At 60.0% G+C, this 57,671-nt stretch carries 50 protein-coding genes and 3 pseudogenes (1 of these 53 running past the window's edge); 34 read left to right on the top strand and 19 right to left on the bottom strand.

The window, feature by feature from the left end; genetic code table 11:
• Together FQ182_RS11010 and purT are read left to right on the top strand one after the other, a co-directional pair.
• Positions 1-59 carry the final stretch of a VUT family protein gene (locus FQ182_RS11010; protein WP_149411604.1) on the top strand. Its footprint begins 409 nt before the window's first position, so the window shows 59 of its 468 coding nt (coding positions 410-468); its start codon lies beyond the left edge, outside the window; it ends in the stop codon at positions 57-59.
• A gap of 68 nt (positions 60-127) precedes the next feature.
• Positions 128-1,309, top strand: coding sequence for a formate-dependent phosphoribosylglycinamide formyltransferase (purT, locus tag FQ182_RS11005; RefSeq protein WP_149411603.1), 1,182 nt, complete (start codon positions 128-130; stop codon positions 1,307-1,309).
• Positions 1,310-1,415: 106 nt separating this feature from the next.
• Here the strand turns inward: purT and FQ182_RS11000 are convergent, their stop codons facing one another.
• Entirely contained in the window at positions 1,416-2,726 is a 1,311-nt protein-coding gene (locus FQ182_RS11000) for an MFS transporter (RefSeq protein WP_149411602.1), read from the bottom strand.
• A gap of 702 nt (positions 2,727-3,428) precedes the next feature.
• Between FQ182_RS11000 and FQ182_RS30665 the strand changes: the two are divergent.
• Positions 3,429-3,536, top strand: a pseudogene (locus FQ182_RS30665) (outer membrane lipoprotein carrier protein LolA); the annotation flags it as partial.
• A 453-nt stretch (positions 3,537-3,989) separates the two neighbouring features.
• On the opposite strand, the gene FQ182_RS10990 reads toward FQ182_RS30665, so the two are convergent.
• Both FQ182_RS10990 and FQ182_RS10985 read right to left on the bottom strand, forming a co-directional pair.
• Positions 3,990-5,237, bottom strand: coding sequence for a transporter associated domain-containing protein (locus tag FQ182_RS10990; RefSeq protein WP_149412447.1), 1,248 nt, complete (start codon positions 5,235-5,237; stop codon positions 3,990-3,992).
• Between the two features lie 12 nt (positions 5,238-5,249).
• Positions 5,250-6,062, bottom strand: a complete 813-nt coding sequence (locus FQ182_RS10985) for an inner membrane protein YpjD (protein ID WP_149412448.1) — start codon at positions 6,060-6,062, stop codon at positions 5,250-5,252.
• A gap of 219 nt (positions 6,063-6,281) precedes the next feature.
• On the opposite strand from FQ182_RS10985, the gene ffh reads away from it, so the two are divergent.
• The 11 genes from ffh (at position 6,282) to FQ182_RS10930 (ending at position 19,686) form a co-directional block, all read left to right on the top strand.
• A complete protein-coding gene (gene ffh, locus FQ182_RS10980) occupies positions 6,282-7,658 on the top strand; it encodes a signal recognition particle protein (protein WP_149412449.1) in 1,377 nt (458 codons plus the stop codon).
• A 250-nt stretch (positions 7,659-7,908) separates the two neighbouring features.
• Positions 7,909-8,160, top strand: a complete 252-nt coding sequence (gene rpsP, locus FQ182_RS10975) for a 30S ribosomal protein S16 (protein ID WP_025854836.1) — start codon at positions 7,909-7,911, stop codon at positions 8,158-8,160.
• 5 nt (positions 8,161-8,165) lie between these two features.
• Positions 8,166-8,702 carry a ribosome maturation factor RimM gene (gene rimM, locus FQ182_RS10970; protein ID WP_133102130.1) on the top strand — a complete coding sequence of 179 codons (537 nt, stop codon included), beginning with the start codon at positions 8,166-8,168 and terminating at the stop codon, positions 8,700-8,702.
• The gene (gene trmD / locus FQ182_RS10965; protein ID WP_178114431.1) at positions 8,684-9,457 is read left to right on the top strand and encodes a tRNA (guanosine(37)-N1)-methyltransferase TrmD; all 774 of its coding nucleotides are present in this window, start codon (positions 8,684-8,686) and stop codon (positions 9,455-9,457) included. Before rimM ends, trmD begins: the two co-directional genes overlap by 19 nt.
• A gap of 45 nt (positions 9,458-9,502) precedes the next feature.
• Positions 9,503-9,853 (top strand): 50S ribosomal protein L19, encoded by a 351-nt coding sequence (gene rplS / locus FQ182_RS10960; protein ID WP_063322826.1) that lies wholly within the window; start codon positions 9,503-9,505, stop codon positions 9,851-9,853.
• Between the two features lie 147 nt (positions 9,854-10,000).
• Positions 10,001-10,897: a site-specific tyrosine recombinase XerD gene (gene xerD / locus FQ182_RS10955; protein WP_149412451.1), complete on the top strand. Its 897-nt coding sequence runs from the start codon at positions 10,001-10,003 to the stop codon at positions 10,895-10,897.
• A 153-nt stretch (positions 10,898-11,050) separates the two neighbouring features.
• Positions 11,051-11,782, top strand: a complete 732-nt coding sequence (gene dsbC / locus FQ182_RS10950; protein ID WP_149412452.1) for a bifunctional protein-disulfide isomerase/oxidoreductase DsbC — start codon at positions 11,051-11,053, stop codon at positions 11,780-11,782.
• A gap of 128 nt (positions 11,783-11,910) precedes the next feature.
• Positions 11,911-13,215 carry a homoserine dehydrogenase gene (locus FQ182_RS10945; protein WP_149412453.1) on the top strand — a complete coding sequence of 435 codons (1,305 nt, stop codon included), beginning with the start codon at positions 11,911-11,913 and terminating at the stop codon, positions 13,213-13,215.
• A gap of 67 nt (positions 13,216-13,282) precedes the next feature.
• Positions 13,283-14,692, top strand: coding sequence for a threonine synthase (gene thrC, locus FQ182_RS10940; protein WP_149412454.1), 1,410 nt, complete (start codon positions 13,283-13,285; stop codon positions 14,690-14,692).
• Positions 14,693-14,801: 109 nt separating this feature from the next.
• Positions 14,802-18,383 (top strand): transporter substrate-binding domain-containing protein, encoded by a 3,582-nt coding sequence (locus tag FQ182_RS10935; RefSeq protein ID WP_149412455.1) that lies wholly within the window; start codon positions 14,802-14,804, stop codon positions 18,381-18,383.
• A 73-nt stretch (positions 18,384-18,456) separates the two neighbouring features.
• On the top strand, positions 18,457-19,686 hold the full coding sequence (locus tag FQ182_RS10930; protein ID WP_149412456.1) for an EAL domain-containing protein: 1,230 nt from the start codon (positions 18,457-18,459) through the stop codon (positions 19,684-19,686).
• Here the strand turns inward: FQ182_RS10930 and FQ182_RS10925 are convergent.
• A complete protein-coding gene (locus FQ182_RS10925) occupies positions 19,683-20,312 on the bottom strand; it encodes a response regulator transcription factor (RefSeq protein WP_178114437.1) in 630 nt (209 codons plus the stop codon). The two genes, FQ182_RS10930 and FQ182_RS10925, sit on opposite strands and share 4 nt — an antisense overlap.
• A 358-nt stretch (positions 20,313-20,670) precedes the next feature.
• Between FQ182_RS10925 and FQ182_RS10920 the strand changes: the two genes are divergently transcribed.
• Positions 20,671-20,955 carry a DUF3509 domain-containing protein gene (locus FQ182_RS10920; protein WP_149412458.1) on the top strand — a complete coding sequence of 95 codons (285 nt, stop codon included), beginning with the start codon at positions 20,671-20,673 and terminating at the stop codon, positions 20,953-20,955.
• A 170-nt stretch (positions 20,956-21,125) separates the two neighbouring features.
• Here the strand turns inward: FQ182_RS10920 and FQ182_RS10915 are convergent, their stop codons facing one another.
• Both FQ182_RS10915 and FQ182_RS10910 read right to left on the bottom strand, forming a co-directional pair.
• Positions 21,126-22,010 carry a TIGR02285 family protein gene (locus tag FQ182_RS10915; protein WP_149412459.1) on the bottom strand — a complete coding sequence of 295 codons (885 nt, stop codon included), beginning with the start codon at positions 22,008-22,010 and terminating at the stop codon, positions 21,126-21,128.
• A 28-nt stretch (positions 22,011-22,038) separates the two neighbouring features.
• Entirely contained in the window at positions 22,039-23,238 is a 1,200-nt protein-coding gene (locus tag FQ182_RS10910) for a CaiB/BaiF CoA-transferase family protein (protein WP_149412460.1), read from the bottom strand.
• Between the two features lie 148 nt (positions 23,239-23,386).
• Here FQ182_RS10910 and FQ182_RS10905 point away from each other — a divergent pair, with 148 nt between their 5' ends.
• The 3 genes from FQ182_RS10905 (at position 23,387) to FQ182_RS10890 (ending at position 27,044) form a co-directional block, all read left to right on the top strand.
• Positions 23,387-23,929 carry a YaeQ family protein gene (locus FQ182_RS10905; RefSeq protein ID WP_149412461.1) on the top strand — a complete coding sequence of 181 codons (543 nt, stop codon included), beginning with the start codon at positions 23,387-23,389 and terminating at the stop codon, positions 23,927-23,929.
• Between the two features lie 147 nt (positions 23,930-24,076).
• Positions 24,077-25,786: a single-stranded-DNA-specific exonuclease RecJ gene (gene recJ / locus FQ182_RS10895; RefSeq protein ID WP_149412463.1), complete on the top strand. Its 1,710-nt coding sequence runs from the start codon at positions 24,077-24,079 to the stop codon at positions 25,784-25,786.
• Positions 25,787-25,937: 151 nt separating this feature from the next.
• Positions 25,938-27,044, top strand: coding sequence for an NADH:flavin oxidoreductase/NADH oxidase (locus FQ182_RS10890; protein ID WP_149412464.1), 1,107 nt, complete (start codon positions 25,938-25,940; stop codon positions 27,042-27,044).
• A gap of 7 nt (positions 27,045-27,051) precedes the next feature.
• Here the strand turns inward: FQ182_RS10890 and FQ182_RS10885 are convergent, their stop codons facing one another.
• The 9 genes and pseudogenes from FQ182_RS10885 to FQ182_RS10845 all read right to left on the bottom strand — a co-directional run bounded on the left by FQ182_RS10885 (position 27,052) and on the right by FQ182_RS10845 (position 39,002).
• Positions 27,052-28,677 (bottom strand): glucan biosynthesis protein D, encoded by a 1,626-nt coding sequence (locus tag FQ182_RS10885; protein WP_149412465.1) that lies wholly within the window; start codon positions 28,675-28,677, stop codon positions 27,052-27,054.
• A gap of 219 nt (positions 28,678-28,896) precedes the next feature.
• Positions 28,897-30,758, bottom strand: a pseudogene (locus tag FQ182_RS10880) (NAD(P)-binding protein).
• 54 nt (positions 30,759-30,812) lie between these two features.
• Positions 30,813-32,237: a gamma-aminobutyraldehyde dehydrogenase gene (locus FQ182_RS10875; RefSeq protein ID WP_149412466.1), complete on the bottom strand. Its 1,425-nt coding sequence runs from the start codon at positions 32,235-32,237 to the stop codon at positions 30,813-30,815.
• A gap of 21 nt (positions 32,238-32,258) precedes the next feature.
• Complete coding sequence (locus FQ182_RS10870) at positions 32,259-33,068, bottom strand: ABC transporter permease (protein WP_149412467.1); 810 nt, start codon at positions 33,066-33,068, stop codon at positions 32,259-32,261.
• Complete coding sequence (locus tag FQ182_RS10865) at positions 33,058-33,987, bottom strand: ABC transporter permease (RefSeq protein WP_149412468.1); 930 nt, start codon at positions 33,985-33,987, stop codon at positions 33,058-33,060. The genes FQ182_RS10870 and FQ182_RS10865 overlap by 11 nt, the downstream gene beginning before the upstream one ends.
• Position 33,988: 1 nt before the next feature.
• Positions 33,989-35,023 carry an ABC transporter ATP-binding protein gene (locus FQ182_RS10860; protein ID WP_149412469.1) on the bottom strand — a complete coding sequence of 345 codons (1,035 nt, stop codon included), beginning with the start codon at positions 35,021-35,023 and terminating at the stop codon, positions 33,989-33,991.
• Positions 35,024-35,275: 252 nt separating this feature from the next.
• On the bottom strand, positions 35,276-36,427 hold the full coding sequence (ydcS, locus tag FQ182_RS10855) for a putative ABC transporter substrate-binding protein YdcS (RefSeq protein ID WP_149412470.1): 1,152 nt from the start codon (positions 36,425-36,427) through the stop codon (positions 35,276-35,278).
• A gap of 73 nt (positions 36,428-36,500) precedes the next feature.
• Positions 36,501-37,958 carry a gamma-aminobutyraldehyde dehydrogenase gene (locus FQ182_RS10850; RefSeq protein WP_178114436.1) on the bottom strand — a complete coding sequence of 486 codons (1,458 nt, stop codon included), beginning with the start codon at positions 37,956-37,958 and terminating at the stop codon, positions 36,501-36,503.
• A 132-nt stretch (positions 37,959-38,090) separates the two neighbouring features.
• A complete protein-coding gene (locus FQ182_RS10845; RefSeq protein ID WP_149412472.1) occupies positions 38,091-39,002 on the bottom strand; it encodes a LysR family transcriptional regulator in 912 nt (303 codons plus the stop codon).
• A gap of 190 nt (positions 39,003-39,192) precedes the next feature.
• Between FQ182_RS10845 and FQ182_RS10840 the strand changes: the two genes are divergently transcribed.
• The 15 genes from FQ182_RS10840 (at position 39,193) to FQ182_RS10770 (ending at position 55,233) form a co-directional block, all read left to right on the top strand.
• Complete coding sequence (locus FQ182_RS10840) at positions 39,193-39,903, top strand: tellurite resistance TerB family protein (RefSeq protein ID WP_149412473.1); 711 nt, start codon at positions 39,193-39,195, stop codon at positions 39,901-39,903.
• A 148-nt stretch (positions 39,904-40,051) separates the two neighbouring features.
• Positions 40,052-41,674: a methyl-accepting chemotaxis protein gene (locus tag FQ182_RS10835; protein WP_149412474.1), complete on the top strand. Its 1,623-nt coding sequence runs from the start codon at positions 40,052-40,054 to the stop codon at positions 41,672-41,674.
• Positions 41,674-42,204 (top strand): chemotaxis protein CheW, encoded by a 531-nt coding sequence (locus FQ182_RS10830; protein WP_149412475.1) that lies wholly within the window; start codon positions 41,674-41,676, stop codon positions 42,202-42,204. Before FQ182_RS10835 ends, FQ182_RS10830 begins: the two co-directional genes overlap by 1 nt.
• On the top strand, positions 42,194-43,459 hold the full coding sequence (locus FQ182_RS10825; RefSeq protein ID WP_149412476.1) for a protein-glutamate O-methyltransferase CheR: 1,266 nt from the start codon (positions 42,194-42,196) through the stop codon (positions 43,457-43,459). The genes FQ182_RS10830 and FQ182_RS10825 overlap by 11 nt, the downstream gene beginning before the upstream one ends.
• Positions 43,456-44,154: a chemotaxis protein CheW gene (locus FQ182_RS10820; protein WP_149412477.1), complete on the top strand. Its 699-nt coding sequence runs from the start codon at positions 43,456-43,458 to the stop codon at positions 44,152-44,154. Before FQ182_RS10825 ends, FQ182_RS10820 begins: the two co-directional genes overlap by 4 nt.
• A complete protein-coding gene (locus FQ182_RS10815; protein WP_149412478.1) occupies positions 44,151-46,418 on the top strand; it encodes a hybrid sensor histidine kinase/response regulator in 2,268 nt (755 codons plus the stop codon). Before FQ182_RS10820 ends, FQ182_RS10815 begins: the two co-directional genes overlap by 4 nt.
• Complete coding sequence (locus tag FQ182_RS10810; protein WP_149412479.1) at positions 46,415-47,425, top strand: chemotaxis response regulator protein-glutamate methylesterase; 1,011 nt, start codon at positions 46,415-46,417, stop codon at positions 47,423-47,425. The genes FQ182_RS10815 and FQ182_RS10810 overlap by 4 nt, the downstream gene beginning before the upstream one ends.
• Before the next feature lie 51 nt (positions 47,426-47,476).
• Positions 47,477-48,478, top strand: coding sequence for a PleD family two-component system response regulator (locus FQ182_RS10805; RefSeq protein WP_149412480.1), 1,002 nt, complete (start codon positions 47,477-47,479; stop codon positions 48,476-48,478).
• 114 nt (positions 48,479-48,592) lie between these two features.
• Positions 48,593-49,688, top strand: a protein-coding gene (gene prfB, locus FQ182_RS10800) for a peptide chain release factor 2 (RefSeq protein ID WP_133102163.1) whose coding sequence is annotated in 2 segments (ribosomal slippage) — positions 48,593-48,664 and positions 48,666-49,688 — 1,095 coding nt in all. Because the reading frame shifts where the segments join, the coding sequence is not laid out codon by codon here.
• Positions 49,689-49,767: 79 nt separating this feature from the next.
• A complete protein-coding gene (gene lysS, locus FQ182_RS10795) occupies positions 49,768-51,270 on the top strand; it encodes a lysine--tRNA ligase (RefSeq protein ID WP_133102164.1) in 1,503 nt (500 codons plus the stop codon).
• 94 nt (positions 51,271-51,364) lie between these two features.
• Complete coding sequence (locus FQ182_RS10790) at positions 51,365-52,081, top strand: TetR/AcrR family transcriptional regulator (protein ID WP_133102165.1); 717 nt, start codon at positions 51,365-51,367, stop codon at positions 52,079-52,081.
• Positions 52,082-52,099: 18 nt separating this feature from the next.
• Complete coding sequence (locus tag FQ182_RS10785) at positions 52,100-52,648, top strand: hypothetical protein (protein ID WP_149412481.1); 549 nt, start codon at positions 52,100-52,102, stop codon at positions 52,646-52,648.
• Positions 52,649-52,669: 21 nt separating this feature from the next.
• On the top strand, positions 52,670-53,947 hold the full coding sequence (locus FQ182_RS10780; protein WP_149412482.1) for a flavohemoglobin expression-modulating QEGLA motif protein: 1,278 nt from the start codon (positions 52,670-52,672) through the stop codon (positions 53,945-53,947).
• Between the two features lie 48 nt (positions 53,948-53,995).
• Entirely contained in the window at positions 53,996-54,910 is a 915-nt protein-coding gene (locus FQ182_RS10775; protein ID WP_149412483.1) for an alpha/beta hydrolase, read from the top strand.
• Positions 54,907-55,233 carry a hypothetical protein gene (locus FQ182_RS10770; RefSeq protein WP_149412484.1) on the top strand — a complete coding sequence of 109 codons (327 nt, stop codon included), beginning with the start codon at positions 54,907-54,909 and terminating at the stop codon, positions 55,231-55,233. The genes FQ182_RS10775 and FQ182_RS10770 overlap by 4 nt, the downstream gene beginning before the upstream one ends.
• A 167-nt stretch (positions 55,234-55,400) precedes the next feature.
• Here FQ182_RS10770 and FQ182_RS10765 read toward each other — a convergent pair whose 3' ends face one another.
• The 3 genes from FQ182_RS10765 to FQ182_RS10755 form a co-directional block, all read right to left on the bottom strand.
• Positions 55,401-55,703, bottom strand: a complete 303-nt coding sequence (locus tag FQ182_RS10765) for a hypothetical protein (protein ID WP_149412485.1) — start codon at positions 55,701-55,703, stop codon at positions 55,401-55,403.
• Positions 55,704-55,863: 160 nt separating this feature from the next.
• Positions 55,864-56,646 carry an OmpA family protein gene (locus tag FQ182_RS10760; protein ID WP_133102171.1) on the bottom strand — a complete coding sequence of 261 codons (783 nt, stop codon included), beginning with the start codon at positions 56,644-56,646 and terminating at the stop codon, positions 55,864-55,866.
• Between the two features lie 55 nt (positions 56,647-56,701).
• A complete protein-coding gene (locus tag FQ182_RS10755; RefSeq protein ID WP_149412486.1) occupies positions 56,702-57,127 on the bottom strand; it encodes a DUF4398 domain-containing protein in 426 nt (141 codons plus the stop codon).
• Between FQ182_RS10755 and FQ182_RS29725 the strand changes: the two genes are divergently transcribed.
• A complete protein-coding gene (locus tag FQ182_RS29725; RefSeq protein WP_178114430.1) occupies positions 57,099-57,248 on the top strand; it encodes a hypothetical protein in 150 nt (49 codons plus the stop codon). The two genes, FQ182_RS10755 and FQ182_RS29725, sit on opposite strands and share 29 nt — an antisense overlap.
• Before the next feature lie 161 nt (positions 57,249-57,409).
• Here the strand turns inward: FQ182_RS29725 and FQ182_RS10750 are convergent.
• Positions 57,410-57,508: pseudogene (locus tag FQ182_RS10750) on the bottom strand (pilin assembly protein); the annotation flags it as partial.
• Positions 57,509-57,671: the final 163 nt, after the last annotated feature.

The following is a 57,671-nucleotide window of genomic DNA, read 5'->3' as shown; positions in this document are numbered from 1 at the left end:
TGACCGTAGTCTGGCTGGCCATGGCCTGGCGCTTGCGCCGCCAGCGCATCGCCAACTGAGGCCAATCTTTACAGTTCATGTAAAATGCCGGCCTTTCCCCCATGATCCGCTCCCCTGAGGACCTGAGATGACCCGAATCGGAACTCCATTGTCGCCAACCGCGACCCGCGTTTTGCTGTGTGGCTGCGGTGAGCTGGGCAAGGAAGTGGTAATCGAACTGCAACGCCTGGGCGTTGAAGTGATTGCCGTGGATCGCTACGCCAATGCGCCGGCGATGCAGGTTGCCCATCGCAGCCACGTCATCAATATGCTCGACGGCGCGGCCCTGCGCGCAGTGATCGAAGCGGAAAAGCCGCATTTCATCGTGCCGGAAATCGAGGCCATCGCCACCGCCACCCTGGTGGAACTGGAAGCTGAAGGCTTCACCGTGATCCCCACCGCACGTGCGGCGCTGCTGACCATGAACCGTGAAGGTATCCGTCGCCTGGCCGCTGAAGAACTGGACCTGCCGACTTCGCCTTACCACTTTGCTGACACTGTAGAAGACTACCGCAAGGCCGTCGAAGACCTCGGCTTCCCATGCGTGGTGAAGCCGGTGATGAGTTCGTCGGGTAAAGGCCAGAGCCTGCTGCGCAGTGCCGATGACGTGCACAAAGCCTGGGACTACGCCCAGGAAGGTGGCCGTGCCGGCAAAGGTCGGGTGATCATCGAAGGCTTTATCGACTTCGACTACGAAATTACCCTGCTGACCGTGCGTCACGTCGGCGGCACCACCTTCTGTGCGCCAGTTGGTCACCGCCAGGAGAAGGGCGATTACCAGGAATCCTGGCAGCCCCAGGCCATGAGCCCGATTGCCCTGGCCGAATCCGAGCGTGTCGCTAAAGCCGTCACTGACGCCTTGGGTGGACGTGGTTTGTTTGGTGTTGAGTTGTTCATCAAGGGTGATCAGGTGTGGTTCAGCGAAGTGTCACCGCGCCCGCACGACACCGGCTTGGTGACGTTGATTTCCCAGGACTTGTCGCAGTTTGCCCTGCATGCGCGGGCAATCCTCGGCTTGCCGATCCCGTTGATTCGTCAGTTTGGGCCTTCGGCTTCGGCGGTGATTCTGGTGGAAGGGCAGTCGACCCAGACGGCATTCTCCAACCTGGGTGCTGCGCTGAGTGAGCCGGATACCGCGCTGCGTCTGTTCGGCAAACCAGAGGTTAATGGTCAGCGTCGCATGGGTGTGGCGTTGGCGCGGGATGAGTCGATCGAGGCTGCTCGGGCCAAGGCGACCCGAGCGTCACAGGCTGTTGTTGTAGAGCTGTAACTGCGGCGCACCCATCGCGGGCAAGCCCGGCTCCCACATTTGACCGCATTGCCATGTAGGGCAGCGATCAAAGTGTGGGAGCGGGCTTGCCCGCGATAACGATCTATTAGCCGACCCGATTTAAATCGTTATTGCGCGTCTCCTTCAGGCACAGCACAGCAATCAAGCTGATCACCGCCGCTGCCGACACATACCCGCCGACATAGCTCAAGCCACCCATTGCTACCAGCTTCTGGGCGAAGAACGGTGCCGCCGAAGCACCGACAATCCCTCCCAGGTTATATGCCGCCGAAGCACCGGTATAACGCACTCGGGTCGGAAACAGTTCCGGCAACATTGCCCCCATCGGTGCGAAAGTCACACCCATCAGAAACAGCTCCAGGCACAGAAACAGCGCCACGGCCCAGGTTGAGCCGTGAGTCAGCAGGGGTTCCATGGTGAAGCCCGACAGGATGGTCAGCACTGCGCCGACGATCAGTACCGGCTTGCGCCCATAACGGTCACTGGCCCAGGCGGCCAGTGGGGTCGCCGCGCCCATGAACAGCACGGCAAAGCACAGCAGGCCGAGGAAGGTTTCGCGGCTGTAACCCAGCGTGGTTACACCGTAACTCAGGGAAAACGCCGTAGTGATGTAGAACAGCGCATAACACACCACCATCGACGCAGCGCCCAGAAATACCGGCATCCCGTGTTGGCTGAACAGTTCCACCAGCGGCATTTTTACCGGCGCCTCTTTGGCCACGGCGTTGGCGAAGACCGGCGTTTCATGCAGTTTCAGGCGCGCATACAGGCCAACCATGACCAGCGCCGCGCTGAGCAGGAACGGAATACGCCAGCCCCAGCTGCGGAACTGCTCGTCGTTCAGGTTCATGGCCAGGATCAGGAACAAGCCGTTGGCCGCCAGGAAACCAATGGAGGGCCCCAGTTGCGGGAACATGCCGAACCAGGCGCGTTTGCCCTTCGGTGCATTCTCGGTGGCCAGCAGTGCCGCCCCACCCCATTCCCCGCCAAGCCCCAGGCCCTGACCGAAACGCAGCACGCAGAGCAGTATCGGTGCCCAGGCGCCGATGGAGTCGTAGCCGGGCAACAAGCCGATCAGCGTGGTGCAAACCCCCATCAACAGCAAGGAAGCGACCAGCGTCGACTTGCGGCCAATGCGATCACCAAAGTGGCCGAACAGCGCCGAACCCAATGGCCGGGCGATAAAGGCAATGCCGAAGGTCAGAAATGACGCAAGCATCTGCGCCGTGCCGGACGTCTGCGGGAAGAATACCGGGCCGATCACCAGCGCAGCGGCGGTGGCATAGATATAGAAGTCGTAGAACTCGATGGCAGTGCCGACGATACTCGCGGTAGCGACTCGGGCGGTCGAGTTGGTCGGGGCGGCGGTCGCCGCCTCGTTATAGGTGGTGCTCATTGAGGTATCCCTGACGGTCATTGCGCGTTTTGACGCGGATTATTATTGGTATTGCACCCATGGATCAGGGCAGTGCGCGGCCGCGGCTCGGGATGGGAGCAAGCATCGGTCAGACACGATAATGCAGTGCTCGGACGCGTTGAGTGCGGGTAGCACGCGGTCGGGCTGGGGCTTGGGTAAGCCGGTTCGATTATAGGAAGGGGGGTGCGGCGTAAACAAGCGCTGAAGTGCGGTCTGGAAGGTTAAGCAGATCTAATGTGGGGGCTGGCTTGCCTGCGATGGTGGTCTGTCAGCTCACATCTTTGGGACTGGCACTCCGCTATTGCCGTGTGGGTATCTACACATTGTTGTGGACAGAGGATGGGGTGCAGATCCGTTATTTTGGTCAGGGCGGATTAGGGTTACGCCCTTACGGCGTGTCACTTTCGAAAAGCCGGAATGCCGGCCCAGACGAAAGTAACCAAAGCGCTCTTGCCCCACCACTTGGTGCCTCGCTTAGGCTCGGCATGCCTTCACTCCGGCATTGCTCCGTGGGCCGCCGCGATGGGCCATCCTTGGCCCAGCGCGGCTAAACCGGCGTCCTGCCGGTTTACCCACGTATCAATACCTGCGTTCAGCCATCGTGGTTAATGGGGCGCCTTAGATCAAAAGCAAAAGCACGGCGGCCTGGTAGCCGACCTGAGTGGTGAAAAGCAAAAGCGGATTTACTGCCCACTGCCCACTGTAGGAGCGAGCTTGCTCGCGATGGTCGTTAACGATGACGCTGGCATCCTGAATCACCGCGGTGCCCTCAGGTTCTTCGCGAGCAAGAACTAGGCGTCCCCCTCGCTCCTACAGAAAAGCGGATTGGTACTGGCGTTGCTCTGTTTTTGATCTGGCTCTTGATCTGCCTGCCCATAAAACTAGAGGCCGAACGTAGGTATTGCGCAGTGGCTAAAGCGGCAAGGATGCCGGTTTAGCCGCGCTGGGCCAGGGATGGCCCATCGCGGCGACCCACGGAGCAATGCCGGAGTTGAGGGCACCCTGAGCCCCAGCGAGGCGCCGATAGGTCGGGCAGGAGCGCTTTGCTTACTTTCGTCTGGGCCGGCATTCCGGCTTTTCGAAAGTGAGTCGCTGTAAGAGCGAAACCGCCAGCAGCCGTTACCGCAACAACGGATATGTACTCAATAGCCCCCCTAGAACCCAGCCATCAGCAACCTCAACAGATGTGTCGATACCTATGGCTATCGCAGGCAAGCCAACTCCCACATCGACCGCGTTTCTTCAGGGAAGTGAAGCCGCCATCGGCACCAAGCCGGTATGCCAGATCAGTACCTTGCTCACCCGGTTGTCCTCGGTCTCCAGGGTTTCCAGGCGATAGCGGCCAATTTTCAGGCATACCGAGCAATCAGGAATGGTCTCCAGCGCTTCAGTCACCAGCCCACTGAGGGTCTTCGGCCCGTCGCTGGGCAGGTGCCAGCCCAGGCTTTTGTTCAATTCGCGGATCGAGGCGGCGCCGTCGATCACGTAGCGGCCGTCCAGCTGTGGCTGGATGTGCGGGTTATCCACACTGTGCTCGCTTTCGAATTCGCCGACGATTTCTTCAAGAATATCTTCCAGGGTGACAATCCCCAGCACTTCGCCGTATTCGTCCACCACCATGCCCAGGCGGCGCTGCTGTTTGTGGAAATTCAGCAGTTGCAGTTGCAGGGGCGTGCTTTCCGGGACGAAGTAGGGCTCATGACAAGCGGCCAGCAACGCCTCCTTGGTCAGGCTGGCGTCCGGCAGCAGGTGCTGGATCTGGCGGGTGTTGAGCACCGCCTCGACCTGATTGATGTCGCTGTGGAATATCGGCAGCCGGGTGCGCTGGGAGCTGCGCAGCTGTTCGATGATGTCTTCGATGGGGTCATCCAGGTTGATGCCGTCCACTTCACTGCGGGGCACAAGGATGTCATTGACTGTGATGCTGTCCAGCGCGTGGATGCCCGAAAGGCCCGGCGTACGGCCATTGGGTACTTGCGGTTCCTGCTCGTCATCGTTATCTGGTTGTGGCTCGTCGCTTTTCTTGACTACGCCAGACTTGCGAGCGAAGGGCTTGAGCAGCAACAGGCTGACGCCGTTGAGCAGCCAGGCCAGTGGATAGAGGATTTTCAGCGGCACGCCCAACAGCGTATTGCCAAAACCCAGCACCGCTTGCGGATAACGGGTGGCCAGGGCGCGAGGCAAGTAGTCGGCCAGCACCAGCAACGCGGCGCTGGAGATCAGCCAGCCGAGCCAGGGGCCGTTATCGGCCCAGGCATAGATCGCCAACAGGGTACAGAGGATCACCATCACGGTGCGGCACAGGGTATTGCAGAGAATCAGGCTGTTGCGCGGGAAGTTCAGCCGGGCTGCGGCCTTGTCACCCTGGCGAGTGCCGGGGCGCTGGGCCAGCAAGTGGTGTTGCGCGGCCTCGATGGCGGTAAACAGCGCCGACCATAAAATCAGCAGGGTCACTACCGCGAGCATCGGCCCTAGGGGCAAGTTGTCCATGTTGGCTGCCCGTCAGATATGCAGGATGAATTCGCGGACCAGCTTGCTGCCGAAATACGCCAGCATCAGCAGGCAGAAACCGGCCAGGGTCCAGCGGATCGCCTTGTGCCCGCGCCAGCCGAGGCGGTTGCGGCCCCACAGCAGCACGCTGAACACCACCCAGGCCAGGCACGCCAGTAGGGTTTTGTGCACCAGATGCTGGGCAAACAGGTTTTCGACGAACAGCCAGCCGGAGATCAGTGACAGTGACAGCAAGGTCCAGCCGGCCCAAAGGAAGCCGAACAGCAGGCTTTCCATGGTTTGCAGCGGCGGGAAGTTCTTGATCAGCCCGGAAGGGTTCTTGTGCTTGAGTTGGTGATCCTGCAACAGCAGCAACAAGGCCTGGAACACTGCAATGGTGAACATGCCGTAGGCGAGGATCGACAGCAGGATATGCGCGAGGATACCCGGCTCCTCGTCGATCACCTGCACCGTGCCGGTGGGGGCGAACTGAGCCAGCAGCACCGTCAACATCCCCAGGGGAAAGAGCAGCAACAGCAGGTTTTCCACCGGTATCCGCGCGCAGGCCAACAGGGTCAGGCCGATCACTGCGGCGCCGATCAGACTGGCGGCACTGAAAAAATCCAGGCCCAGGCCAACCGGCGTCAGCAGGTGGGTGAACAGGCTGGCAGCGTGGGCCAGCAGGGCGAGGACGCCAAGGCCTACGAGCAGGCGTTTGTCTGCCTTGGAGCCTTGGGCCAGACGAGTGCCCTGATAGATGGTCGCAGCGGCATACAAGATAGCGGCGGCGAGACTGGGTAGTAAACTGGGTGACAAGGGGAGCATAAATCCTGTTAGGCAAGCCCGAAAGACGCCGAGTTTGGCATACACCTGCGTTCCACGAAAGGCTCCTGGGCCAGACAGCGGGTGTGCATGACGACAGTCTTCGCTATAATCCGCGACCTGCCCACGCCGCAGGCTCGCCTAGCGCTGTTTTTAATAGCGATTTATCACAGCCTGGGCCGCCATTACCTCGGTCTACCATAGGGCCTGAAAGGATCGCGCATGTTTGAAAACTTGACTGACCGTCTCTCGCAGACGCTGCGCCATGTCACCGGCAAGGCCAAGCTGACCGAAGACAATATTAAAGACACCCTGCGTGAAGTACGCATGGCGTTGCTGGAAGCCGACGTCGCCTTGCCTGTGGTCAAGGACTTCGTCAACGCAGTCAAGGAACGTGCGGTCGGCACTGAAGTGTCCCGCAGCCTGACGCCGGGCCAGGCCTTTGTGAAGGTCGTCCAGGCCGAGCTCGAAAGCTTGATGGGCGTGGCCAACGAAGATTTGAACCTCAGTGCCGTGCCACCGGCCGTTGTGCTGATGGCCGGTTTGCAAGGTGCGGGTAAAACCACCACCGCCGCTAAACTCGCGCGCTTCCTTAAAGAACGCAAGAAAAAGACGGTGATGCTGGTGTCGGCCGACGTTTACCGTCCGGCAGCCATCAAGCAACTGGAAATGCTCGCCGGCGAAGTAGGCGTGACCTTCTTCCCGTCCGACCTAAGCCAGAAGCCGGTTGATATCGCCCAGGCGGCTATTAACGAAGCCAGGCTGAAATTCATCGACGTGGTTATCGTCGATACCGCCGGTCGCCTGCACATTGATGAAGAGATGATGGGCGAGATCAAGGCGCTGCATGCCGCGATCAACCCGGTGGAAACCCTGTTCGTGGTCGACGCCATGACCGGCCAGGACGCGGCCAACACCGCCAAGGCCTTCGGTGATGCACTGCCGCTGACCGGCGTGATCCTGACCAAGGTCGACGGCGATGCCCGTGGCGGTGCCGCGCTGTCGGTGCGTGCCATCACCGGCAAACCGATCAAGTTCATCGGTATGGGCGAGAAGAGCGAAGCGCTCGAACCATTTCACCCTGAGCGGATTGCCTCACGTATCCTCGGCATGGGCGACGTGCTCAGCCTGATCGAGCAGGCCGAACAGACCCTCGACAAGGACAAGGCCGACAAACTGGCCAAGAAACTGAAGAAGGGTAAGGGCTTCGACCTCGAAGACTTCCGCGATCAGTTGCAACAGATGAAGAACATGGGTGGCCTCGGCGGCCTCATGGACAAGCTGCCGAATATCGGTGGAGTCAATCTGGCGCAAATGGGCAACGCCCAGGGCGCGGCAGAGAAGCAATTTAAACAGATGGAAGCCATCATCAATTCCATGACCCCGGCCGAGCGCCGCGACCCTGAGCTGATCAGCGGTTCGCGCAAGCGTCGGATCTCCATGGGTTCCGGCACCCAGGTGCAGGACATCGGTCGCTTGATCAAGCAGCACAAGCAGATGCAGAAGATGATGAAGAAATTCTCCGCCAAGGGCGGAATGGCCAAAATGATGCGCGGCATGGGCGGAATGATGCCTGGTCGCGGCATGCCAAAAATGTAAAGAATTCGCGCAAGAGCTTGCTCTTGCTCCGACCCACAGGGATGTGGGATCTCCAGCAAACCCGCACGTGCGGGAGCTGACTGGCCGTTTTTAACGACGGCTCCATTGCAGATCTGAATGGCACGCCGACTAGGCGCCAGAAAAAGACATTTGCAAAAGTCCGGATATTCCTTAGAATATGCGGCCTTTCGGGCACCTATGCCCGCTGTGCATTTAGTTTTGCAGCACCGACTACAGGAACGATCTTCACATGCTAACAATCCGTCTTGCCCTCGGCGGCTCTAAAAAGCGCCCGTTTTACCACTTGACCGTAACCGACAGCCGCAACCCGCGCGACGGTTCGCACAAGGAACAGGTTGGTTTCTTCAACCCGATCGCTCGTGGTCAAGAAGTCCGTCTGTCCGTGAACCAAGAGCGCGTAGCCTACTGGCTGAGCGTTGGTGCACAGCCTTCTGAGCGTGTTGCTCAGTTGCTGAAGGATTCGGCTAAGGCTGCGGCCTGAGCAATATGAACGCGACGCCTGTTGTTGCTGATGATTTGATCGTTATCGGCAAGATTTACTCTGTTCACGGCGTTCGCGGCGAAGTAAAGGTGTACTCCTTTACTGATCCGACTGAAAACCTGTTGCAATACAAAACCTGGACGCTCAAGCGCGAAGGTAGCGTTAAGCAGGTTGAGCTGGTCAGCGGACGTGGGAACGACAAGTTCCTGGTCGCAAAGCTCAAGGATCTTGATGATCGTGAAGAAGCTCGTCTTCTGGCCGGTTACGAGATCTGTGTGCCGCGCAACCTGTTCCCTGAATTGACCGACGGCGAGTACTACTGGTACCAGCTGGAAGGTCTGAAGGTCATCGACCAACTCGGGCAATTGCTCGGGAAGATTGATCATCTTCTGGAAACCGGCGCCAATGATGTAGTGGTGGTCAAGCCTTGCGCTGGCAGCCTGGATGATCGCGAACGCCTGTTGCCCTATACCGAGCAATGCGTGTTGAGCGTCGACCTAGCAGCGGGCGAGATGAAGGTGGAATGGGACGCGGACTTCTAAGCGTGGCTAATTTGCGCGTAGAAGTGATCAGTTTGTTTCCCGAGATGTTTTCCGCCATCAGCGAGTACGGCATCACCAGTCGGGCGGTGAAACAGGGGCTCTTGCAGCTCACCTGTTGGAACCCGCGAGACTACACGACGGATCGACATCACACTGTGGACGATCGCCCATTTGGCGGTGGTCCGGGCATGGTGATGAAGATCAAGCCCCTGGAAGATGCTCTGGTTCAGGCCAAGGCAGCAGCCGGGGAGAAGGCGAAGGTAATTTACCTGTCCCCTCAAGGCCGTCAGCTGAATCAGTCGGCGGTACGCGAGTTGGCGAATCAGGCAAGCTTAATCCTGATTGCCGGTCGCTATGAAGGCATTGACGAGCGTTTTATTGAAGCTCATGTCGATGAAGAGTGGTCGATTGGGGACTATGTCCTGTCTGGTGGCGAGCTGCCGGCGATGGTCCTGATAGATGCGGTTACACGACTGCTGCCTGGAGCTTTAGGGCATGCGGACTCCGCGGAGGAAGATTCCTTCACGGATGGTTTGCTGGATTGCCCGCACTACACCCGACCGGAGGTGTATGCGGATCAGCGTGTTCCCGACGTATTGCTAAGTGGCAATCACGCACACATCCGGCGTTGGCGTTTACAGCAGTCCCTCGGGCGGACCTATGAACGACGCGCCGATCTTCTGGAAAGCCGCTCGCTTTCTGGAGAAGAGAAGAAGCTGCTCGAGGAATACATCCTCGGGCGGGACGATAGTTAACAACGTATCGATGGTAGATCCGACGATCTACCTTAGGAGCACAGCATGACTAACAAAATCATCCTTGCACTCGAAGCAGAGCAGATGACCAAAGAGATCCCTACCTTTGCCCCGGGCGACACTGTTGTCGTTCAGGTGAAAGTGAAGGAAGGCGACCGTTCGCGTCTGCAAGCGTTCGAAGGCGTGGTAATTGCCAAGCGTAACCGTGGTGTGAACAGTGCTTTCACTGTTCGTAAAATCTCCAACGGTGTTGGCGTAGAGCGTACTTTCCAGACCTACAGCCCGCAAATCGACAGCATGGCCGTTAAACGTCGCGGTGACGTACGTAAAGCCAAGCTGTACTACCTGCGTGACCTGTCCGGTAAAGCAGCTCGCATCAAGGAAAAACTGGCTTAAGTCCAGCTTCCCGATGCAGAAAAAAGCAGCCTTCGGGCTGCTTTTTTGTGCCCGCGATTTGAGCCCAACCTTGGGGAAAAATCCGGGCAACTGCTACGCTGGGCGCGATAGGATCTACCACATCACATGAATCCCCATCGAGCCCTCATGCCCGCCATCGATCATCCCCTGATAGACCGTTTCCTCGATGCCCTCTGGCTGGAAAAAGGCCTGTCGGACAACACTCGTCAGGCCTACCGCAGCGATCTGGCCTTGTTCAACGGCTGGCTGCAGGAGAAAAACCTGGAGTTGATCAATGCCGGTCGCGAGCTGATTCTCGACCATCTGTCCTGGCGCTTGGAACAGAACTACAAGCCGCGTTCCACCGCGCGATTCCTCTCCGGTGTGCGTGGCTTTTATCGTTATTTGTTGCGGGAAAAACTGATTGCCGTCGACCCAACCCTGCAAGTTGATATGCCGCAACTGGGTAGGCCTTTGCCCAAGTCCCTATCAGAAGCTGACGTCGAAGCCCTGCTGGCGGCCCCCGACCTGAGCGAAACCATCGGCCAGCGTGATCGAGCCATGCTGGAGGTGCTGTATGCCTGCGGTCTGCGAGTTACCGAATTGATCAGCCTGACCCTAGAGCAGGTTAATTTGCGCCAGGGCGTACTGCGGGTGATGGGTAAGGGTAGCAAGGAGCGGTTGGTGCCCATGGGCGAAGAAGCCATCGTGTGGATCGAGCGCTACATGCGCGATGCTCGCAGCGAACTGCTCGGTGGGCGTCCCAGTGATGTGCTGTTCCCAAGCCAGCGTGGCGAGCAGATGACCCGCCAGACTTTCTGGTATCGCATCAAGCATCAGGCCAAGGTCGCGGGCATCAGTAAGTCGTTGTCGCCCCACACCTTGCGCCATGCTTTCGCTACCCATTTGCTCAACCACGGCGCGGATTTGCGGGTGGTACAGATGCTGCTGGGGCATAGCGATTTATCCACAACCCAGATCTACACCCATGTGGCCCGGGCGCGCTTGCAGGATATGCACGCCAAGCACCATCCTCGCGGGTGAAATAGCTTGCGAAAAAGACCAATTTACCTGCGACAGTCTGCCCCCCGGCCCAACTGTGGTAGGCTTTGCCGGTTCGCAAAGGGGACGGCCCAAACCCGTGTTTCCAGATCGGTATTCTTGCTCCCGTCCCTGCATCTGCCTTCAGGAGTTCCCATGCGTTTGACCCAGATTTTTGCCGCCGCAGCCATTGCGTTGGTATCAACCTTTGCCGTCGCCGATGACGCCGCCGAGAAGGCGATCCGTAAGAGTCTGGAAAGCCTCCAGCTCGAAACCCCGGTGGAAAGCATTAGCGACAGCCCCATGGCTGGCCTGTATGAAGTCAAGCTCAAGGGCAGCCGCGTGCTGTACGCCAGTGGCGACGGCCAATACATCGTCCAGGGTTACCTGTTCCAGTTGAAAGACGGCAAGCCGGTCAACCTGACCGAGAAAGCCGAGCGCCTGGGTGTGTCCAAGTTGATCAACGCCATCCCGGTAGCGGAAACCGTGGTCTACCCGGCCATCGGCGAGACCAAGACTCACATCACCGTCTTTACCGACACCACCTGCCCGTACTGCCACAAGCTGCACGCCGAAGTGTCTGAGCTGAACAAGCTGGGTGTGGAAGTGCGTTACGTAGCGTTCCCGCGCCAGGGCCTAGGCTCGCCAGGCGACGAGCAGTTGCAAGCGGTCTGGTGTGCGGCTGACAAGAAAGCGGCCATGGACAAAATGGTCGACGGCAAGGAAATCAAGTCCGCCAAGTGCGCCAACCCGGTTTCCAAACAGTTTGCCCTGGGCCAGTCCATTGGCGTGAACGGTACGCCGGCCATCGTTTTGGCTGACGGCCAGGTCATTCCGGGCTACCAGCCTGCACCACAAATCGCCAAACTGGCGCTGGGTGCAAAATAAACAGTATCGTCGAGCCTTTGACGATCATGCCCCGCCGACAGATCGACGGGGCATTAATAGAGAGCCGCAGTTGTGCGGCTGTTTTTCACGGCCGACCTTGAGTCGGCCGTTTCATGGGGAGTTCTTCAGTGAAACCGGTCAAAGTAGGCATCTGTGGGTTAGGGACCGTCGGTGGCGGCACCTTGAACGTACTTCAGCGTAACGCCGAGGAAATTTCCCGCCGTGCAGGGCGTGGGATTGAAGTGGCGCAAATTGCCATGCGTACGCCAAAGCCCCAGTTCCAAACGACCGGTATTGCGATTACCAACGATGTCTTTGAAGTCGCCACCAACCCAGAAATCGATATCGTCATCGAGCTGGTGGGCGGTTACACCATTGCCCGTGAACTGGTGCTCAAGGCCATCGAAAACGGTAAGCACGTGGTCACCGCCAACAAGGCGCTGATCGCCGTGCACGGCAACGAGATCTTCGCCAAGGCCCGCGAGAAGGGTGTCATCGTGGCCTTCGAAGCCGCAGTCGCTGGCGGTATCCCGGTGATCAAGGCCATCCGTGAAGGCCTGTCGGCTAACCGCATCAACTGGGTCGCCGGGATCATCAACGGCACCGGTAACTTCATCCTTACCGAAATGCGCGAGAAGGGCCGTACCTTCGAAGACGTGCTGGCCGAAGCCCAGGCACTGGGTTATGCCGAAGCCGATCCGACCTTCGACGTCGAAGGCATCGACGCCGCCCACAAATTGACCATCCTGGCGTCCATCGCCTTTGGTATCCCGCTGCAGTTCGACAAGGCCTACACCGAAGGCATCACCAAGCTGACCACCGCTGACGTGAACTACGCCGAAGCCCTGGGCTACCGCATCAAGCACCTGGGGGTAGCGCGCAGCACTGCGGCCGGTATCGAGTTGCGTGTACACCCGACGCTGATTCCGGCCGATCGCCTGATCGCCAACGTCAATGGCGTGATGAACGCCGTGATGGTCAACGGTGACGCTGCCGGCTCGACCTTGTTCTACGGTGCCGGCGCCGGCATGGAGCCGACGGCTTCGTCGGTGATCGCCGACCTGGTGGACGTGGTTCGCGCCATGACCAGCGACCCGGAAAACCGCGTGCCGCACCTGGCCTTCCAGCCTGACTCGCTGTCGGCTCACCCGATCCTGCCGATCGAAGCCTGCGAAAGCTCCTACTACCTGCGCATCCAGGCCAAGGACCATCCGGGCGTGTTGGCCCAAGTGGCCAGTATCTTGTCGGAACGCGGCATCAACATTGAATCGATCATGCAGAAGGAAGTCGAAGAACACGACGGCCTGGTGCCCATGATTCTGCTGACCCACCGTGTGCTGGAACAGCACATGAACGATGCCATTACCGCGCTGGAAGCCCTGCAGGGCGTGGTTGGGTCGGTGGTGCGGATTCGCGTCGAACACTTGAACTAACCGCTTTGTTCCAAGGGCCCCGCGCGTTCGGCGGCCCTTGTTCGAGAACGCTTTAGAGGAGCCAGTCATGCGCTACATCAGCACCCGCGGCCAGGCACCGGCCCTGAATTTTGAAGACGTCCTGCTGGCCGGTTTGGCTACTGACGGCGGCCTGTACGTGCCGGAAAACCTGCCACGCTTCACCCAGGAAGAAATCGCCTCCTGGGCCGGCCTGCCGTACCACGAGCTGGCGTTCCGGGTCATGCGCCCGTTCGTCACCGGCAGTATTCCGGATGCCGATTTCAAGAAGATTCTGGAAGAGACGTATGGCGTGTTTTCCCACAGCGCCATCGCCCCATTGCGTCAGCTGAATGGTAACGAATGGGTCCTGGAGTTGTTCCACGGCCCGACCCTGGCGTTCAAGGATTTCGCCCTGCAATTGCTGGGTCGCCTGCTCGACTACGTGCTGGAAAAGCGCGGCGAGCGCGTGGTGATCATTGGTGCTACCTCCGGTGATACCGGCTCGGCGGCCATTGAAGGTTGCAAACACTGCGAAAACGTCGACATCTTCATCCTGCATCCGCACAACCGGGTATCGGAAGTGCAGCGCCGGCAGATGACCACGCTCTTCGGCGACAACATCCATAACATCGCCATCGAAGGCAACTTCGATGACTGCCAGGAAATGGTCAAGGCCAGCTTTGCTGACCAGAGCTTCCTCAAGGGCACGCGCCTGGTGGCGGTGAACTCGATCAACTGGGCGCGGATCATGGCCCAGATCGTCTACTACTTCCATGCAGCCCTGCAGCTGGGCGGCCCGGCGCGTTCGGTGTCGTTCTCGGTGCCGACCGGCAACTTCGGCGACATCTTTGCCGGCTACCTGGCGCGCAACATGGGCCTGACGATCAACCAACTGATCGTCGCCACCAATCGCAACGACATCCTGCACCGCTTCATGAGCGGCAACCAGTACGTCAAGGAAACCCTGCACGCCACACTGTCGCCGTCGATGGACATCATGGTTTCGTCCAACTTCGAACGCCTGTTGTTTGACATGCACGGTCGTAATGGTGCGGCCCTGGCTGGCCTGATGGACAGCTTCAAGCAAGGTGGCGGCTTCAGCGTCGAGCAAGAGCGCTGGACCGAAACCCGCAAGCTGTTCGACTCCTTGGCCGTGGACGATGCCCAGACCTGCGAAACCATCGCCGAAGTCTACGCCCAGACCGGCGAGTTGCTGGACCCGCACACCGCCATCGGCGTCAAGGCCGCGCGGGAATGCCGTCGCAGCCTGGACATTCCGATGGTGATCCTCGGCACCGCCCACCCGGTCAAGTTTCCGGAAGCGGTGGAAAAGGCTGGTATCGGCAAGGCGCTGGAACTTCCGCCACACCTGGCGGACCTGTTCGAGCGTGAGGAGCGTTGCACGGTATTGGCTAATGACCTGAAAGCAGTGCAGGCGTTTGTCAGCCAGCATGGTAATCGTGGCAAGCCACTCTGATCCCAAGGCTTTAGGTGGTTGATCAAGCCCGTCTTCGTGACGGGCTTTTTCATTGTGGCGAGCCATACTTGCGCAGGCGACTGACAAGAACAATCAAGGAACCAACACGGTGTGTTTATCGACCCGAGGGTACGTATGGCTGGTGTGTGTGCTGTTGCTCGGCCATGGGCCTGCAAGCCTGGCCGCCGTCAGTCTGCCCTTCAAGCTGGTGCCGGCGTTTATCCCGCTGGGGCCTTTGTCCCTGACCCCCGCCGAGCAGCAATGGATGGCGGCCCATCGGACATTGAAGGTGGGCATCTCCATTGATGACTACCAGCCGATTGATATCACCCGCGACCACAATCGCTACCAGGGCATCAGTGCCGATTACCTGAGCCTGATCGGTGCGCGTCTCGATGCGCCGATGCAAGTACTGGGCTTCGCCGAACGAGCACAGGCGGTAGAAGCCTTGCGTACCGGAGCTATCGATATTCTCACCAGCGCCAACGGCTACGAGCGTGACGTGCCCGGGCTGCGATTTACCCGTGACTACATGCCAGATCGCTCGGTGGTGGTCGTGCGCCGGGACGACACCACCCAGAACGACGACCTCAAGGACAAGAAGGTGGTATTGCTCGACGGCTACGCCAACGTCAATAACGTCCATAGGGCGTATCCCGCCAGTCATATCATGTTGGCGCCCAATCTCTACAGTGGCCTTGAAGCGCTCAAGCAAGGCGATGCCGATGCGTTTATCGGCAACGAAGTGATCGTGCGGGCCTACAAGTCGCTGCGCCCCTACCTGGGCTTGCAGATCAAGGTGGAGAGTAGGCTCGCGCCTATTGGCTTTGCCTTTGCCACGCGTGAGGCCGACCCGCTATTGGGGACGATGATGGACCGGGCGCTGTCGAGTATCGATGAGTCGGTGCAGCGGGAAATACTGGCGCGCTGGACCACCGGCCTGGGCGTCGGTATTGCGGCGGAACGCATAGCCTTGTCGGCCTCGGAGCGGGCGTGGGTGCTTGGGCATCCTCATGTGGTGGTGGCGTCCCAGCAACTGTCGCCGTATGTATTCAAGGACAAGGAGGGCCAGTGGGTGGGCCTGAATGTCGACCTGCTCAACCGAATTTCTCGCATGACCGGCGTGCAGTTCGTCCTGGAGGAAGTGTTTTCCACCACGCAAACCCTGGCGTTGCTGGAGACGGGCAGGGCGGATATGAACACCACCTTGGTCGAGAATAAGGAGCGCAAGGCATTTCTCAATTTCAGTCATGGTTTTGGTGGCTCCGGATGGGTGTTTATCCAGCGCGCCGAAGCACCACCACTGACCGGTTTGAGCGAGCTTTCCGGCAAGGTGCTGGCGCTGCCGGCACGCCATGTTCTGGAAAGTTACATTCGCCGTGAGCATCCCGAGATTGAGCTGCGGTCGGTGGGTAACTATGCCCAGGCCCGTGAGCTGGTGATCCGGGGTAACGCGGCGGCGACCATACAGAGCGAAGTGGAGGTGCAGAGTTACCTGGCCGATAAGTTGCGCGTCGGTCGCAGTGTCGAGGGCAAGTGGTCGGTTAACAGCCTGTCGGTGCGCAAGGGCCAACCCGAGCTGCTGAGCATTTTGAACAAGGCGCTGGAGGCGCTGCCCGTAGCCGAGTTGAGCGCTTTGCGCCTGCGCTGGCTGGGCGCCGTGCCGATCCCTGTGCCGGCCTGGCAGCGTGTGCCGCCTTGGGCTTATTGGACGGTCGCCATGGCGATCCTGTTTGTGCTGGTGTCCCTGGCCTGGAACAGCCGGCTCAAGCGTCAGATCCGCCAGCGGCTGGAGGCTGAGCATCGGCTCAACGATCAGTTGGCCTTCAAGAGCGCTCTGCTCGATGGCATGCCCAACCCGGTGTTCGTGCGTGATCTGGCCGGCCGTTTGGTGACTTGCAACACCAGCTATGAGCAGCAACTGGCCACCCGGCGTGAGCAGATTCAAGGCCTGACGCTGATGGAAAGCGGCCTGATGCCCGAGGCGACAGCTGCGCGCCTGCATGCCGGTCACATGGAGCAACTGGCGACGCAACAGTCGCTGTTTGTCGATCGGCAACTGGAGTTCAACGGTGGGACCTTTCACGTCTATCAATGGACGGTGCCGTTTTTTGACGCTCAGGGCCAATTGCAGGGCTTGCTCGGTGGCTGGATCGACATCAACGAGCGCAAGGTCCTGGAAAACCAGTTGATGGACGCACGCCAGGCCGCCGATGAGGCGAACTATGCGAAAAGTGCCTTCCTCTCGACCCTGAGCCACGAGATTCGCACACCGATGACCGCCATCATCGGTTTGCTTGAGCTGGAACAGGAGCGAGCCTTGGCCGAAGGCAAGCCCGTGTCCGAAGGGCTGCGTGTGGCCCATCGCTCGGCGCGGGAGCTGATCGCGCTGATGGGCGACAGCCTGGATCTGGCCAAGATCGAAGCGGGTCATTTACAACTGGTGCCGCAAACCACCGACCTGAAAGGCTTTTTCGTAGGTATTCAGCGGCTGTTTGAAGCCATGGCCCAGAAAAAGGGCCTGCACTTGACCCTGGCCTTTGATCCGGCGGCGCAAGGGTATTACTGGTTCGACCCGCTTCGCCTGCGCCAGGTGATGCATAACCTGTTGGGCAATGCGCTCAAATTTACCGAGCGCGGAGAGGTTCGCGTCAGTGTCGCCTGCAAGCTGGATGAGGCGGGTGCCCACTACCTGCATTTGTGTGTCGAGGACAGCGGGCCGGGTATCGGTATCGAGCAACAGGCGCGGGTGTTCAAGCCGTTTATTCAGGTCAGCGCGTTGACGGCGGCCGAACACGGCGGGACGGGCCTGGGCTTGAGCATCTGCCAGCAACTGGTGGAGTTGATGGGCGGCACTATCACCCTGAAAAGTGTTGTGGGGGAGGGCACAGTGGTGTGCATCGACCTGTACCTGGACCGGGTCAGCAGTGACGATGTGCCGGCGGCGCCTGTTGTGCCGTTGCCGGCTGCCGGCCGCAGCCTGTCGGTGCTGATCGTGGATGACCTGCCGGCCAACCGTCTGGTGCTGGCTCAGCAGCTGCAGTTTCTCGGCCATCAGGTGGTGGCCCTTGATTCGGCCGAAGCGGCCTTGCAGCGTTGGCGCAACGAGGTGTTTGACGTGCTGGTGACCGATTGCAACATGCCGGGTATGTCCGGCTATGCCTTGAGCGAGGCCATCCGCCGGATTGAAGCGCAGGAGCAAAGACCGCGCAGCGCGCTGGTGGGATGCACGGCCAATGCCCTGGATGACGAACAGCAGCGTTGCCTGGAGGCGGGAATGGACGAGCTGCTGGTCAAGCCCATCACCCTGGAGCACTGGAACCAGGTGCTCGCCCGCGTGGCGCCTTTGCGCTCCTTTGATATTCATACCCTGCGCACCATGACTCAGGCCGACGGGCCGGTCCTGCAGCGGATGTTGCAGGAGCTGGCGAAGAGCCTTGAGCACGAACAGGAAGTGATGGCCGCGGCCTTGGCGGATCAAGACCTGGCGCGACTGACCGCCTCGCTGCATCGCCTCAAGGGCATTTGTTGCCTGGTGGATGCGTTGCCGCTGGCTAAGGCCTGCGTGGCGCTTGAAACCTGTGTCCGAGAGCAGCGTGGCGACGAGATCGAGGCGCAATGGCTGACGCTGTGCCAAGCGCTGATTGAGTTGCGCAGTGACCTTGAGCCTTATCTGGATGAGGGAAAATAAGACTCGTCCTATGGGGTATCACCGGGTTTTTGGCTAGTCTGGGCCGCCTCGCGTCCCCCCGGTAGAGTTTCCCATGCGCTCCCTTAACGTCCTGATCCTTGAAGATAACCCGTTCCAGCTGATGGCCCTGCACCAGATGCTCAATGCCAACGGTGTGTTCAACGTGTTGACGGCCGAAAGTGTCGAGGCAGCCCGCCAGTCACTGGAGAGCAAGGGGCCGGTGGACATCGCTATTTGCGATCTGTACCTGGAACAGGGCGATGGCCTGGAGCTAATCCGTGAGCTGGCCGAGCGCCAGCTGGCTCAAGTGCTGATTCTGTTGAGCAGTGCCGAGCCGGACGTCCTGGAGGGCGTCGCGAACATGGCGCGCCAGGCCGGGCTCAATGTGCTGGGTTGCTTGCCCAAGCCAGCGTCGGCCAAGTTGATCGGGCAATTGTTGACGGCTTGCCAGCAGCGCTTGCGTCCAGGGCCCCCCGTCATGTCTTGGGAACTGGTGCGTCAGTTGCTGGGCTTGAGTGAAGTAGAGACGCTGCCACCCTCGCCGGATGTCGGTCAGGCCGCCATCGCGCGCTGCGCCAGTGCCTGGTTTCAGCCTATCGTCAGTCAGGCGGGAGAGTTGCAAGGGGTTGAGGCGCTGGCCCGGTGGCAGCATCCTGAGGGTGAATTGCTGTTGCCCGAGGAATTTCTTCCAGCGCTGGAGTTTGCTGGCATGGAAGAGGCGTTTACCTGGCATATGCTGGAAGAGGCGCTAGGCATTGCCACTCAGGTATTACGGGAGACAGGCAAGGTACTGCCGGTGGCGGTCAACCTGGCGGGTCGGATGCTGGAACATCCGCATTTCCCCCAGATACTGCAAGGGTTGTTGCAGCGCTACGCCGTACCTGCCAACAGCCTGACCCTGGAACTGGTCGAAACCTCTCGTTTAAAGACCGACAGCGCCCATGTCACCGGTTTGCTCCGCTTGCGGATGATCGGCTGCAAGCTGTCCATCGGTGACTTCGGCGTGGGTGGCACCAGTTTGCAGCGCCTGCTGGAGCTGCCCTTCACTGAACTGAAAATCCCGCCTGCCTTCGCCTGCGGGATGGCGGGCGATGAACGCAAAGCTGCGGTGGTCGCCGGAGCCATGGGTATGGCTGGGCATCTGGGCGTGGGTGTGGTGGTCACCGGCATTGAAACCGCTGCTGACCGTGACGCCGTGTGTGAGTTGGGATCTGCCTGGTTGCAAGGCTGTTTTATCGCTCCCCCCATGTGCGCTCAAGCGCTAAAGAGATGGATCGCGCAGTGCCCAGGGTTTGCAGTCTAGGTTAGACCGTGTTCTTGCACGTAAATGAACAGCGCTGCATCGCTGGTCAGTCCGAGCTTGCGCATGGCACCGACTTTTTGCGCACTGACGGTCTGTTTGCTGCGATGGAGGTTCGCCGCGATTTCGCCCACCGTCAATCCAGCAGCCAGCAGGCGGATCACTTCCAGTTCACGGGGTGACAGTTGATCGTGGGAATACAGTCGATCAGGGCCTGCCAGGCTCAGCGCCTGACGAATGGTGTGTGCCACATAGGGTCGTTGGTGCCGTGCCTGCCTGATCGCTTCAGGCAGTTCATTCGCTAGGCTGGCCTTGCTCAGCAGGCCTATGACGCCCAGTTCCAGGATGGCGTGAAACAACCCGGCGTTATTGAGCATGGTCACCACCACGATGGGCAGGGTCGGGTAATGGCGACGTAGCTGTTCAATCAGGCGCAAGCCATCTGCCTGGGGCTCGGCGGGCATCATGAAGTCGGTGACCAGCACATCGCAGGGGCAGTGTTGCAGCAGCTCGGTAAGGGCTTGGGGGGAGTTGGCTTCACCGACGATGCTCAGCCGTTCGTCGTGCTCCAGTACCGCCCGCAAACCGATGAGAAAAATCGGATGGTCGTCGGCGAGGACGATGCGCAATGGCTTTTCAGACGCTCTCAAGGCGGGCTCCCAGGATAATCCGGGGATTCTAGCCTGTTAGCGGGGCAAGTGAGCTGAAGACGGTGCGCAGCGATGCTCAAAAAATGCCGCTTTCCCTCCTTTATAGGCCTGGCCAATAACGTCAATAGCCGAAGAGTCGTCTGATTTCAGGTTATTAAATAAGCAGTTATGAGCGACCGTTTTTTCGTTGTCATATTGCAAGCGCATGCTCTTGAAGTCATTCCCCTACAGGCCCCAAAGACGAAAAGGCGAACTTTCCTACGTCACAAGTAGTCACTAAGGGTAGATGCAGCTCCCGTTTACACGATTGTTTTCGAACTATTGAGTGGTGATCGAGATGGAAAGTATCAGCCTATTGCTCGGTGAAGCACTGAGCCCTTATCAGGTTACGCTGACCACCTCTGGTGTGCAGGGCGAATGCCTGGTGACCGTGAAGAATCCAGCCGGTGCCATTGTTGTCGAGCGTGAAGTCGACCGGGCGCAATTGACCGACAAGCGCTCACTGGTGGACGTAGTGGACTGTCTGCACCGCGACTTGATGATCGCCGAAGGGCGCCTGGAACCCTCGGTTATCGCGGCGTTGCGCAATGCGGCCCTGACCCGTACCGGCGCGGTGGCATGAAGAATTATTTTTATTTGGAACCTTCCTACGGTAGGGCGAGTCAGATTTTGTAACAGCAAGATCAAGCATTGTGCTCCGGTGCTTGTAGCTTGTTGTACTGGTCTTTATAGGCCACGTTTAACCCCGAGTCGTCTCCCCACTTCTCGGGGTTTCTTTTTGCCCGGGATTTGTCATTGGCCTGGAGAGTCTTCGAAAAACAGCGGGTTGTCTTTCAGATATTGTTCGCGCAGCACTGGGTCGAGCCATGAGGCGTAGGACTGTAGCAGTGGCTCCTGGGGGATGCTTTGCAACACGTGGTCGATGTGTTCAATGGCTTGTCGACCCTGGGCGGTGTCGGAGCAACCGATATGGATTCGCTGATAAAGCGCGGTGCCGGTGATCGGATAGAAGATCAAGTCGTTGGGATCAATACCCTGTTGCCGGGCCTGATAACGAATTTCTGTCCAGTAGCCCAGCACTGCCTCTAGTCGCCCCAGGCGCTGCATTTGCAGCAGGCTTCCCAGTGCATCGTTGCCGTAATGCGGCGTCAGTTTGTGCGGGTCAGTGTGTTGCAATCGCTCATCAATGAAAGGGCCATAGCTGCGCTCGGCGACTACCCCAAGGCGCGCGTCCCTGGCGTCCAACAGCTTTTCCAGGTCGACCTTGCCGTCAACGACGAAAGGCGCCAGCGCGTCCTGTTGGGATCGGCGGATCGCTACGCCATTGCTTAGCACCGCGAAGGCTGGGGTGGAAAATACAATCGACTTTGCTCGTGCCGGCGTCCACAACAAGGACAGATCGCAGGTGAAGGAGGGCGCCAGCAGCATTTGCATGCCTCGGGCACGGTTGACGTGGAGGATCTGGTGCCGGTATTCCGGTAAGTGTTCAATGAGTATCGGCAGAAATTGGTCGACGGTGCCCTGACCCTTTTGCGGGCCTTCGAAAATGGTCATCGGCGGCAGGTCGCGCATCAGCCACGTCAAGGTTTCCTCGGCCTGGCTCGATAGCGGTAGCGCCCCGAGCAGCGAAGTAATGAAAAACAGGCGAAGGAAGCGTCTCTTGAGGCGACAGGCCATTATCTTGAGTGTTCTCCTGAAAACCGCATCAGATAGCGCCATCTTTACGCAAACGGGTAATGGCCGCGTCGTCGTAGCCCAGTGAGTTGAGCACCACAGCGTTGTGCTCTCCCAACTGCGGGCCGACCCACTCGCAGCTGCCGGGGGTGTCTGAGAGTTTGGGCACGATGCCGGGCATCTTGAAGTCCTTGCCCCCTGGCAGCTTCGCCTGGAGGAACATCTCGCGGGCGAGAAATTGCGGATCGCCGAGCATGTCTTCAGCGCTGTAGATCCGGCTGGCGGGTACCTCGGCCTGGTTCAACTGCTCTACCACTTGCTCCAGTGGCAACGAGTTGACCCAGCGATCAATCACCCCATACAGCTCGTCGCGCCGGCTGTCACGGCCATCGTTGCTGGCAAGTTGCGGGTCATTGGCCAAATCCTCGCGCCCGATGACCAGCATGAAACGCTTGAAGATCGCATCGCCATTGGCGCCGATCTGCACATGCTTGCCGTCGGCGCTGGTGTGGATCGACGAGGGCGTAATCCCTGGCATGATATTGCCGGTGCGCTCGCGGATAAAACCGAACACGTCGAACTCCGGAATCATGCTTTCCATCATGGCGAAGATGGCTTCATACAACGCCACATCCACCACCTGGCCCAGGCCACCGTTGACCTCGCGATGACGCAAAGCCATCAGCGCGCCGATCACCGCCCACAAGGCGGCAATCGAATCGCCGATGGAAATCCCGGTTCGCACCGGCGCACGGTCCTCGAAACCAGTGATATAGCGCAGGCCACCCATGGATTCGCCCACCGCGCCGAATCCCGGTTGATTCTTCATCGGCCCGGTCTGGCCGAAGCCCGAGAGGCGCACCATCACCAGTTTAGGGTTCAGTGCGTGCAAGGTTTCCCAGCCAAGGCCGAGCTTTTCCAGCACCCCAGGGCGAAAGTTCTCGATCAGAATGTCTGCATCTGCCAGCAATTGCTTGAGGATCGCCAGGCCGTCCGGATGTTTGAGGTTCAGGGTCAGCGACTGTTTGTTGCGCGCCTGGACGAACCACCACAAGGACGTGCCTTCATACAGCTTGCGCCATTTTCGCAGAGGGTCGCCGCCATCCGGGGATTCGACCTTGATCACCTCGGCACCGAACTCGGCGCAGATGCGGGACGCGAAAGGGCCGGCGATCAGGGTGCCGAGTTCGATGACTTTCAGGCCGGCAAGCGGTTTGGCGGTAAACGACATGAGGATCCTCTCAGGCGCGGGGCGTGTTTGTGATGCCTTTTAACATAGGCGAGCGGTGCAGGGATAAGGATGATGTAGCGCAGGATTCGTTGAATGCCCCCTCCATCGGTTAGACTTGCCGCCTTTCCCAGTCTCTAGAAGCCCGTTCATGGCCCAGCCGTCCACGACCTACAAATTTGAACTCAACCTCACCGACCTCGATCGTTCGGTGTACGAGAGCATCAAGCGGACCATCGCCCGCCACCCGTCGGAAACCGAAGAGCGCATGACCGTGCGGTTGCTGGCCTATGCCTTTTGGTACAACGAGCAGTTGTCGTTTGGTCGTGGTCTGTCAGATGTAGACGAGCCAGCCCTGTGGGAAAAAAGCCTGGATGATCGAGTTTTGCACTGGATCGAAGTCGGCCAGCCCGATGCCGACCGCTTGACCTGGTGCTCGCGTCGTACCGAACGCACCAGCTTACTGGCATACGGCAGCCTGCGGGTCTGGGAAGGCAAGGTGATTCCCGTGGCGAAAAACCTGAAAAACGTGCACATCGCTGCCGTGCCCCAGGAGATTCTCGAAACCCTGGCCAAAGACATGCCACGGGTGATCAAGTGGGACGTGATGATCAGCGAAGGTACGATCTTTGTGACCGATGACCGTGGCCAGCATGAAGTCCAGCTTGAATGGCTGGTTGGCGAGCGCGGCTAGGCATTGGTTTTATGCGGCCTCCTGTAGGAGCGAGCTTGCTCGCGATGAACCTGAGGACAGCGCGTTTATTCAGGCAACACGCGTCATCGTTAACGACCATCGCGAGCAAGCTCGCTCCTACAATTTAAGAGAAGCCCCCGTCACCCCATGCGTATCGAACCTCGCCCGCTGCCCGCCGTCCTGCCATTTCTCGGTGAACTGCCACCGCTGCTGACCCGTCTCTACGCCGCACGCGGGGTGGAGTCGGAAGCCGAGCTGGATAAAAGCCTGGCACGGTTGATCCCGTATCAGCAGCTCAAGGGTATCGATGCCGCAGTGGATTTGCTGGTGATCGCCCTGGAGCAGCGCCAGCGGATCCTGATCGTCGGTGACTTCGATGCCGACGGCGCCACCGCCAGCACCGTGGGCATGCTTGGCCTGCGCTTGCTCGGTGCCGCTCACGTCGACTACCTGGTGCCCAACCGTTTTGAGTTCGGCTATGGCCTGACCCCGGAAATCGTCGCCGTGGCCCTGCAGCGTGAGCCGCAGTTGCTGATCACCGTGGACAACGGCATCTCCAGTGTCGAAGGCGTGGCAGCGGCGAAAGCGGCGGGGCTCAAGGTGCTGGTTACCGACCACCACTTGCCTGGCGACGAACTGCCGGCGGCTGATGCCATCGTCAACCCGAACCAGCCAGGCTGCGAGTTCCCCAGCAAAGCCCTGGCCGGTGTTGGCGTGATCTTCTACGTGCTGATGGCCTTGCGTGCCCGTTTGCGCAGCCTTGGCTGGTACGAGAGCAAACCCCAGCCGAACATCGGCGAGCTGTTGGACCTGGTGGCCCTGGGCAGCGTGGCCGACGTGGTGCCCCTGGATGCCAACAACCGCATCCTGGTCTATCAAGGCCTGGAACGCATTCGCGCCGGTCGCGCCCGGCCGGGGATCAAGGCGATCCTCGAAGTGGCCAAGCGTGACCACGCGCGCATCACGTCCACCGACCTGGGTTTTATCCTTGGCCCAAGGCTCAACGCCGCCGGCCGTCTGGATGACATGAGCCTGGGCATCGAATGCCTGCTCACCAGCGACTTCGCCGCTGCCCGGGAAATGGCCGCGCAACTGGACGGCATGAACCAGGACCGCAAGTCCATCGAGCAGGGCATGCAGCGCGAAGCCCTGGCCCAACTCAAGGACTTGCCGGTGGAGTCCATGCCGTTCGGCCTGTGCCTGTTCGATCCGGAGTGGCACCAGGGCGTCATCGGGATTCTGGCGTCGCGGATGAAAGAGCGTTACTTCCGCCCGACCATCGCCTTTGCCGATGCCGGCGACGGACTGCTCAAGGGGTCGGGGCGTTCGGTGCCGGGCTTTCATATTCGCGATGCCCTGGCGGTGGTGGCTAGCCAGCACCCGAACCTGATCGCCAAGTACGGGGGCCACGCCATGGCGGCCGGCCTGACCTTGCCTGAAGCCAATTTCCCGCTGTTCGCCGAAGCCTTCGACACCGAAGTACGTCGGCAGCTGCGCGAAGAAGACCTCACCGGGCGCCTGCTGTCTGATGGCACCCTGGCGGTCGAGGAATTCCATCTGGAACTGGCCCGCGCCCTGCGCAACGCCGGGCCGTGGGGCCAGCATTTTCCCGAGCCGTTGTTTCACGGTGTGTTCCAGTTGGTGGAACAGCGTGTGGTGGGCGAGCGGCACCTTAAAGTGGTACTCAAGAGTGAATGTGGCTCGGTGAAACTGGACGGCATCGCCTTTGGCGTCGACCGCGAGATTTGGCCAAACCCGAACATTCGCTGGGTGGAGTTGGCCTACAAACTAGACGTCAATGAATTCCGTGGCCAGGAAACCGTACAGTTGATGATTGCCCACATCGAGCCGCGCTGAACCCTGTGCAATCCCCCGTTGTCGACTAATCTCTAAGTACTGTGTGATTGGTCTTGTGACCTTGTCTTTTTTCAGCCCGCCGGGGACGGGTTTTTCGTCGACCTTTCAAACAGAACCCTGGAGCCTGCCCACTGCATAAAAGAGGTGCCCCATGAGTCTGCTGCTAGAACCCTACACTTTGCGCCAATTGACCCTGCTCAACCGCATTGCCGTGTCGCCAATGTGCCAGTACAGCGCCGTTGACGGCCTGGCCAATGACTGGCACCTGGTGCACCTCGGCAGCCGTGCCGTCGGTGGCGCCGGGCTGATTTTTACCGAAGCCACCGCCGTGACGGCCGATGGTCGGATCACCGCCCAGGACCTGGGGCTTTGGAACGACGAACAGATCGAACCGCTGCAACGCATCACCCGCTTCATCAGCGCCCAAGGCTCGGTGGCGGGGATTCAATTGGCCCACGCCGGGCGCAAGGCGAGCACCCATCGGCCGTGGATCGGCAAGCACGGCAGCGTCAAGCCCGAAGACGGCGGCTGGGTTCCGATCGGGCCATCACCGATTGCCTTTGACCCGCAGCACACCGTACCGAAACAGTTGGACGAAGAGCAAATCCAGAGCGTGATTGCTGATTTTGTCGCCGCCGCCAAGCGCGCCTTGAGCGCTGGTTTCAGCGTGGTGGAAATTCATGCCGCCCATGGCTATTTGTTGCATCAATTTCTCTCGCCCCTGAGCAATCAGCGTCAGGATCAATACGGCGGCTCCTTCGAAAATCGCATCCGCCTGGTGCTGCAAGTCACCGAGGCGGTGCGCGAGGTCTGGCCGCAAGAACTGCCGCTGTTTGTGCGGGTGTCGGCCACCGACTGGGTTGAAGATGGCTGGAACCCGGACGAAACTGTGGAGCTGGCCCGGCGCCTGAAAGACCTGGGCGTCGACCTGATTGACGTGTCGTCCGGCGGCACCGCCGCCAATGCGGAAATCCCTATAGGCCCCGGTTACCAGACCCGCTTCGCCGAGCGCGTGCGCAAGGAATCCGGTATGGCCACCGGCACCGTGGGAATGATTACCGAGCCTGCTCAAGCCGAGCACATCCTGCGCACCTGCCAGGCAGACATCATCTTCCTAGCCCGTGAGCTGTTGCGTGATCCGTACTGGCCGCTGCATGCCGACGATGACCTGGGCGGACGCAAGGCCATCTGGCCGGCGCAGTATCAGCGGGCGACCCATCGGGATCAGCCTATTCATGAGTCTGACCTGCGGGATTGATCGTGCGTTACGTGTATTTGCGCTTGTCCAGTGCTGGCGGGAAGTACTGGTACAACCAGGTTTCACTCAGGGTCCGGTCATTGGTGCGGATAAACAGTCGCAGTTCCACGGGCTCCACACTGTCACTGGTCGGATACCAGTCGAACAGGATTCGATAGCCCTTGATGGCATCCAGCACCAGCACGCTGAAGTCCTTCAGTTCGCCATGGGAGCAGGTGACTACCGGCTCGATCCCCGTGCCCTCTGGCAAGCGGTCCAGGCCACCCCCTTTGAAGTCCACGGCAAAACGTCGTGCCCAGACGGGCGGGTAATGCTCGCCCGGTGCCCAACCTTCAGTGAAACCACCCATGCCCGAACGGGTGGCGTCGACCTGCGCCAGCGGTGTGCTGACCGGCGGTAATGCGCTCCAGTACAGCTTGTAGCCGTAGTTCAACGAGTCGCCAGCGGCCACTGGTTTTTTCGGCGTCCAGAAAGCCACGATGTTGTCCATGGTTTCACCGGTAGTAGGAATTTCCAACAGGTCGATAGAGCCTTCGCCCCACGCGGTTGTCGGTTCTACCCACAGGCTTGGACGCTTGCTGTACCAGTCGACCGTGTCCTGATAGCTGGCGAACTCATGGTCGGTCTGCACCAGGCCGAAACCTTTCGGGTCTTTGTCGGCGAAGGCGTTGAACTGCAAGGTCGCCGGGTTGTTCAGCGGGCGGCAGATCCACTCGCCGTTGCCGCGCCACATCGCCAGGCGATCTGAGTCGTGGATTTGCGGGTGGATGGTGTCGCACATCCGCCGTTCATGGGTGCCACAGCTGAACATGCTGGTCATCGGTGCGATGCCCAGTTGTTCAATGGTGGTGCGGGCGTTGATATGGGCATCGATGGCCATGACGACCTGGTTGGCCTGGCAGTCGATGTCGAAACGGTAGGCACCCGTGGCGCTCGGCGAGTCCAGCAGGGCGTAGACCACGAAACGGGTGCTGTCCTTGTCCGGGGTCTCGAACCAGAACTGGGTGAAATCGGGGAATTCCTCGCGTTTTTTCGCGTAGGTGTCGATTGCCAGGCCGCGGGCAGAGAGACCGTACTGACCAGTGGCATCCACCGCGCGGAAATAACTGGCGCCGAGAAAAGACAACACGTCGTGCCGATCCAGTTCTGGGGCCTTGAACAGCTTGAACCCGGAAAAACCCAGGTCACCTGTGAGCTGTTTGGTGTCCACCGTGGTTTTTTCGTAGTTGAACAGCTCCGGTCGAAAATGCACCTCGCGAGCCTGGCGGGTTTTTGGGTCGACGCTATGCATGCGCACTGGCGTCTTGAAGCCCATGCCGACATGGAAAAACTGCACGTCCAATTGGCCGTTCACCTCTTTCCACAACGAATGCTTGCCGTCGTAGCCGATGGCATTGAAGTTTTGCGGGGTCATGGTCGCCAGGGTCGGCGGCAGCACCTGCTTGGTGTCCAGGTAGCGCTTGCCGGCCAGTTGCTTGGCCTGGATCTTCAGCGCGTCGAAGTCGAACGCCTGGGCCTCGCCATCAGCGGTGCGATTACCCGCCCAGGCCTGTGCAGCCAAGAGGCCGCTGGCCGATAGACCTGTGTAAGCCGCAATGGCCATGGACGCTTTGAGCAAATTCCTGCGGTGCATAGAGACAACCTGTCGTGGACAATCCCGCGCCGTTCCTGGCACGTGCTGGATCAGAAATAACGGTTCGGACATGCCTTCGGCCAAACGCAACGGACATTAAACAGATGCCAAATAGCTTAAGCCGTTCGGTGGCGGATAAAAAATGATTGATAGCGAGGTAATGGCGTCGGATGTGAAACAAGATATGTAGGAGCGAGCTTGCTCGCTCCGAAATGATGGTTAGCCCACTTCCCCTACCGCCCGCCACGCCTCATCAATCGCCGCATGGGCATAAGCGCTCCACGCCGCATCCGAGTTGGCGATGCTTACATGCCCCACGGGCTTGCGCGCCAGGTTCATCAGCTTTTCGCTTTCGTCGGCATCATCAAACAGGCTGTTGGAAAAGTACGCATAACCATGGGTCCAGCGATTGATCGTGATCGCCAGGATGTCCGTCTCATGGTTGAACCCGCCTGGGCCGAGCATGCGTTGCAACTGATCGCGCAGTTGCGCCTCAAGCACTTCGAAGGTCTGCCCATACAACCGACCGCGTCCGGCGCGGGCCTGGTCGCGGGCGTTCATGCCGCTGTTGGGGCTGGTGGGCACGTAGACCATGTGCAAACCAATCGGCTGCGTCGGATCGCGAGGGTGATCGTAGCCGCCCATGCTCACCGGGTAGTCCAGCTTGATCCGGCTGTAGGGCTGGGTGGCCGCGTAAATCTCATGCACACCGAGCTTCTGGAATGACTGCCAGTTGCGGATCACCACCTTGGTGTACACCAGCGGGAACTTTACATTCTGGCTCAGGGCGTAGGCCTGTTCCGCCGGGAGGTCACGCAGCAGGTACGGAATCATCATGTTGTAGCAGGCCAGGATGCAGCGTTTGCCGCGTACCTGGGCGAGCTTGCCGCCACGGCTGTAGCCGATATGCACGCCGTCGCCAACGTTGCGCACGCTGACTGCGGTGCTGTTCAAGCGTATCCGCACCGGTGCCTTGGGCTGATCAAGCTTGGCGTAGTCAAACGCTGCCAGCACCACGTCATCCATGGTGTGCCCCGGCGCCACGGCCGGAATCAAGCTGCGCACCATCAGGCGTGCCAGGGACGCGTTGCCATCGGGGAAGTGGTAGATGTAGGGCTCTTCCATTTCCGCCGCAGCTTCTTCGCTGATGGGCGCCAGGTTCATCCCGCCGAAGCCGGGGAAACCCACGTTGTAGGCATCGGACGACGCAACAGCATCAATGCTCAGGGCCATGAAGTCATTGGTACGGCTCTGGAAGTACTTCACCGCGCCTTCAGACAATCCCACGTCCTTGAGCAGGAAATTGCGATAGCTGGTGACGGCCAGGTAGTCGGCCTTTTCCTCGGTGGTCTTGCCTGGCAGGTAGTCCTTGGGCGCGACGTGCAGGGCGATCAGTGCCTGGCGGTCGGCTTCGGGTAGCGGGAAGTCGTTGATGAAGTCGCTGATGGAGCGGGCATGCAACTGATCCGGGGCGATATCGTCGGCCACCATCGGCGTCGGGTCGCCGGTGACCAGTTTGTCTTCACCGAAGTTTTCCTTATCGAAGAACACCCCGCGTGACAGGCCCAACCCTGGATAGAACTGACGGTCGAAGGCGGTCTCGAAGCGCTTGATATTCACCCCGAGTTTTTTCAGCAGGCCGTTCACTTCCTGGCTGTACAGATGATTGGGCGACTGGAACGCCTCGCTGCCGCCATAACCGATGATCATCCGGCCCCCGGCCTGGAACTCGTTGCGCTTGGCATGGCCGCCGAAGTCATCGTGGTTTTCCAGGACCAGGATCTTCGCCTTCGGATGCTTTTCGCGGTAGAACCAGGCCGCTGACAAGCCGCTCAGGCCACCACCGACCACCACCAGGTCGTAGTCTTCAGTGATCGGTAGTTTTCGGTGTCGAAGACCTTTTTCTCCCAGCCCATCTGGTGGGCAATTTCGAACGAGCCGACGTGGCTGCCCCGAAGGCCCGTGAGGGCCGGCGGGTAGTAACGGCCATCGGGGGCGGCCTGGAGGATTTGCAGCGGCGTCATGCCGGCGGCAATGGTGATGGCGACGCCGTTGAGGAAGTCGCGGCGGGTAATGTCCATGAGGGGTCCTGAAAGTATTTATTGTTATGAGGTGCTTTTACTGTAGGAACGAGGTCAGTGCTTGAACATCACATGGCGAACCGTGGTGTAGTCCTCCAGCCCGTACATGGACATGTCCTTGCCATAGCCGGACAGTTTCTGACCGCCGTGAGGCATTTCGCTGACCAGCATGAAGTGGGTGTTTACCCAGGTGCAGCCGTACTGCAAGCGTGCTGCCAAACGATGCGCACGACCGACATCGGCGGTCCACACTGAGGATGCCAGGCCGTAATCCGAGTCGTTGGCCCAGGCCAAAACCTGTGCCTCATCGGTGAACTTGGTCACCGACACCACCGGCCCGAACACCTCGCGCCGCACGATCTCATCGTCCTGCTGAGCATCTGCGAGCACCGTAGGCTCAAAGAAGAAGCCATTGCCTTCCACCGCCTTGCCGCCGGTGATCAACCGAATGTGGGATTGCGCCATCGCACGCTCGACAAAACCGGCCACGCGGTCACGGTGTTGCGCGGTGATCAGCGGACCCAGTTCGGTGTCCGGATCATCCTGCAAACCATATTTGATGCTGGCGACGGCCGCGCCCAGCTTCTCGACGAAGGCATCGTAGATATCCGCTTGCGCGTAAATCCGGCACGCGGCGGTGCAATCCTGCCCGGCGTTGTAGAAACCGAAGGTACGAATGCCCTCCACAGCCGCATCGATATCGGCATCATTGAAGATGATCACCGGTGCCTTGCCGCCCAGCTCCATGTGCATGCGTTTAACGCTGTCGGCGGTGCTGGAAATGATATTGGCACCTGTGGCGATGGAGCCGGTCAGCGAAACCATGCGCACTTTCGGATGATTCACCAATGGGCTACCGACACTCGGCCCACGGCCAAACACCAGGTTGAGCACACCGGCCGGGAAAATTTCAGCAGCCAGTTCCACCAGGCGCAGGGCGGTCAGTGGGGTTTGTTCCGACGGCTTGAGTACCACGGTATTACCTGCGGCCAGGGCCGGGGCAATTTTCCAGGCGACCATCATCAGTGGGTAGTTCCACGGCGCGATGGAGGCGATGACGCCCACCGGGTCGCGGCGGATCATCGAGGTGTGACCAGGCAGATATTCACCGCCCGCCGAACCGCTCATGCAGCGGCTGGCGCCAGCGAAGAAGCGGAACACATCGGCAACCGCCGGGATCTCGTCGTTCAGCGCAGCGCTGTAGGGTTTGCCGCAGTTGTCCGACTCAAGCTTGGCCAGTTCTTCGCCATGGGCTTCGATAGCATCGGCCAGTTTCAGCAACAGCAAGGAGCGGTCTTTGGGCGGCGTCTGCGACCAGCCTTCAAAGGCGGCATCGGCGGCACGCACCGCAGCGTCGACCTGCGCTTCACTGGCTTCCTTGATCTCCACCAGCACACGGCCCAGCGCCGGGTTGAACACCGGCTGCGCCGGGCCTTCACCTTCGACCAGATGGCCGTTGATCAGCAGTTTGGTTTGCATATGAGTGTCCTCTTCAAACAATTATTTACCGCCGCTACCGGCCACGCTTTCACCGCCGCGGGTCAGGTAATAGGCACCGAGAATCGGAAACATCGTCACGATCATCACCAGCATCGCCACCACGTTGGTCACCGGCACATCTCGTGGTCGGCTCAATTGGTTGAGCAGCCACAGCGGCAAGGTGCGCTCGTGGCCGGCGGTGAAGGTGGTGACGATGATTTCGTCGAACGACAAGGCGAACGCCAACATGCCGCCGGCCAGCAACGCCGAACCGAGGTTGGGCATGATGATGTAGCGAAAGGTCTGCCAGCCGTCAGCGCCTAAATCCATCGACGCTTCGATCAGGCTGTGGGAGGTGCGGCGCAAACGGGCGATAACGTTGTTGTAGACGATCACCACACAGAAGGTTGCGTGGCCGACGATGATGGTGAACATCCCCGGCTCAATCCCCAGCGTCTTGAAGGTCGCCAGCAACGCAATACCGGTGATGATCCCCGGCAGGGCAATCGGCAGGATCAGCATCAGCGAGATGCCTTGCTTGCCGAAGAACTCCCGGCGATACAGCGCGGCCGAGGCCAGGGTGCCGAGCACCATCGCAATCAGCGTGGCGATGGCGGCGATTTGCAGGGACAACTTGATCGCTTCCAGCACGTCGGGCCTTGAGAAGGCGACGCTGAACCACTTCAGGGTGAAGCCCTGGGGCGGAAAGCTGAACGCCGCTTCTTCGGTGTTGAAGGCGTAGAGGAAGATGATCAGGATAGGGAAGTGCAGAAAGACCAATCCGCCCCAAGCCGCAACTTTTAGACTCCACGAAGCTTTTTCAGAGTGCATCGAAGGCCCCCAGGCGTTTGACGATAGACAGGTAAACCGCGATCAATACGATGGGCACCAGGGTGAACGCCGCCGCCATGGGCATATTGCCGATGGCGCCTTGCTGGGCGTAGACCATGCCGCCGACGAAGTAGCCCGGCGGGCCTACCAGTTGCGGCACGATGAAGTCGCCCAGGGTTAGCGAAAAGGTAAAGATGGAACCGGCAGCAATTCCTGGCACCGACAGCGGCAGAATCACCTGCATGAAGGTCTGGCGCGGCTTGGCGCCCAGGTCCGCCGAAGCTTGCAGCAACGACGGCGGCAAGCGTTCCAGGGACGCCTGGATTGGCAGGATCATGAACGGCAGCCAGATGTAGACAAACACCATGAACCGCCCCAGATGCGAGGTGGACAAGGTGCTGCCGCCGACACCGGGAATCCCCATGATGAACTGCAGCACCGGCTCCAGTCCCAGGTGCAGGACGAACCACTGTGCCACGCCCCCCTTGGCCAGCAGCAGAGTCCAGGCATAAGCCTTGACGATGTAGCTGGCCCACATCGGCATCATCACCGCAATGTAGAAAAACGCTTTGGTCTTGCCCGTGGTGTAGCGCGCCATGTAGTAGGCGATGGGGAACGCGACGATAGCGCTGGCGATAGACACCACAATCGCCATGCTCAAGGTGCGCAGGATGATGTCGAAGTTCGACGGCTGGAACAGCGCGGCGAAGTTGGCCAGGGTCAGGTCCGGCGTCACCGCCATGGTGAAGTCGTCGAAGGTGTAGAACCCTTGCCACAGCAAAGTCAGCAACGAACCCAGGTAGATCGCACCGAACCAGATCAGCGGCGGTATCAGCAGCAGCGACAGGTACAGGTTGGGCTTGCTGTACAGCAGGTTGGAAAACCTGCGCATCGGCGATTGAGTCAGGGCCAGGCTCATGTCACACCTCGCCTGCGAAGTCGGTCAGCGGGGTCATGGCTTCCCGCGCCCAGCGGGCGGTGATCGGCTGGCCGGTCTGGTGGCCGACGCTGATGTCCAGCCACTGGTTGTTGGCCTGGCTGATGTTCAGCGCCTGGCCGTTTTCCAGTTTCAATTCATAGCGGGTGGCGCTGCCCTGGTACTGGATGTCATGCAGCACGCCGCTGACTTCCACTTCGCCATTGCCTAGCGGGCCTTCGGCGAAACGCACATGTTCCGGGCGGATCGAGAACGGCTGCGGGCTGCCGCTCAAGCGCTGCGCCAGGTCGCCACGAATCACGTTGGAGGTGCCGACGAATTCGGCGACGAAGGTGGTGGCCGGTTTCATGTACAGGTTGCGCGGGGTGTCGACCTGTTCGATGCGGCCCTTGTTGAAGACCGCAACCCGATCAGACATCGACAGCGCTTCAGTCTGGTCGTGGGTGACGAAGATGAAGGTGATGCCGAGCTGGCGTTGCAGCTTTTTCAGCTCGCTTTGCATTTGCTCGCGCAGCTTCAGGTCGAGGGCACCCAAGGGCTCATCGAGCAGCAGCACGCGAGGGCGATTGACCAAGGCGCGAGCCAGGGCTACCCGCTGGCGTTGGCCACCGGACAGTTGCACCGGTTTTCGCTCGCCATAACCGCCGAGGGCAACCATGGCCAGCGTTTCTTCGGCGCGATTGAGGCGTTCGGTCTTGCCCACGCCTTTGACTTTCAGGCCGTAGGCGACGTTGTCCCGCACGTTCATGTGGGGGAACAGCGCGTAATCCTGAAACACGGTGTTGACGTCCCGCTGATAGGGCGGCAACCCGGCGGCTTCTTTACCGTGAATGCGGATGGAGCCGGCGCTTGGCTGCTCGAAACCGGCAATCAGGCGCAGGCAGGTGGTCTTGCCCGAGCCGGAAGGGCCGAGCATGGAAAAGAACTCGCCGTCCTGGATATCGATGGAAACCCGGTCAACGGCTTTCACTTCGCCGAACTGACGGGAAACGTGGGTGAATTGGACTGCAAGCGTCATGGTGCGGTGCTCCAAAAAGGCGTAGATCGTCGCAGCGGCCCGGCCTGGACTTCTGAAAAAACTGAATCGATGTTTATCTGTGATAGTCAGGCTTATGTGGCGAGCGGGCTTGCCCGCGTTGGGCTGCGTAGCAGCCCTGAGATCAGCCAACACGGTCTTTCAGAAAAACCGCGGCTGTCTTATTGGGACGGCTTCGCCGTCCAGCGCGGGCAAGCCCGCTCGCCACACAATGCTTCTTGCCACAACGAGCGTTTAGCGACCGCCCATGATCGCAATGTAATCCTGGGTCCAGCGGCTGTACGGCACGAACTTGCCGCCTTCAGCCTGCGGGGTTTTCCAGAAGGCGATCTTCTCGAACTGGTCGAAACCGTTGGTCTTGCAACCCTCGGCGCCGAGTAGTTCACTGCCCTGGCAGGCAGCCGGTACCGCTGGCAAGGAGCCGAACCACGCCGCGACATCACCCTGGACTTTTGGCTGCAGCGACCAGTCCATCCACTTGTAGGCACAGTTCGGGTGTTTGGCTTCGGAGTGCAACATGGTGGTATCGGCCCAGCCGGTTGCGCCTTCCTGAGGGATGGTCGAGGCAATCGGCTGCTTCTCGTTGATCAGGCCGTTGACCTGATACGGCCAGGCGCTGGACGCCACCACGCCTTCGTTCTTGAAGTCACTCATTTGCACGGTGGTGTCGTGCCAGTAGCGGTGGATCAACGGTTGCTGAGCACGCAACAGATCGAGCGCGGCCTTGTACTGGGTTTCGGTCAGCTCATACGGGCTCTGGATGCCCAGTTCCGGCTGGGTGCTCTTGAGGTACAGCGCCGCGTCGGCGATGTAGATCGGGCCGTCATAGGCCTGCACGCGACCTTTGTTCGGCTTGCCGTCCGGCAGGTTCTGCGCCTCGAACAGCACGTTCCAGCTGGTAGGTGCGGTCTTGAACACGTTGGTGTTGTACATCAACACGTTCGGGCCCCACTGGTACGGGGTGCCGTAGGTTTGCTGGCCAACCACGTACCACGGCGCATCTTTGAGGCGCGGGTCGATGTTCTTCCAGTTGGGGATCAGCGAGGTGTTGATCGGCTGCACACGCTTGCCGCCGATCAGTCGCAACGAGGCATCGCCCGAGGCTGTGACCAGGTCGTAGCCACCCTTGGCCATCAGGCTGACCATCTCATCGGAGGTGGCGGCGGTCTTGACGTTGACCTTGCAGCCGGTTTCCTTCTCGAAACCGGTGACCCAGTCGTAGTTCTTGTCACTTTCGCCACGCTCGATGTAGCCGGGCCAAGCGACGATATCTAACTGGCCTTCACCGGCCCCGACCGCCTTGAGCGGTTCGGCGGCCTGGATACTGACGCTGGCCAGCAGCGCGGTGGTCAGGGCACTGAGCAGTGCGGTCTTGTGCGCAGACATGGGGATTCCCTCTTCTTTAATTATGGTCGGGGCAGTTTTTGCAGCAGGTGATGCGTGAGCTTATGTTGTTGTTTTAAAGATGCTGGCCATGGCGCGCCATGATATGGCGCACCACGCTGTAGTCCTGTAGCGAATCACTGGACAGGTCTTTGCCATACCCCGAGCGCTTCAAGCCGCCGTGGGGCATTTCGCTGACCAGCATGAAATGGCTGTTGATCCAGGTGCAGCCGTACTGCAGCCGCGCCGCCACTTGCATGGCCTTGTCCAGGTTCTGCGTCCACACCGATGAAGCCAGTCCGTATTCCGAGTCGTTGGCCCAATCCACCGCCTGCTCCAGTTCGTCGAAGCGGGTCACGGTGACTACTGGGCCGAACACTTCGCGCTGGACGATTTCATCGTTCTGCTTACAGCCAGCCAGTAAGGTCGGCTGGTAATAGAAGCCAGCGCCGGAATGCACGGCCGCGCCGGTCACGCGTTCGATATGGGGTTGGCCGAGGGCGCGCTCGACGAAGCTGGCCACACGGTCGCGCTGGCGGGTGCTGATCAGCGGGCCGAGTTCGTTGTCGGCGTCGCGCTTGCCGGCAAAGCGCAGGCTGCTGACTGCCGCGCCGAGATCGGCCACCAGCTTGTCGTGAATTCCCGCCTGGGCATAAATGCGGCACGCAGCGGTGCAGTCCTGGCCGGCGTTGTAATAACCGTAGGCGCGTACGCCCTCGACCACGGCCGCCAGGTCGGCGTCGTTGCAGACGATCACTGGCGCCTTGCCACCCAGTTCCAGGTGGGTGCGTTTCAGTGTCTTGGACGCGGCTTGCAGAATTTTTTGCCCGGTGACGATATCGCCGGTCAGCGACACCATGCGCACTTTTGGGTGGCTGACCAGATGACTGCCAACACCTTCACCGCCGCCACACAGAATGTTGATCACCCCACGCGGTAGCAATTGGTTCAGCGCGGGCGCCAGGGCGAGGATCGACAGCGGCGTGTGTTCCGATGGCTTGAATACCAGGGTATTGCCGGCGGCCAGGGCCGGGGCGATTTTCCAGGCGGCCATCATCAGCGGGTAGTTCCACGGCGCAATCGAAGCGACGACCCCGATAGGGTCGCGGCGCACCATGCTGGTGTAGCCCGGCAGGTATTCGCCGCTCAGTTGCCCGGTCTGGCAACGCACGGCGCCAGCGAAGAAGCGGAACACATCGACGGTGGCGCTCAAATCGTCCTGGCGCGCCAGGTGCAACGGCTTTCCGCAGTTCAACGATTCCAGGCGGGCCAGATAGTCAGCTTGTTTTTCGATGGCATCGGCGATGCCCAGAAGAATGTTCGAACGCTGCTGTGGCGTGGTTCGCGACCAGCCGGCAAAAGCGCGGTGGGCGGCGAGGATGGCGGATTCGACCTGCTCGGTGCTGGCTTCGGCGATATGGGTGAGGATTTCACCGGTGGCCGGGTTGACGATCGGTTCGACGAAACCCTGGCCTGGGACCAGTTCGCCGTCGATCAGCAACGCGGTGAGCAGCGGTGTGGGCGCGCCAGACATTTTTCGCGATCTCTTTTCTTGTGTGGTCATGGGCGGTCTCTTGCAAGGCGCCTGACCTTCTCTTATGGATGAGCAGAGACTAGAGGTCAGGCGCGAGGTCAACAAATACTAAATACTGAAAGCAGCATTCGATTAAATAGATGGCTTGCGCGGGTGAGGTTGTTCACGGGCTACGGTGAGGAACGGGTCCACCAACGCCGGGCGGGCCGTGCCCCGGCGCCAGGCCAGGCCGACGTCGAGGGTTTGGCTGAGGTCGGCAATTGGCCGTGCCTCAATGATGTCGCCTTCAAGCGACCAGGGCCGGTAGGTCATGTCGGGTTGGATCGACACGCCCAAGCCTGCTGCCACCAGGCTTCGAACCGCTTCGGTGGAGGCGGTGCGCAAGGTGACGCGGGGTTGCAGCCCGGCACCGGCCCACATACGTTGGGCGTTGTGGTCCATTTCGTCGACGTTCAATTGAATCAGCGGCTCGCGGGTCACGTCGGCGAGGTTGATGCTGTCGTGTTCCAGCAGCGGGTGTTGGGCTGGTAGCCACAGGCGGTGGGGCGAGTGCGTGAGGACTTCGGTCTGCAAGGCATGACGATCTTCGAGGTTGGAGACTATTAGCACGCCGACATCGATTTCGCCGCTGACCAGCAAATGCTCGATATACGGGCGTTCATCTTCCATCACCCGAAGCTCGACGTTGGGGTAGGCGCGCTGGAAGCGGGTCAGCAAATCGGCCAAATAATAGCCGGCCACCAGGCTGGTCACCCCGATGATCAGTTGCCCGGCCACCTGGTCGGTACTCTGTTGCAGGCTGCGCTTGGCATTGTCGACGGTGGCGAGGATCAAGTGCGCCTGGCGCAGGAACTGATGGCCCTGGTGGGTCAGGGTCATGCCCTTGGCGTGGCGGTTGAACAGGTTGACGCCGATTTCCTGTTCCAGTTGCTGGATTGCCAGGGTCAGCGTGGACTGGGAAATGAACGCGGTTTGGGCGGCGGCGGAGATCGAGCCGGTCTCGGCCACGGCGATGAAGTGACGGATCTGACGCAAGGTCATCATGCTGGAATTACCAGTGGAGTGTTTTTATAGATTTGCTCGAGTGTATATCGGTTTTAGAGAAGGGCAGCTGCAAGCTTTAAGCTGCAAGAGCGCGTTACATCTAGAAGCACTCTAGATCGGGGCTTTTTGGCACTTAGTTTTACGCTGGGGGCCTATTGGTCCTATGAACCCTAGTGTCTGGAGGCTACGAATGAATACCCGTGGATTGCTCGATCAGTTGCTCAAGTCCGGCCAGGACATGCTGAAAAACAAGGCTGGCAGCCAGCACAAAGGTGCTGACAAAGGTGCCCTGGGCGGTTTGCTCGGCGGTGGCGGGCTCGGCAGCCTGCTGGGTGGGGCGGGAGGTGGTGCCTTGGCGGCCGGGGCCATGGGCCTGTTGCTGGGCAACAAAAAAGCCCGCAACTTTGGCGGCAAGGCCCTGACCTACGGCGGCCTCGCGGCGTTGGGTGTGATTGCCTACAAAGCCTACGGCAACTGGCAGGCGCAACAGGCCAGCGCGCCACAAGGTGAGCCGCAGACCATTGATCGCTTGCCGCCGGCCCAGGTTGAACAGCACAGCCAGGCGATTCTCAAGGCGTTGGTCGCTGCGGCGAAGGCCGATGGTCATGTCGACGAACGCGAGCGGGCGCTGATCGAAGGCGAGTTCACCAAACTGGACAATGACCAGGAGTTGCAACACTGGCTGCACGCCGAACTCAACAAGCCCCTGGACCCCGCCGACGTCGCCCGTGCCGCCAGCACCCCGGAAATGGCGGCCGAGATGTACATCGCCAGCGTAATGCTGGTGGATGAGGAGAATTTCATGGAAAAGTCCTACCTCGATGAATTGGCTCGCCAACTGAAACTGGAGCCAGGTCTCAAGGCCGAGCTGGAAAAGCAGGTGCGCCAAGCAACGGTCTGACCCCACAGTCCACATCCCAAACACCCCGGCTGCATTACTGCTCCGGGGTGTTTTTGTATTCCGTGAGACTTGTCCCGCAACCCTTTGATAATGATGTCACCTGCTCAGCTATACTCCTCTCCATTTGAATGGCCCACGAGGAATTACTGTGAAGAACTGGACCTTGCGCCAAAGGATTTTGGCGAGCTTTGCGGTCATTATCGCGATCATGTTGTTGATGGTGGTGGTCTCGTATTCACGGTTGCTGAAGATCGAGGTCAGCGAAAAGTTGGTCCGTGACGATGCAGTCCCTGGGGTCTATTTAAGCTCGATGATTCGCGGTGCCTGGGTTGATAGCTATTTGCACACCCTCGATATCATTGGGTTGCGGGAAGAAAAAGCGCTTACCGACACCGACAAGGCGGAGTTCAAGTCGTTCGAAACCCGTATTGAACAGCAGATGGCCAGCTACGAAAAAACCATCAATGGCCAAGAAGATCGCATGGAGTTCGATAACTTCAATGCGGCGCACATCAACTACAACAGGATACTGGCGGCGGTGCTGGAGCAGGTCCAGAGCAATGACCTGCAGGCCGCTCGCGTGCTGTTCGACGAGCAATTGACGCCGACCTGGACCGAAGGTCGCATGAAGCTCAATGACATCATCACCCAAAACAAAGGCGTGGCCGATCGCGCCACCAACGCCATCTACGATTCCGTGGAGGCAGCAAAAATCAGCATGGGCATCTCGCTGATCCTGGCGATCCTCGCCGCCGGCCTCTGCGGCCTGCTGCTCATGCGCGCGATCATGGCGCCGATGAAGCGCATCGTTGACATCCTCGAAACCATGCGTACCGGCGACCTGAGCAAGCGCCTGAACTTGGAGCGCAAGGACGAATTCGGTGCCGTGGAGACCGGTTTCAACGACATGATGACCGAGCTGACCGCCCTGGTGTCCCAGGCCCAGCGCTCGTCGGTGCAGGTCACTACGTCGGTCACAGAGATCGCCGCCACCTCCAAGCAACAACAGGCCACGGCTACCGAAACGGCCGCCACCACCACCGAAATCGGCGCCACGTCCCGGGAGATCGCCGCGACCTCCAAGGACCTGGTCCGCACCATGACCGAAGTGTCCACCGCCGCCGATCAGGCCTCGGTGGCCGCCGGCTCCGGCCAGCAAGGCCTGGCGCGCATGGAAGAAACCATGCATTCGGTGATGGGCGCCGCCGACCTGGTCAACGCCAAGCTGGCGATCCTCAACGAGAAGGCCGGCAACATCAATCAGGTGGTGGTGACCATCGTCAAGGTCGCCGACCAGACCAACCTGCTCTCGCTCAACGCTGCCATCGAGGCCGAGAAGGCCGGCGAATACGGCCGCGGTTTTGCCGTGGTCGCCACCGAAGTGCGACGCCTGGCGGACCAGACGGCTGTGGCCACCTACGACATCGAGCAGATGGTCCGTGAGATCCAGTCGGCGGTCTCGGCCGGGGTGATGGGCATGGATAAATTCTCTGAAGAAGTGCGCCGTGGCATGTCCGAAGTGCAACAGGTGGGCGAGCAGTTGTCGCAGATCATCCATCAGGTCCAGGCCTTGGCGCCGCGGGTGTTGATGGTCAACGAAGGCATGCAGGCCCAGGCCACCGGCGCCGAGCAGATCAACCATGCGCTGGTGCAATTGGGCGATGCCAGCAGCCAGACTGTGGAGTCCTTGCGCCAGGCCAGCTTTGCGATTGATGAGCTGAGCCAGGTCGCGGTCGGCCTGCGCAGTGGCGTGTCGCGTTTCAAAGTCTGATGAGCGATCTGGCGGCTAAAGGCGGTGCTGTGTCGGCAGCGAAAAAAGCATTGTTCCTGGTGTTCTACATCGGTACTGAGCGTTATGCCCTCAAAGCCACGGAAGTGGCCGAGGTACTGCCGCGCCTGCCGTTGAAGCCCATCGCCCATGCACCCGCGTGGGTGGCCGGGATCTTCGTCCATCGCGGGGTGATGGTGCCGGTTATCGACCTCAGCGCCTTGACCTTCGGCACAGTGGCCCAGGCCCGCACCAGCACGCGGCTGGTGCTGGTCAACTATCGGCCCGAACCCTGGATGGATGCATGCTGGCTGGGGTTGATCCTTGAACAGGCAACCGACACCCTGCGCTGCGACCCGGCCGACTTCCAGCCCTACGGCCTGGACAATCGCCAGGCACCCTACCTGGGGCCGGTGCGCGAAGACGAACGAGGCTTGATGCAGTGGATTGGTGTCGCCGACCTGCTGACGGCCGAGGTGCGCGCCTTGCTGTTCGCCCCCGACATGACCCCTGGGGTGTGTGATGAGCAGTGACCAACGCTTTTTCGACTTCCTTAAAGAACGCATTGGCCTGGATGTCGCCTCGGTGGGCGAAGCCATCATCGAACGCGCCGTGCGCCAGCGCAGCCTGGTGTTGCAGGGGCTGACGGCCGATCAATACTGGCAGCGCCTGCAGACGTGCAGCGAGGAACAGCAGGCACTGATCGAAGCGGTGATCGTCCCCGAGACCTGGTTTTTTCGTTACCCCGAATCCTTCGCCACCCTGGCCCGGCTCGCCGTCGCGCGCCTGGCCGAGATCAAGCAGATGCGTGCCCTGCGCATCCTCAGCCTGCCGTGTTCCACCGGCGAAGAACCCTATTCGATCGCGATGGCCTTGCTCGATGCCGGGCTGGCGCCCCATCAGTTCAAGGTCCAGGGCATGGACGTCAGCCCGTTGTCGGTAGAGCGGGCGCGGCACGGGGTGTATGGCAAGAATTCCTTTCGTGGCCAGGACCTCGATTTTCGCGAGCGCCACTTCAGCGCCGAGCATGACGGCTATCGCATCGCCGACCGGGTGCGCGAGCAAGTGCGCCTGCAAGTGGGCAACCTGCTGGACCCGCAGTTGCTGGCCAATGAACCGACCTATGACTTCGTGTTTTGCCGCAACCTGCTGATCTACTTCGATCAGCCGACCCAGAAGCAGGTGTTCGAGGTGCTTAAAGGCCTGACCCATGTCGACGGCGTGCTGTTTATCGGCCCCGCCGAAGGCAGTCTGCTGGGCCGCTTGGGCATGCGCTCGATTGGTGTGCCGCAGTCCTTTGCCTTCAGCCGCCATGTTGAGCCTGCGCCGGAGCCGTTTTTTGTGCCGATGGCGGCACCCGTGCCCCAACGCAGCGCAGCGCCGATTCCGGTCAAGCCCCGGCCTTTCACTTCAGCCCCTGCGCAGGTGGTGCCAATCAAGGCTGCACCCGTACAGTCGGACGCAGCCGATCTGCTCAGCCAGATCGCGACCCTGGCCAATGAAGGCAAAAGCCTTGACGCCCGTTCCGCCTGTGAGCGTTATCTACAGAGCCATCCGCCGGCGGCGCAGGTGTTCTATTGGTTGGGGCTGCTCAGCGACGTGGTCGGCAGCGCCCTGGAAGCCCAGGGGTACTATCGAAAAGCCTTGTACCTAGAACCCCAGCACCCGCAGGCCTTGATGCATTTGGCCGCCTTGCTCCAATCCCAGGGCGACACGGCGGGTGCCCGCCGCTTGCAGGCCCGAGCGGCGCGCAGCGAGCGAGCCGCTGACAGTGAGGGTAAACAATGAGCAGCCCTACCTCCCTGGACACGGGCCTGAATTTGACCCTGGCCGACACCCAGGCCATCGACGACTGCTGGAATCGCATAGGCATCCATGGCGACAGATCCTGCCCGTTGTTGGTCGAACACATTCACTGCCGCAACTGTACAGTGTATTCCGCCGCCGCTACCCGGTTGTTGGACCGCTATGCCTTGCAACAGGACGACCATCGTCCGGTGGCGGCTGTGGAGGCGCACGGCGATGTCGTCACCCGTTCGCTGCTGATGTTTCGCCTCGGCGAGGAATGGCTGGGCATCGCCACGCGCTGCCTGGTGGAAGTGGCGCCGTTGCAGCCGATTCATTCCTTGCCCCACCAGCGCTCCCGGGCGTTGCTCGGCGTCGCCAACGTGCGCGGCGCCCTGGTGGCCTGCCTGTCGCTGGTGGAGTTGCTGGGGCTGGACAGCACCAGCAACGGCCCGAGCGGCGGGCGGATCATGCCGCGCATGTTGATCATCGCAGCGCTTGACGGGCCGGTGGTGGTGCCGGTGGATGAAGTGGACGGTATCCATGCCATCGACGAGCGCATCTTGAAAGCGGCCTCGGCCTCCGGTACCCAGGCCAGCGCCCGCTTTACCCAAGGCGTGTTGCAGTTCAAAGGTCGCAGCCTGCGTTGGCTGGACGAAGAACAATTGTTGTCCGCAGTGACCCGGAGTCTCACATGACCCCCGACCAGATGCGCGATGCCTCGCTGCTGGAGTTGTTCAGCCTGGAAGCCGACGCACAGACCCAAGTGCTCAGCGCCGGCCTGCTGGCCCTGGAACGCAACCCTACCCAGGCCGACCAGCTCGAAGCCTGCATGCGCGCCGCCCATTCCCTCAAGGGCGCGGCACGGATTGTCGGGGTGGATGCTGGCGTCAGCGTGGCCCATGTCATGGAAGATTGTTTGGTCAGCGCCCAGGAAGGGCGTTTGTACCTGCAGCCCGAACATATTGATGCGTTGTTGCAAGGCACGGACTTGCTCATGCGCATTGCCACCCCCGGCAACACGGTCGGCCCGGCAGACATCGAAGCTTATGTCGCGCTGATGGAGCGTTTGCTCGATCCGTCGCAGCTGTCTGCCAAGATCGTACCGCCCGCACCGCCGCCGCTGCCTGAGCCGCCCGTGCCTGCGCAACCTGAGCCTGCACCACTGGTCAGCACCGACTTACCACGGCAGAGCAAGCCCATGACCGAAGGCGGTGAGCGCGTGCTGCGGGTCACCGCTGAGCGCTTGAACAGCCTGCTGGACCTGTCCAGCAAATCCCTAGTGGAAACCCAGCGTCTCAAGCCTTACCTGGCCAGCCTGCAACGTCTCAAGCGTATTCAGAGCAACAGTGCTCGCGCCCTGGATAACCTTGACGGCCAGCTCAAGGCCGTCGAGCTGAGCCTGGAAGCCCAGGAAGCCCTTGCCGACACCCGCCGTCTGTTGAGTGAAGCGCAGTTGCTGCTGGCGGAAAAAACCGCCGAGCTGGATGAGTTCGGCTGGCATGCCGGGCAGCGCGCCCAGGTGCTCTATGACACGGCGCTGGCCTGTCGCATGCGCCCGTTTGCCGATGTGCTGGCCGGGCAGGTGCGGATGGTCCGCGACTTGGGCCGCAGTCTGGGCAAGCAAGTACGCCTGGAAGTCGAAGGCGAGAAGACCCAGGTTGACCGCGATGTTCTGGAAAAGCTCGAAGCCCCGTTGACCCATTTATTACGCAATGCCGTCGACCACGGCATCGAAATGCCCGAGCAGCGGCTGCTGGCGGGCAAGCCGGCTGAAGGCTTGATCCGCCTGCGAGCCTCTCACCAGGCGGGTCTGCTGGTGCTGGAGCTGAGTGACGACGGCAACGGCGTTGACCTTGAGCGCTTGCGCGGCACTATCGTCGACCGGCATTTGTCGCCGCTGGAAACTGCCCTGCGCCTGAGTGAAGAGGAGCTGCTGACCTTCCTGTTCCTGCCGGGCTTCAGCCTGCGGGACAAGGTCACCGAAGTCTCCGGGCGCGGGGTCGGCCTGGATGCGGTGCAGCATATGGTCCGCCAACTGCGTGGCGCGGTGGTGCTGGAGCAGACGGCGGGGCAGGGCAGCCGCTTCCATCTGGAAGTGCCGCTGACCTTGTCGGTGGTGCGCAGCCTGGTGGTGGAAGTCGGCGAAGAGGCCTACGCCTTTCCCCTGGCCCATATCGAACGTATGTGCAACCTGGAGCCCGACGAGATTGTGCAACTGGAAGGCCGCCAGCATTTCTGGCACGAGGGCCGGCATGTCGGCCTGGTGGCCGCCAGCCAGTTGCTGCAACGCCCGCCGGGTCAGAGCAACGAGGAAACCCTTAAGGTGGTGGTTATCCGCGAGCGGGATGCGGTGTACGGTATTGCCGTGGAGCGTTTTATCGGCGAACGCACGCTGGTGGTATTGCCGCTGGATGATCGCCTGGGCAAGGTTCAGGATATCTCTGCCGGCGCCTTGCTCGATGATGGCTCGGTGGTGTTGATCGTCGATGTCGAGGACATGCTGCGCTCGGTAGACAAACTATTGAATACCGGCCGACTGGAGCGCATCGCCCGGCGCACTCAGCAGGCTGCCGAAGTGGCGCGCAAGCGTATTCTGGTGGTGGATGATTCGCTCACCGTGCGCGAATTGCAGCGCAAGCTATTACTTAACCGTGGGTATGACGTGGCGGTCGCCGTTGATGGTATGGATGGCTGGAACGCCTTGCGCTCCGAAGACTTCGACCTGCTGATTACTGACATTGATATGCCTCGCATGGACGGTATTGAATTGGTCACACTCTTGCGCCGTGATACTCGCCTGCAATCGCTGCCGGTGATGGTGGTTTCTTACAAGGATCGGGAAGAGGACCGGCGCCGTGGACTGGACGCCGGCGCTGACTACTATCTAGCCAAGGCCAGCTTCCATGACGACGCACTGCTGGATGCGGTGGTGGAGCTGATCGGAGGCGCCCGGGCATGAGGATTGCTATCGTCAATGACATGCCCATGGCGGTAGAGGCATTGCGCCGTGCGTTGAACTTTGAGCCGGCCCATCAGGTGGTGTGGGTGGCCAGCAACGGCCTGGAGGCGGTGCAGCGCTGTGCCGAATTGACGCCGGACTTGATCCTGATGGACCTGATCATGCCGGTGATGGACGGCGTGGAGGCGACCCGGCAAATCATGGCCGAGACCCCATGCGCCATTGTCATCGTCACCGTGGACCGCGAGGCCAATGTCAGCCGCGTCTTCGAGGCCATGGGCCATGGCGCCCTGGACGTGGTGGATACCCCGGCGCTGGGTGTGGGCAACGCCAAGGACGCGGCGGCTCCGCTGCTGCGCAAGATCCTCAATATTGGCTGGCTGATCGGTCAGCGCGGCAGCCGCGTGCGTGCCGAGTCGGTGCCCCAACGGACCATGGGAAAACGCCAGAGCCTGGTGGCCATCGGCTCGTCTGCCGGCGGTCCGGCTGCCCTGGAAATATTGCTCAAGGGCTTGCCACGGGATTTTTCGGCGGCCATCGTGCTGGTGCAGCATGTGGACCAGGTATTTGCCGCTGGCATGGCCGAATGGCTGAGCAGCGCTTCGGGCTTGCCGGTGCGCCTGGCATGTGAAAGCGAGCCGCCGCAAAGTGGCGTGGTGCTGCTGGCCGGTACCAATCATCATATTCGGCTGTTGAAAAACGGCACGTTGGCCTACACCGCCGAGCCGGTGAACGAAATTTACCGGCCGTCCATCGACGTGTTTTTCGAGAGTGTTGCCAGCCACTGGAACGGCGATGCCGTCGGTGTATTGCTGACCGGCATGGGGCGCGACGGGGCCCAGGGGCTCAAATTGATGCGTCAGCAAGGCTACCTAACCATCGCTCAGGATCAGCAAAGCTGTGCGGTTTATGGCATGCCCAAAGCGGCAGCAGCGATAGACGCGGCTGTTGAAATTCGCCCATTGGACAGAATCGCGCCACGATTGCTGGAGGTATTCGCAAAATGACCGATATCACTCGCTGTCCTGGCCTGCAGGTAGTAATTCAGGTGACTGCACATGAATAATTTACAGCTCGACGACTTCAAGACCGACGAAAACGCCGCCATGGTGTTGCTGGTCGACGACCAGGCGATGATTGGCGAAGCCGTGCGGCGTGGCCTGGCCCATGAAGACAATATCGACTTCCACTTTTGCGCTGATCCGCACCAGGCCATCGCCCAGGCGATCCGCATCAAACCGACGGTCATTCTCCAGGATTTGGTGATGCCGGGCCTCGACGGCCTGACGTTGGTGCGTGAATACCGTAACCACCCGGCCACGCAGAATATTCCGATTATCGTCCTCTCGACCAAGGAAGACCCGCTGATCAAGAGCGCGGCGTTTGCGGCCGGGGCCAATGATTACCTGGTCAAGCTGCCGGATAATATCGAACTGGTGGCCCGCATTCGCTACCACTCGCGCTCCTATATGACCCTGTTGCAGCGGGACGCGGCGTATCGAGCGCTGCGGGTCAGCCAGCAGCAACTGCTGGACACCAACCTGGTGTTGCAACGGCTGATGAACTCCGACGGTTTGACCGGGCTGTCGAACCGTCGGCACTTCGACGAGTACCTGGAGCTGGAATGGCGCCGCGCCATGCGCGACCAGACTCAGTTGTCGCTGCTGATGATCGACGTGGACTTCTTCAAGTCCTACAACGATAGCTTCGGCCACCTGGAAGGTGACGAAGCCCTGCGCAAGGTGGCCGCGACCATTCGCGACTCCAGCAGCCGCCCCTCGGACCTGCCGGCCCGTTACGGCGGTGAAGAGTTTGCCCTGGTGCTGCCCGGCACCTCACCTGGCGGTGCGCGATTGGTGGCCGAAAAGCTGCGGCAAGCCGTAGCAGCCCTGGAAATCCCTCATATAGCCCCGGCTGAAGGCGCGAGCCTGACCATCAGCATTGGTTTGGCGACCATGACGCCAGTGCAGGGCACGGATTGCCGGCAGTTGATCTCGGCGGCGGACAAGGGGTTGTATTTGGCCAAGCACAACGGGCGCAATCAGGTGGGCATCGAGTAAATAGGCCAGAGGGCAGCGCCCCCTAGCCAGAATCGACCAAGCGGGCTGCCGTTTTCAGGCGTTTGCCGTTATACTCTTCGGCTTTCAAAAGTTCGCCAACGAGTGCTGCCCGCCATGGAAATCAACCCGATCCTTAACAGTATCAAGGACCTGTCCGAGCGCTCCGAAACTATTCGGGGGTATCTTTGACTACGATCAAAAGCATGAGCGTCTGACTGAAGTCAATCGCGAGCTTGAAGATCCTAGTGTCTGGAACAACCCTGCCTATGCCCAGGAACTGGGGCGCGAGCGCTCCCTGCTGGCGCAGATCGTAGACACCCTTGACGAGATGCACTCAGGCCTGGCCGATGCCAAGGACCTGCTGCTGATGTCCGCCGAGGAAGAAGACCAGGCTGCCGTCGATGACGTCGCCGCTGAAGTCGAGCGCCTGCGCGAGTCCCTGGAAAAACTCGAATTTCGCCGGATGTTCAGCGGTGAGATGGATGCCAACAACGCCTACCTGGATATCCAGGCCGGTTCCGGTGGTACCGAGGCCCAGGACTGGGCCAACATCCTGCTGCGCATGTACCTGCGCTGGGCTGACAAACGCGGTTTCGACGCGACCATCATGGAACTGTCTGCCGGTGAAGTTGCCGGGATCAAGGGCGCGACCATCCATATCAAGGGTGAATACGCCTTTGGTTGGTTGCGTACCGAGATCGGCGTACACCGCCTGGTACGCAAGAGTCCATTCGACTCCGGCAACCGTCGCCACACCTCGTTCTCGGCCGTGTTTGTGTCGCCGGAAATCGATGACAACATCGAAATCGACATCAACCCGTCGGACCTGCGCATCGATACCTACCGTTCCTCGGGTGCCGGTGGTCAGCACGTAAACACCACTGACTCGGCCGTACGTATCACCCACGTACCGAGTAACACCGTGGTCTGCTGCCAGAACGAACGTTCCCAGCATGCGAACAAAGACACCGCGATGAAAATGTTGCGGGCCCGTTTGTATGAGCAGGAAGTGCAGAAGCGCAACGCCGCCTCCCAGGCCCTGGAAGACACCAAGTCCGACATCGGCTGGGGTCATCAGATTCGCTCCTACGTGCTTGACGCGTCGCGAATCAAGGACCTGCGCACCAACATCGAACGCAGTGACTGCGATAAAGTCCTCGACGGCGACATCGACGAGTACCTGGTAGCCAGTCTGAAACAAGGCCTGTAAGGCACTGTAGGAGCCGGTTTGCCGGCGATCCCCAGCCGAAGGCTGGGGACAACGAACCTGTGATGGAATTTCAAAAGACATGAGCGACCAACAACTCGACCCGCAAGCCCTGCAACAGGAAGAAAACTCCCTGATCGCCCTGCGCAAGGAAAAGCTTGCTGCTGAGCGCGCCAAGGGCAATGCCTTCCCCAACGACTTCCGTCGCGACGCCTACTGCGAAAACTTGCAGAAACAGTACGCGGACAAGACCAAGGAAGAGCTGGCAGAGGCTGCTATCCCGGTCAAGGTGGCAGGTCGCATCATGCTCAACCGTGGCTCGTTCATGGTAATCCAGGACATGTCTGGGCGGATTCAGGTCTACGTCAACCGTAAGACCCTGTCCGAAGAAACCCTGGCCGCGGTGAAAACCTGGGACCTGGGCGACATCATCGCAGCCGAAGGCACCCTGGCCCGTTCCGGCAAGGGCGACCTGTACGTTGAAATGACCAGCGTGCGCCTGCTGACCAAATCCCTGCGCCCACTGCCAGACAAGCACCACGGTCTGTCCGACACCGAGCAGCGCTACCGCCAGCGTTACGTTGACCTGATCGTTAACGAAGATGTGCGCCATACGTTCCGCGTGCGTTCGCAAGTGATTGCCCACACACGTGCTTTTCTGATGCAGCGTGACTTCCTCGAAGTGGAAACGCCGATGCTGCAAACCATCCCCGGTGGTGCCGCAGCCAAGCCTTTTGAAACGCACCACAACGCGCTGGACATGGGAATGTTCCTGCGCATCGCGCCTGAGCTGTACCTCAAGCGGCTCGTTGTTGGCGGGTTTGAAAAAGTGTTTGAGATCAACCGCAACTTCCGTAACGAAGGCGTTTCGACTCGTCACAACCCTGAATTCACCATGTTGGAGTTCTACCAGGCCTACGCCGACTACGAAGACAACATGGACCTGACCGAAGAGCTGTTCCGCGAATTGGCGCAGTTGGTCCTGGGCAGCACCGACGTGCCGTACGGCGACAAGGTGTTCCACTTCGGCGAACCGTTTGTGCGCCTGTCGGTGTTTGATTCGATCCTCAAGTACAACCCTGAGCTGACCGAAGCCGACCTGACCGACATCGACAAGGCCCGTGCCATCGCTAAGAAAGCCGGCGCCAAGGTGCTGGGCTTCGAAGGCCTGGGCAAGCTGCTGGTGATGATTTTCGAAGAGTTGGTGGAGCACAAGCTGGAACAGCCGCACTTCATTACCGAGTACCCGTTCGAAGTCTCGCCGCTGGCCCGTCGTAATGATGACAACCCGAACGTCACCGACCGTTTCGAGTTGTTCATCGGCGGCCGCGAAATCGCCAACGCCTACTCCGAGCTCAACGATGCTGAGGACCAGGCCGAGCGTTTCATGGCCCAGGTGGCCGACAAGGACGCCGGCGACGACGAAGCCATGCACTACGACGCCGACTTTGTGCGTGCCCTGGAGTACGGCATGCCGCCGACCGCCGGTGAAGGCATCGGCATCGACCGGTTGGTGATGTTGTTGACCAACTCACCGTCGATCCGCGACGTGATCCTGTTCCCGCACATGCGGCCAGAAGCATAACCGTAGCGAAATCTGAAGCCGCCTTTTATAAGGCGGCTTTTTTATGGGGCCTGCACAAGCGCCAGGCTTTTAACCTGTATCGAGGATGTGTGTGGTGAACCGCGTAATGGCTCAAGAAGGCGCCGCCGGCATCGCCGCTGCCGTGGCTGAAAGTGTTCAGTACCAGGGCCGCAAGGCCAGCCGACAGGGCAGCGAGCAGCGCCGGCAAGATATTCTCGATGCGGCCATGCGCATCGTTGTGCGTGATGGTGTCCGCGCCGTGCGTCACCGGGCTGTGGCGGCAGAGGCGGGTGTGCCGTTGTCGGCCACCACCTATTACTTCAAGGACATCGATGACCTGCTCACCGACACCTTCGCCCAGTACGTGGAGCGCAGCGCGGCGTTCATGGGCAAGCTGTGGGTGCGCAACGAAGGCCTGCTGCGGGAAATGGTTGCCTACGGTGATGGCAGTGCGCAGTCCCGTTCGCAGTTGGCCGATGATATTGCGCGGCTGACTGCCGATTATGTCCATCGCCAGTTGCTGACCCGTCGCGAGCACTTGATGGCCGAGCAGGCATTTCGCCAGGAAGCGCTGCTGAACCCGCGCCTGGCCGAACTGGTACGCTCTCACCAGCAAATCCTGTTGCAGGGCACTTGCCAGTTTTTTCAGGTGTTGGGCTCTCGCGAGCCGCAACAGGATGCCAAAGTGTTGACGGCGATTATCGGTCGGATGGAGTATCAGGGCCTGCTGGGCGGATTAGAGCCTCTGACCAGCGACGAGATGCTTGAGATACTCAAGCGTTACATGCATCTGGTGTTGGCTTCGGTATAACCCTTGTAGGAGTACTCAATGAAAGCCTGGCGTGTGGTCGTGATCGCCGTGTCGTTCCTGTTGCTCAGCGGTTGCCTGGTGACCTTCAAGGACCCCCTGCCGGCCAGCGAGGCGGCGCCTGATGCCTTGCTTGGCAAGTGGACGAGCAAGAACGCCTGGGGTGAGCCGCTCAATCTGCAAATCAGCCGCGCTGGCGAAAATCGCTATACAGCTGTGAGCTACCCTAAAGCCAAGCCAGGGGCGCGTGATGAATACCTGTTCAGCGTGTCCCTTCATGGCAACCGCTGGTACCTGTCGGCGTCATTGCCCGACAAGTTTGGCGGGCACTTCATCCTGGCGGGGTTTGAGTTCGATGAAAAGCACGAACTGGTGGTCTACAACCTCGACCTTGAGCAGATCAACCAGGCTATCGGGCAGAAAGCCTTGAGCGGTGCTGCGGTAGAAACCGTGGAGGGTGATGGTGTACTGATCGACAGTCCCATGAGCCAGGTGTTTGCCTACCTGGATGATCCGGCCAATGCCGACGTGTTCGTCGAAGCCGTACGCTATCAGCGTGCAGGCAAATAACGTTTAGAGAGGAAGCACCGGGTGGACGATTACCAGCAGACGATACGCACCTTGTCTGATCGCATTGTGCTGGCGCAAACACCGATTCGCGTCCTCGACGCCGTAAAGTGGGATGACAACATCCGCAAGGGGTTCCTCAAGGGCAAAGGCAAGGAAATGCCGGCCGTAGACCGCGACTATTACCTGAGCCGGCCGCTGTCGTTCGATTCCAGTGCGGTGAAACTGGAGTTCCAGAACATCGAGCGCGACATCACCCGCCAGCTCGGCCAGTTCAATCCGGTTGGGCAGATCATGCGGCGCATGTGCAAGGAATACCGCATGGTGGTGCGCATGCTCGAAGCCCGTGGCACCGAAGATTTCGGCCTGATTTCCCAGGAGCTGTATGGCGCCGCCTCCGATGCGTTCCATGCCGGTGACCCGACCCTGGCCGACCTCGGCCTGATGCTCTCCGATTACCTGAATAACATTGATGGCCGTGGTGATCTCAAGGACGAAGCCAAGACCTTGACCGCCAAGGACGCCGTCAGCCTGCTACAAAGCCGCCTGAACAAGGTGTTTGGCGAGGCGCAAGAAACCATCCGCGTATTTGAATCCGACGGCATCGTCGCCGATGCGGCGGCAGGTGCCGACTACATCAAGATCCGCGCCGATGCGATGTTCAACGAGCGCGACGTGCGTGCCCTGGAAGTCCATGAAGGGCTGGTGCATGTCGGCACTACCCTCAATGGCCAGAATCAGCCGATCTGCACGTTCCTGTCCAAGGGCCCGCCCTCGTCTACCGTGACCCAGGAAGGCCTGGCGATTCTGATGGAGATCATCACCTTTGCCTCCTACCCCAGCCGCCTGCGCAAACTGACTAACCGCACCCGCGCCATTCATATGGTGGAAGAGGGCGCTGACTTCTTGCAGGTCTACGAGTTCTTCCGTGAACAGGGCTTTGAAATGGCCGAAAGCTACGGCAATGCCAGCCGGGTTTTCCGTGGATCGACGCCTACGGGTCTGCCGTTTACCAAGGATTTGTCCTACCTCAAGGGCTTTATCATGGTTTACAACTACATTCAGTTGGCTGTGCGTAAAGGCAAGCTGGAGCAAGTGCCGCTGCTGTTTTGCGGCAAGACCACCCTGGAAGACATGCGTACCTTGCGCCAATTGGTGGATGAAGGCCTGGTGGTGCCGCCCAAGTATCTACCGGAGCAGTTTCGCGACATGAACGCGTTGGCGGCGTGGATGTGCTTCTCCAACTTCCTCAACCACTTGAGCCTGGACCGGATCGAAGCGGATTACTCCAATATCCTCTGATCGCCTGCGGCGATCCGACATGCCCGCTCACTACAGAGGCTTCAACGGATGAGAGTCTTCGGTATTCTTTGCCTGCTACTGACCCTGAACGGCTGCAGCTCCCTGCTGTTTTACCCAGAGCCGGGCCTGCCGTTCACCCCGGAAAAAGCTCACCTGCAATACCGCGACATCACCCTCACCACCGCCGACGGCGTCAAGCTGCACGCTTGGTGGTTGCCAGCCAAGGCCGGTGTGCCGCTCAAGGGCACGGTGCTGCACCTGCACGGAAACGGCGGCAACCTGGCCTGGCACCTGGGTGGCAGTTGGTGGTTGCCGGAGCAGGGCTATCAAGTGCTGCTGCTGGACTATCGCGGCTACGGCTTGTCCGAAGGCAAACCCTCGCTGCCGGCGATTTACCAGGACCTGGACGCAGCTTTCAGCTGGATCGACAAGGCGCCAGAAACCCAGGGCCAACCGCTGATCATTCTCGGCCAGAGCTTGGGCGGCGCGCTGGCGGTGCATTACCTGGTGGAGCATCCTGAGCGTCAGCGCCAGCTCAAGGCCCTGGTGTTGGATGGCGTTCCGGCCAGTTATCGTGATGTAGGGCAATTCGCCCTGAGCACGTCCTGGTTAACATGGCCGTTCCAGGTACCATTGTCCTGGCTGGTGCCGGATGCCGACAGTGCAATCAACGCCATGGCGCAACTGACCGGTGTGCCGAAACTGCTGTTCCACAGTATGGATGATCCGATCGTGCCCCTTTCCAACGGCATCCGTCTGTATCAAGCTGCCCCCCCGCCGAGGGTGCTGCAACTGACCCGTGGAGGTCATGTGCAGACCTTCGCCGACAAGACCTGGCAAACCGTGATGCTGCGCTATCTTGACGACCCGCAGCATTTCGATGGCTTGCGCCGCCTGGGGGAAATCCCCAATTACCGGCCCGCCCCGAATCCAAAAGATGAATCATCAGAGAGCCCGCAATGAGCGAAGAACGCAACGCAATCCCCCTGATTCTCACCGGTATCGGCACTATCATCGGTACCGTTGGCTGCCTGTGGTATTACGGCTACCTGCACTTTGCCAAACCCGAGGATGCCTTGCTGCTCAGTGACTTCACCATGCTCAAGACTGTTCCAGGCGAGGATTACAAGATCTCTCTGACGCCGGCTGCCCAGGTGGCCCAGTGCGTTGACGGCGTGCTGGTGATGTTCGATACGGAACAGAAAGGCCTCAGCGGTGTATTGGTGAACAGTAAAAAGCAGGCTGTGCGCTGCATTGGCCAGGAAACGCCGCAGTTGCAGCAGTAAAAGCGGTTGCACGTGGGCAGGAGCGTGTTGTGCTCCTGCCCACGGGACGCTCCTACGAAATCGAACACTCGGCTAACCGCTTGTACCCCCCACCCCCCAACCCTCCGCCTGAGCATTCACTGCGCCTACCCAGATGAGTTTTCTCTGCCCGCGCATGACATCCACTTTCAGAAAAAGCCAGCGCCTGGAACCATTTCCCATAAGAAACCACTGAACGGATTGTCAGCGCCGCTGATAGATAACTTACGAATAGTTAATGTTGGAGTGCGGATATGGGTATGGGAATTGGTGGCATTGGGAGCATGGCGGGCGCAGGCATGCAAGGGATGGGTGGCGGACAGCAGGTTGGCCAGCCAGGGGGAATGGATCAGCAGAAGTTGCTCGAAATACTCATGAAAATGCTGGGTGGTGCGGGCGGCGCTCAAGGCGGCGGTGGTAGCCAGGGCGGCGGCGCCGTAGGCGGTGATCAAGCCGACATATTGGAAAAAATGAAGCGGATGATGCACGGCCAGCAGGGTATGCAGGCCATGATGCCAGGTAATGACAGTGGTCGGAATATCAGCTTCGGATAGGCAAAAGGAAGCCCCCTTGCATTGAAGGGGGCTTTTTAGTCCAGCGACAGTCGATCGGTTATTGAACCGATGAACGTGGTTTGACCGGCTGGTTGTCGTTGGAGATGGTTACTTCAACACGGCGGTTCATGGCGCGGCCCGAAACGCTGCCGTTATCGGCAACCGGGTATTCCTTGCCGTAACCCGTGGTCACGATGCGGCGCGGGTCAACGCCCATCTTGATCAGTGCAACCTGGACCGAAGTGGCACGGCGCTCGGACAGGCTCTGGTTGTAGGCATCGGCACCGGTGCTGTCGGTGTAGCCTTCAACGATTACCTGGCGATCCGGGTTTTCCTGGAGGAACTGCGCCAGTTTGTTGATGTTTACCAGACCGCTGGATTTCAGGTCGGCCTTGTTGGTGGCGAACAGCACGTCACCGAAGGTCACCAGGGTGCCACGTTCGGTCTGCTTGGCGTTCAAGCTGTTTTGCAGCTGCTTGATCTGCGCATCACGGGCCTCCAGCAGGGCGCGGGCACGTTCGTCGCCGGCGCCTTTCAGCTTGGCTTCGGATTCGCGCAGGGCGATGGTGTCCTTGGCCACTTCAACGCGCTGGTTGGTCAGGTAGGCCAGTTGATCGACTTTCTTTTCGTCTTCCTTGTCGCGGTAGGCTTTGTCAGCCTTGTCCAGCCATTCGCTGGCGTCCTTGGTTTCAAGGGCGGCGATTTTGGTCGCTTGCGGGTTGGATTGCAGGGCCGAGTAGTTGGTCCGTGCATTTTCCAGGTTCGCGTTCGGCGGGGTGGAGCAAGCCGCCAGAGCAACGCTCATCGCCAGCAGGGCAGGGATCATCAATTGTTTACGCATAGTGGTGTCGTCCTTTCAATTCGATTTCGGGTGCAATGCGATCACGGGTGCTGGCTTACTGCTGCTGAGTAGCAGCGGGGCGCATACCTTCGTTACGCAGCTCCTGAACAGCCTTCTGGGAGTCCTTCACCGCCTGGTCAGCCTTGGCAGCCTGGGCTTTGCGCTCTGCTACGCGAGCGTCCCATTCGGCTTGTTCGGCCAGGCGACGAGCTTCGTCATACTTCTTGTCGTGCATGGCAATTTCGGCTTGCTTGAGCTTGTCCTGGGCGGACCTCATTTCCACTGCTGCGAACTCGGTAGCGCCAGCGCTGACTGCGCTGTTCACCGCCGATTGGGTCACGGCGTACTGCTCGGTTGGCGGGTTGCCGGCGCAACCGGCCAGTACGAAGCTGGTACCGATTGCCAGCGTGGCCAACTTGAGCCCGCGCAGGTGGTTAAACGAGGATTTGGCAATGCTGGTCTTCATGGTCTTCAACTCCATTGGATACCTCCTGAAAAACATCAAATCCATCTTCGGTGGGCAGCGCGTGTGGTCTGGCGGTAAAGCTCAGAACACCTTTCAAACGGCTGTTCCAAGTGATGGCTTACTGGTTGTGACCTGAGGCTTTTTTGAATAGTTCAGAGAAGATGGCGATTTGCCTAAAAAACTATTTGGCGGGACTGTCAGCATTTAAATGTTGGAACTTTTGCACTGCGCAGAGGTATTCCTGGCCTCTGAGAGGCCCGGAATAGATGGGGTGGCAAGTTTTTTAACGAATGTTTATCAGTGTTTTTGCTTGTCGGGCAGGGCTGACAAGTCGTGTAGGTAACGCCGTGACAGCGTCAGAAAGCGTGGCGTAGGGCCGACGTCCTCAGAGGTTGGTCGAAAAATTGAAATGCGAATTATCAATTCATTCAGGGCGGTTGCAGGAGCTGAGTGCAACACGGTCATTGAATTGAAGCTGGAGCATCATGCCGCATAGCCATGGCCTTCTGCATCACCTCGCCCATAACTTCGATTGGGCATTTGAAGTCGAAGCGCTTAC

This window comes from Pseudomonas sp. ANT_H4 (assembly GCF_008369295.1).
Lineage (GTDB): Bacteria > Pseudomonadota > Gammaproteobacteria > Pseudomonadales > Pseudomonadaceae > Aquipseudomonas.
Note: the sequence above shows the minus strand (reverse complement) of the source record. Positions and strands in the feature narration are given on the sequence as shown.

Bases quoted from the DNA above. Each gene is read 5' to 3' on its own strand.
- purT (WP_149411603.1), top strand. From the start codon at position 128: ATGACCCGAATCGGAACTCCATTGTCGCCAACCGCGACCCGCGTTTTG.
- FQ182_RS11000 (WP_149411602.1), bottom strand. From the start codon at position 2,726: ATGAGCACCACCTATAACGAGGCGGCGACCGCCGCCCCGACCAACTCG.
- FQ182_RS10990 (WP_149412447.1), bottom strand. From the start codon at position 5,237: ATGGACAACTTGCCCCTAGGGCCGATGCTCGCGGTAGTGACCCTGCTG.
- FQ182_RS10985 (WP_149412448.1), bottom strand. From the start codon at position 6,062: ATGCTCCCCTTGTCACCCAGTTTACTACCCAGTCTCGCCGCCGCTATC.
- ffh (WP_149412449.1), top strand. From the start codon at position 6,282: ATGTTTGAAAACTTGACTGACCGTCTCTCGCAGACGCTGCGCCATGTC.
- rpsP (WP_025854836.1), top strand. From the start codon at position 7,909: ATGCTAACAATCCGTCTTGCCCTCGGCGGCTCTAAAAAGCGCCCGTTT.
- rimM (WP_133102130.1), top strand. From the start codon at position 8,166: ATGAACGCGACGCCTGTTGTTGCTGATGATTTGATCGTTATCGGCAAG.
- trmD (WP_178114431.1), top strand. From the start codon at position 8,684: ATGGGACGCGGACTTCTAAGCGTGGCTAATTTGCGCGTAGAAGTGATC.
- rplS (WP_063322826.1), top strand. From the start codon at position 9,503: ATGACTAACAAAATCATCCTTGCACTCGAAGCAGAGCAGATGACCAAA.
- xerD (WP_149412451.1), top strand. From the start codon at position 10,001: ATGCCCGCCATCGATCATCCCCTGATAGACCGTTTCCTCGATGCCCTC.
- dsbC (WP_149412452.1), top strand. From the start codon at position 11,051: ATGCGTTTGACCCAGATTTTTGCCGCCGCAGCCATTGCGTTGGTATCA.
- thrC (WP_149412454.1), top strand. From the start codon at position 13,283: ATGCGCTACATCAGCACCCGCGGCCAGGCACCGGCCCTGAATTTTGAA.
- FQ182_RS10930 (WP_149412456.1), top strand. From the start codon at position 18,457: ATGCGCTCCCTTAACGTCCTGATCCTTGAAGATAACCCGTTCCAGCTG.
- FQ182_RS10920 (WP_149412458.1), top strand. From the start codon at position 20,671: ATGGAAAGTATCAGCCTATTGCTCGGTGAAGCACTGAGCCCTTATCAG.
- FQ182_RS10915 (WP_149412459.1), bottom strand. From the start codon at position 22,010: ATGGCCTGTCGCCTCAAGAGACGCTTCCTTCGCCTGTTTTTCATTACT.
- FQ182_RS10910 (WP_149412460.1), bottom strand. From the start codon at position 23,238: ATGTCGTTTACCGCCAAACCGCTTGCCGGCCTGAAAGTCATCGAACTC.
- FQ182_RS10905 (WP_149412461.1), top strand. From the start codon at position 23,387: ATGGCCCAGCCGTCCACGACCTACAAATTTGAACTCAACCTCACCGAC.
- recJ (WP_149412463.1), top strand. From the start codon at position 24,077: ATGCGTATCGAACCTCGCCCGCTGCCCGCCGTCCTGCCATTTCTCGGT.
- FQ182_RS10890 (WP_149412464.1), top strand. From the start codon at position 25,938: ATGAGTCTGCTGCTAGAACCCTACACTTTGCGCCAATTGACCCTGCTC.
- FQ182_RS10885 (WP_149412465.1), bottom strand. From the start codon at position 28,677: ATGCACCGCAGGAATTTGCTCAAAGCGTCCATGGCCATTGCGGCTTAC.
- FQ182_RS10875 (WP_149412466.1), bottom strand. From the start codon at position 32,237: ATGCAAACCAAACTGCTGATCAACGGCCATCTGGTCGAAGGTGAAGGC.
- FQ182_RS10870 (WP_149412467.1), bottom strand. From the start codon at position 33,068: ATGCACTCTGAAAAAGCTTCGTGGAGTCTAAAAGTTGCGGCTTGGGGC.
- FQ182_RS10865 (WP_149412468.1), bottom strand. From the start codon at position 33,987: ATGAGCCTGGCCCTGACTCAATCGCCGATGCGCAGGTTTTCCAACCTG.
- FQ182_RS10860 (WP_149412469.1), bottom strand. From the start codon at position 35,023: ATGACGCTTGCAGTCCAATTCACCCACGTTTCCCGTCAGTTCGGCGAA.
- ydcS (WP_149412470.1), bottom strand. From the start codon at position 36,427: ATGTCTGCGCACAAGACCGCACTGCTCAGTGCCCTGACCACCGCGCTG.
- FQ182_RS10850 (WP_178114436.1), bottom strand. From the start codon at position 37,958: ATGTCTGGCGCGCCCACACCGCTGCTCACCGCGTTGCTGATCGACGGC.
- FQ182_RS10845 (WP_149412472.1), bottom strand. From the start codon at position 39,002: ATGATGACCTTGCGTCAGATCCGTCACTTCATCGCCGTGGCCGAGACC.
- FQ182_RS10840 (WP_149412473.1), top strand. From the start codon at position 39,193: ATGAATACCCGTGGATTGCTCGATCAGTTGCTCAAGTCCGGCCAGGAC.
- FQ182_RS10830 (WP_149412475.1), top strand. From the start codon at position 41,674: ATGAGCGATCTGGCGGCTAAAGGCGGTGCTGTGTCGGCAGCGAAAAAA.
- FQ182_RS10825 (WP_149412476.1), top strand. From the start codon at position 42,194: ATGAGCAGTGACCAACGCTTTTTCGACTTCCTTAAAGAACGCATTGGC.
- FQ182_RS10820 (WP_149412477.1), top strand. From the start codon at position 43,456: ATGAGCAGCCCTACCTCCCTGGACACGGGCCTGAATTTGACCCTGGCC.
- FQ182_RS10815 (WP_149412478.1), top strand. From the start codon at position 44,151: ATGACCCCCGACCAGATGCGCGATGCCTCGCTGCTGGAGTTGTTCAGC.
- FQ182_RS10810 (WP_149412479.1), top strand. From the start codon at position 46,415: ATGAGGATTGCTATCGTCAATGACATGCCCATGGCGGTAGAGGCATTG.
- FQ182_RS10805 (WP_149412480.1), top strand. From the start codon at position 47,477: ATGAATAATTTACAGCTCGACGACTTCAAGACCGACGAAAACGCCGCC.
- lysS (WP_133102164.1), top strand. From the start codon at position 49,768: ATGAGCGACCAACAACTCGACCCGCAAGCCCTGCAACAGGAAGAAAAC.
- FQ182_RS10785 (WP_149412481.1), top strand. From the start codon at position 52,100: ATGAAAGCCTGGCGTGTGGTCGTGATCGCCGTGTCGTTCCTGTTGCTC.
- FQ182_RS10775 (WP_149412483.1), top strand. From the start codon at position 53,996: ATGAGAGTCTTCGGTATTCTTTGCCTGCTACTGACCCTGAACGGCTGC.
- FQ182_RS10770 (WP_149412484.1), top strand. From the start codon at position 54,907: ATGAGCGAAGAACGCAACGCAATCCCCCTGATTCTCACCGGTATCGGC.
- FQ182_RS10760 (WP_133102171.1), bottom strand. From the start codon at position 56,646: ATGCGTAAACAATTGATGATCCCTGCCCTGCTGGCGATGAGCGTTGCT.
- FQ182_RS29725 (WP_178114430.1), top strand. From the start codon at position 57,099: ATGCTGGTCTTCATGGTCTTCAACTCCATTGGATACCTCCTGAAAAAC.
- FQ182_RS10755 (WP_149412486.1), bottom strand. From the start codon at position 57,127: ATGGAGTTGAAGACCATGAAGACCAGCATTGCCAAATCCTCGTTTAAC.